At 39.8% G+C, this 57,671-nt stretch carries 48 protein-coding genes (2 of these 48 running past the window's edge); 19 read left to right on the top strand and 29 right to left on the bottom strand.

All coding sequences use genetic code 11. The features are described from left to right. Positions 1 to 954, top strand: partial view of a carbon starvation protein A gene (locus QMA08_RS09160; protein ID WP_182711730.1) — the 3' portion only. 516 nt of this gene lie to the left of the window's left edge; 954 of the gene's 1,470 nt are visible here — the last part of the coding sequence; its start codon lies off the left edge, out of view; its stop codon occupies positions 952 to 954. Between the two features lie 82 nt (positions 955 to 1,036). Here the strand turns inward: QMA08_RS09160 and QMA08_RS09155 are convergent, their stop codons facing one another. Next, the gene (locus QMA08_RS09155) at positions 1,037 to 1,555 is read right to left on the bottom strand and encodes a TetR/AcrR family transcriptional regulator (RefSeq protein ID WP_272450973.1); all 519 of its coding nucleotides are present in this window, start codon (positions 1,553 to 1,555) and stop codon (positions 1,037 to 1,039) included. A 389-nt stretch (positions 1,556 to 1,944) separates the two neighbouring features. On the opposite strand from QMA08_RS09155, the gene QMA08_RS09150 reads away from it, so the two are divergent. The 3 genes from QMA08_RS09150 to QMA08_RS09140 all read left to right on the top strand — a co-directional run bounded on the left by QMA08_RS09150 (position 1,945) and on the right by QMA08_RS09140 (position 3,809). Continuing rightward, positions 1,945 to 2,565, top strand: a complete 621-nt coding sequence (locus QMA08_RS09150; protein ID WP_290174263.1) for a glutathione S-transferase — start codon at positions 1,945 to 1,947, stop codon at positions 2,563 to 2,565. 49 nt (positions 2,566 to 2,614) lie between these two features. Further along, a complete protein-coding gene (locus QMA08_RS09145; RefSeq protein ID WP_290174262.1) occupies positions 2,615 to 3,307 on the top strand; it encodes a cupin domain-containing protein in 693 nt (230 codons plus the stop codon). A gap of 121 nt (positions 3,308 to 3,428) precedes the next feature. Continuing rightward, complete coding sequence (locus QMA08_RS09140) at positions 3,429 to 3,809, top strand: STAS/SEC14 domain-containing protein (protein WP_002960091.1); 381 nt, start codon at positions 3,429 to 3,431, stop codon at positions 3,807 to 3,809. A 95-nt stretch (positions 3,810 to 3,904) separates the two neighbouring features. On the opposite strand, the gene QMA08_RS09135 is transcribed toward QMA08_RS09140, so the two are convergent. Beyond that, positions 3,905 to 4,792 carry a LysR family transcriptional regulator gene (locus tag QMA08_RS09135; RefSeq protein WP_290174261.1) on the bottom strand — a complete coding sequence of 296 codons (888 nt, stop codon included), beginning with the start codon at positions 4,790 to 4,792 and terminating at the stop codon, positions 3,905 to 3,907. Between the two features lie 119 nt (positions 4,793 to 4,911). On the opposite strand from QMA08_RS09135, the gene QMA08_RS09130 reads away from it, so the two are divergent. The 3 genes from QMA08_RS09130 to QMA08_RS09120 all read left to right on the top strand — a co-directional run bounded on the left by QMA08_RS09130 (position 4,912) and on the right by QMA08_RS09120 (position 6,953). Continuing rightward, a complete protein-coding gene (locus QMA08_RS09130) occupies positions 4,912 to 5,790 on the top strand; it encodes an MBL fold metallo-hydrolase (RefSeq protein ID WP_290174260.1) in 879 nt (292 codons plus the stop codon). A 40-nt stretch (positions 5,791 to 5,830) separates the two neighbouring features. Further along, entirely contained in the window at positions 5,831 to 6,481 is a 651-nt protein-coding gene (locus tag QMA08_RS09125; RefSeq protein WP_138490300.1) for a DsbA family protein, read from the top strand. An 82-nt stretch (positions 6,482 to 6,563) separates the two neighbouring features. Next, the gene (locus tag QMA08_RS09120; protein WP_138490301.1) at positions 6,564 to 6,953 is read left to right on the top strand and encodes a nuclear transport factor 2 family protein; all 390 of its coding nucleotides are present in this window, start codon (positions 6,564 to 6,566) and stop codon (positions 6,951 to 6,953) included. Between the two features lie 45 nt (positions 6,954 to 6,998). Here QMA08_RS09120 and QMA08_RS09115 read toward each other — a convergent pair whose 3' ends face one another. From QMA08_RS09115 to QMA08_RS09105, 3 genes are all read right to left on the bottom strand, one after another. Further along, positions 6,999 to 7,946, bottom strand: coding sequence for a carbohydrate kinase (locus QMA08_RS09115; protein ID WP_290174259.1), 948 nt, complete (start codon positions 7,944 to 7,946; stop codon positions 6,999 to 7,001). Positions 7,947 to 8,059: 113 nt separating this feature from the next. Further along, positions 8,060 to 10,456 (bottom strand): TonB-dependent receptor, encoded by a 2,397-nt coding sequence (locus QMA08_RS09110; protein ID WP_290174257.1) that lies wholly within the window; start codon positions 10,454 to 10,456, stop codon positions 8,060 to 8,062. Positions 10,457 to 10,626: 170 nt separating this feature from the next. Continuing rightward, on the bottom strand, positions 10,627 to 11,853 hold the full coding sequence (locus QMA08_RS09105; protein ID WP_039488390.1) for an MFS transporter: 1,227 nt from the start codon (positions 11,851 to 11,853) through the stop codon (positions 10,627 to 10,629). 176 nt (positions 11,854 to 12,029) lie between these two features. On the opposite strand from QMA08_RS09105, the gene gtfA reads away from it, so the two are divergent. Further along, complete coding sequence (gene gtfA, locus QMA08_RS09100) at positions 12,030 to 13,502, top strand: sucrose phosphorylase (RefSeq protein WP_002960098.1); 1,473 nt, start codon at positions 12,030 to 12,032, stop codon at positions 13,500 to 13,502. A 95-nt stretch (positions 13,503 to 13,597) separates the two neighbouring features. On the opposite strand, the gene QMA08_RS09095 is transcribed toward gtfA, so the two are convergent. The 8 genes from QMA08_RS09095 to QMA08_RS09060 all read right to left on the bottom strand — a co-directional run bounded on the left by QMA08_RS09095 (position 13,598) and on the right by QMA08_RS09060 (position 21,799). After that, complete coding sequence (locus QMA08_RS09095) at positions 13,598 to 14,629, bottom strand: LacI family DNA-binding transcriptional regulator (protein WP_024591929.1); 1,032 nt, start codon at positions 14,627 to 14,629, stop codon at positions 13,598 to 13,600. 322 nt (positions 14,630 to 14,951) lie between these two features. Next, entirely contained in the window at positions 14,952 to 17,291 is a 2,340-nt protein-coding gene (locus QMA08_RS09090; RefSeq protein WP_290174255.1) for a hypothetical protein, read from the bottom strand. Beyond that, positions 17,278 to 17,955 carry an ABC transporter ATP-binding protein gene (locus QMA08_RS09085; RefSeq protein ID WP_024591920.1) on the bottom strand — a complete coding sequence of 226 codons (678 nt, stop codon included), beginning with the start codon at positions 17,953 to 17,955 and terminating at the stop codon, positions 17,278 to 17,280. Before QMA08_RS09085 ends, QMA08_RS09090 begins: the two co-directional genes overlap by 14 nt. Before the next feature lie 64 nt (positions 17,956 to 18,019). Then, complete coding sequence (locus QMA08_RS09080) at positions 18,020 to 19,249, bottom strand: HlyD family efflux transporter periplasmic adaptor subunit (RefSeq protein ID WP_290174254.1); 1,230 nt, start codon at positions 19,247 to 19,249, stop codon at positions 18,020 to 18,022. Between the two features lie 48 nt (positions 19,250 to 19,297). After that, positions 19,298 to 19,861 carry a hypothetical protein gene (locus QMA08_RS09075; protein ID WP_278382202.1) on the bottom strand — a complete coding sequence of 188 codons (564 nt, stop codon included), beginning with the start codon at positions 19,859 to 19,861 and terminating at the stop codon, positions 19,298 to 19,300. A 135-nt stretch (positions 19,862 to 19,996) separates the two neighbouring features. Then, the gene (locus QMA08_RS09070; RefSeq protein WP_290174253.1) at positions 19,997 to 20,461 is read right to left on the bottom strand and encodes a hypothetical protein; all 465 of its coding nucleotides are present in this window, start codon (positions 20,459 to 20,461) and stop codon (positions 19,997 to 19,999) included. Positions 20,462 to 20,520: 59 nt separating this feature from the next. Then, the gene (locus QMA08_RS09065; RefSeq protein WP_278382205.1) at positions 20,521 to 20,709 is read right to left on the bottom strand and encodes a hypothetical protein; all 189 of its coding nucleotides are present in this window, start codon (positions 20,707 to 20,709) and stop codon (positions 20,521 to 20,523) included. Between the two features lie 187 nt (positions 20,710 to 20,896). After that, positions 20,897 to 21,799 carry a LysR family transcriptional regulator gene (locus tag QMA08_RS09060; protein WP_290174252.1) on the bottom strand — a complete coding sequence of 301 codons (903 nt, stop codon included), beginning with the start codon at positions 21,797 to 21,799 and terminating at the stop codon, positions 20,897 to 20,899. A 130-nt stretch (positions 21,800 to 21,929) separates the two neighbouring features. Here QMA08_RS09060 and QMA08_RS09055 point away from each other — a divergent pair, with 130 nt between their 5' ends. Then, positions 21,930 to 22,688, top strand: coding sequence for an SDR family oxidoreductase (locus tag QMA08_RS09055; RefSeq protein WP_278382207.1), 759 nt, complete (start codon positions 21,930 to 21,932; stop codon positions 22,686 to 22,688). 246 nt (positions 22,689 to 22,934) lie between these two features. On the opposite strand, the gene QMA08_RS09050 is transcribed toward QMA08_RS09055, so the two are convergent. From QMA08_RS09050 to QMA08_RS09005, 10 genes are all read right to left on the bottom strand, one after another. Continuing rightward, the gene (locus tag QMA08_RS09050) at positions 22,935 to 25,868 is read right to left on the bottom strand and encodes a TonB-dependent receptor (protein ID WP_290174251.1); all 2,934 of its coding nucleotides are present in this window, start codon (positions 25,866 to 25,868) and stop codon (positions 22,935 to 22,937) included. Between the two features lie 65 nt (positions 25,869 to 25,933). Next, a complete protein-coding gene (locus tag QMA08_RS09045; RefSeq protein ID WP_002960103.1) occupies positions 25,934 to 28,594 on the bottom strand; it encodes a glycoside hydrolase family 16 protein in 2,661 nt (886 codons plus the stop codon). Positions 28,595 to 28,855: 261 nt separating this feature from the next. After that, complete coding sequence (locus QMA08_RS09040) at positions 28,856 to 29,647, bottom strand: sterol desaturase family protein (RefSeq protein WP_290174250.1); 792 nt, start codon at positions 29,645 to 29,647, stop codon at positions 28,856 to 28,858. Further along, positions 29,640 to 30,320 (bottom strand): CDP-alcohol phosphatidyltransferase family protein, encoded by a 681-nt coding sequence (locus QMA08_RS09035; protein WP_197120571.1) that lies wholly within the window; start codon positions 30,318 to 30,320, stop codon positions 29,640 to 29,642. The genes QMA08_RS09040 and QMA08_RS09035 overlap by 8 nt, the downstream gene beginning before the upstream one ends. Positions 30,321 to 30,352: 32 nt before the next feature. Continuing rightward, the gene (locus QMA08_RS09030; RefSeq protein ID WP_008165767.1) at positions 30,353 to 30,991 is read right to left on the bottom strand and encodes an ATP-binding cassette domain-containing protein; all 639 of its coding nucleotides are present in this window, start codon (positions 30,989 to 30,991) and stop codon (positions 30,353 to 30,355) included. A 70-nt stretch (positions 30,992 to 31,061) separates the two neighbouring features. Beyond that, entirely contained in the window at positions 31,062 to 32,816 is a 1,755-nt protein-coding gene (locus tag QMA08_RS09025; protein WP_290174249.1) for an ABC transporter permease subunit, read from the bottom strand. Beyond that, positions 32,813 to 34,147 carry an ABC transporter substrate-binding protein gene (locus QMA08_RS09020; protein WP_290174248.1) on the bottom strand — a complete coding sequence of 445 codons (1,335 nt, stop codon included), beginning with the start codon at positions 34,145 to 34,147 and terminating at the stop codon, positions 32,813 to 32,815. Before QMA08_RS09020 ends, QMA08_RS09025 begins: the two co-directional genes overlap by 4 nt. Then, a complete protein-coding gene (locus tag QMA08_RS09015; protein WP_002960116.1) occupies positions 34,134 to 34,952 on the bottom strand; it encodes a DUF547 domain-containing protein in 819 nt (272 codons plus the stop codon). Before QMA08_RS09015 ends, QMA08_RS09020 begins: the two co-directional genes overlap by 14 nt. 2 nt (positions 34,953 to 34,954) lie before the next feature. Continuing rightward, positions 34,955 to 37,108, bottom strand: a complete 2,154-nt coding sequence (locus QMA08_RS09010) for a bifunctional TVP38/TMEM64 family protein/FAD-dependent oxidoreductase (protein ID WP_039488400.1) — start codon at positions 37,106 to 37,108, stop codon at positions 34,955 to 34,957. A 24-nt stretch (positions 37,109 to 37,132) separates the two neighbouring features. Next, complete coding sequence (locus QMA08_RS09005; RefSeq protein ID WP_290174247.1) at positions 37,133 to 39,493, bottom strand: TonB-dependent receptor; 2,361 nt, start codon at positions 39,491 to 39,493, stop codon at positions 37,133 to 37,135. A gap of 430 nt (positions 39,494 to 39,923) precedes the next feature. Between QMA08_RS09005 and QMA08_RS09000 the strand changes: the two genes are divergently transcribed. After that, complete coding sequence (locus QMA08_RS09000) at positions 39,924 to 40,337, top strand: hypothetical protein (RefSeq protein WP_002960120.1); 414 nt, start codon at positions 39,924 to 39,926, stop codon at positions 40,335 to 40,337. Between the two features lie 287 nt (positions 40,338 to 40,624). Then, on the top strand, positions 40,625 to 43,141 hold the full coding sequence (locus QMA08_RS08995; protein ID WP_290174246.1) for a plasma-membrane proton-efflux P-type ATPase: 2,517 nt from the start codon (positions 40,625 to 40,627) through the stop codon (positions 43,139 to 43,141). Between the two features lie 99 nt (positions 43,142 to 43,240). Here QMA08_RS08995 and QMA08_RS08990 read toward each other — a convergent pair whose 3' ends face one another. Further along, positions 43,241 to 43,666 carry a hemerythrin domain-containing protein gene (locus QMA08_RS08990; protein ID WP_290174245.1) on the bottom strand — a complete coding sequence of 142 codons (426 nt, stop codon included), beginning with the start codon at positions 43,664 to 43,666 and terminating at the stop codon, positions 43,241 to 43,243. Positions 43,667 to 43,997: 331 nt separating this feature from the next. On the opposite strand from QMA08_RS08990, the gene QMA08_RS08985 reads away from it, so the two are divergent. Genes QMA08_RS08985 through QMA08_RS08975 form a run of 3 tightly spaced genes read left to right on the top strand, consistent with a single transcriptional unit; the run spans position 43,998 to position 44,814 of the window. Then, positions 43,998 to 44,252, top strand: coding sequence for a hypothetical protein (locus tag QMA08_RS08985; protein WP_290174244.1), 255 nt, complete (start codon positions 43,998 to 44,000; stop codon positions 44,250 to 44,252). A 59-nt stretch (positions 44,253 to 44,311) separates the two neighbouring features. Next, positions 44,312 to 44,566, top strand: coding sequence for a hypothetical protein (locus QMA08_RS08980; protein ID WP_290174243.1), 255 nt, complete (start codon positions 44,312 to 44,314; stop codon positions 44,564 to 44,566). A 29-nt stretch (positions 44,567 to 44,595) separates the two neighbouring features. After that, positions 44,596 to 44,814 (top strand): DUF6500 family protein, encoded by a 219-nt coding sequence (locus QMA08_RS08975; protein WP_007377212.1) that lies wholly within the window; start codon positions 44,596 to 44,598, stop codon positions 44,812 to 44,814. A gap of 36 nt (positions 44,815 to 44,850) precedes the next feature. Here QMA08_RS08975 and QMA08_RS08970 read toward each other — a convergent pair whose 3' ends face one another. Together QMA08_RS08970 and QMA08_RS08965 are read right to left on the bottom strand one after the other, a co-directional pair. Continuing rightward, positions 44,851 to 46,770 (bottom strand): GGDEF domain-containing protein, encoded by a 1,920-nt coding sequence (locus QMA08_RS08970; RefSeq protein ID WP_290174242.1) that lies wholly within the window; start codon positions 46,768 to 46,770, stop codon positions 44,851 to 44,853. 178 nt (positions 46,771 to 46,948) lie between these two features. Continuing rightward, positions 46,949 to 48,604 (bottom strand): RluA family pseudouridine synthase, encoded by a 1,656-nt coding sequence (locus QMA08_RS08965; protein WP_290174241.1) that lies wholly within the window; start codon positions 48,602 to 48,604, stop codon positions 46,949 to 46,951. 316 nt (positions 48,605 to 48,920) lie between these two features. On the opposite strand from QMA08_RS08965, the gene poxB reads away from it, so the two are divergent. The 4 genes from poxB to QMA08_RS08945 all read left to right on the top strand — a co-directional run bounded on the left by poxB (position 48,921) and on the right by QMA08_RS08945 (position 51,682). Continuing rightward, positions 48,921 to 50,645, top strand: a complete 1,725-nt coding sequence (gene poxB, locus QMA08_RS08960; protein ID WP_290174240.1) for a ubiquinone-dependent pyruvate dehydrogenase — start codon at positions 48,921 to 48,923, stop codon at positions 50,643 to 50,645. A 199-nt stretch (positions 50,646 to 50,844) separates the two neighbouring features. Beyond that, a complete protein-coding gene (locus tag QMA08_RS08955) occupies positions 50,845 to 51,018 on the top strand; it encodes a hypothetical protein (protein ID WP_290174239.1) in 174 nt (57 codons plus the stop codon). 147 nt (positions 51,019 to 51,165) lie between these two features. After that, positions 51,166 to 51,318 (top strand): hypothetical protein, encoded by a 153-nt coding sequence (locus tag QMA08_RS08950; protein WP_290174238.1) that lies wholly within the window; start codon positions 51,166 to 51,168, stop codon positions 51,316 to 51,318. A 16-nt stretch (positions 51,319 to 51,334) separates the two neighbouring features. Next, positions 51,335 to 51,682: a hypothetical protein gene (locus tag QMA08_RS08945; RefSeq protein WP_290174237.1), complete on the top strand. Its 348-nt coding sequence runs from the start codon at positions 51,335 to 51,337 to the stop codon at positions 51,680 to 51,682. 369 nt (positions 51,683 to 52,051) lie between these two features. Here QMA08_RS08945 and QMA08_RS08940 read toward each other — a convergent pair whose 3' ends face one another. The 3 genes from QMA08_RS08940 to QMA08_RS08930 form a co-directional block, all read right to left on the bottom strand. Then, complete coding sequence (locus tag QMA08_RS08940; protein WP_002960134.1) at positions 52,052 to 53,278, bottom strand: threonine/serine exporter family protein; 1,227 nt, start codon at positions 53,276 to 53,278, stop codon at positions 52,052 to 52,054. 121 nt (positions 53,279 to 53,399) lie between these two features. After that, the gene (locus QMA08_RS08935; RefSeq protein WP_290174236.1) at positions 53,400 to 54,623 is read right to left on the bottom strand and encodes a glycosyltransferase; all 1,224 of its coding nucleotides are present in this window, start codon (positions 54,621 to 54,623) and stop codon (positions 53,400 to 53,402) included. Beyond that, a complete protein-coding gene (locus QMA08_RS08930) occupies positions 54,620 to 55,615 on the bottom strand; it encodes a LacI family DNA-binding transcriptional regulator (protein ID WP_290174235.1) in 996 nt (331 codons plus the stop codon). Before QMA08_RS08930 ends, QMA08_RS08935 begins: the two co-directional genes overlap by 4 nt. A 166-nt stretch (positions 55,616 to 55,781) precedes the next feature. Here QMA08_RS08930 and QMA08_RS08925 point away from each other — a divergent pair, with 166 nt between their 5' ends. Further along, positions 55,782 to 57,671 carry the 5' portion of a prolyl oligopeptidase family serine peptidase gene (locus tag QMA08_RS08925; RefSeq protein WP_290174234.1) on the top strand. The gene runs 573 nt beyond the window's last position, so the window shows 1,890 of its 2,463 coding nt (coding positions 1-1,890); the start codon lies at positions 55,782 to 55,784; its stop codon lies beyond the right edge, outside the window.

Raw genomic sequence — 57,671 nt, 5'->3', positions numbered from 1 at the left:
GCGTATTACTTTTTAGCGACCTTGCTACCAATTGATAAAATTATCACTAAGTTTTACCCAATTTTTGGTGCGCTAATGATTGTAATGACAGTGGCAATTGCTATTTCATTACTTATTAATGCGCCGCACTTACCTGTACCAAGTGACTTTTTAGCTTACTTTGAAGCTGACCACGCACATGACTTTTTAGAGCCAAACCCAGATGGACTACCAACATGGCCACTGTTATTTATAACAATCACCTGTGGTGCTATTAGTGGTTTTCACTCTACTCAAGCGCCTATTATTGCGCGTTGTTTAACTAACGAAAAATACGTACGTCCTGTTTATTACGGCGCTATGATGTGTGAAGGTATTGTAGGTTGTGTATGGGCACTTGCTGGTATTGCAGCATTCCCAGATGGTTACGCGGGCTTAAAAGCGTTGCTTGACCAAGGTGGTCCAGGCTTAGTTGTTAACCATGTAGCTAACAGTTACTTAGGCGTATTTGGCGGTATAATGGCAATTATTGCAGTAGCCGTATTCCCAATTACTTCTGGTGATACAGCGTTCCGCTCACTACGTTTAACAGTTGTTGATGCGTTTAATATTCCACAAAGCTTACGTAATCGCTTATTAGTGGCGGTGCCTATACTTGCTATAGCGTACTTTATGACGAAGCTCGATTTCTCATTAATTTGGCGCTACTTTGCATTTTCAAACATGCTGCTTTCTACAAGCGTATTATGGCTTGCCACTAAGTACTTGTTTGACCGTGGTACATTCCATTGGATTGCCAGTGTTCCTGCTGTTATAGCAACAGCGGTAACGGTTTCTTATATTGGCACTGCAGCAATTGGTCTTAACTTATCAAGCGATTTAGGTAAACCTATTGGCGCTGTAGTAACAGTGATTGGCTTAATTGTTTTAGCAATTGTGCACTCTAAGCATAAAGTTAAACCAACAGCGGCTTAATAATCACATAAGTTATTTCAAGCATTAAAAAGCGAGCTATTGTAATCAATAGCTCGCTTTTTTTGTGTACTAAATTTAGGTATTACTGAGTTGCAAGTTCAAAGTAACTATTATCGTCGAGCGTTTTGCTTATCATCATAGCGCCCTCAAGCAAGCTCACTGTTTGAATAGCTGCTTGAGCGGGGTTAGGCTCACCATTAGCTAAGTGTGCAGCGCTAAGCCATGTTAGGTTTTGATTAAAAAAGCGCTTTACTTCAAGGCGTACTTTATCTGGAAGGCTATCGCTTTCGGCTCCTAGCAAACCACATAAACACATTTTTTTATCGGTTACTAATGCACGTCTAAAAAGCTGTGTGTACACATCAATAGGATTTTTACCGTTTGCTTTAAGCTCGCTTGGCTCGCCTAACGCAGCTAAAAAAGAATCAGTATATTGATGAGCAAGCTCTGCACCTAAATCGGCCTTAGTCGGAAAGTGATAGTGCACACTGGCGCTTTTAATGCCGACTTCGCTGGCCAGCTCTCTAAAACTAAAATTACTGTACCCGCCAAGTCGCACCTTGTTTTCAGCGGCTTTTAATAAAGCTTCTTTTTTACTCATTTTTAATATTTCCTATCCGTAGCAATACCAATTTTATTAAAAACATGATCATTCTATCGCATTAAACAACTTACTAACTGCGTTAAAAACTATTCATATAGAACAACTGCATGTCATAATTTTCGCCTTGTTATTGCGCTATTTTCTTAGTGCAATAATAGATCACTTATTTAATGCAATTGGTACAGCAAAATTATCGACCAGTAGGTAGTTATTTACAAGCGTTTTTACTTTTAAGCAACCCCCTAATTTTATTATGAATTATGTTAAATCCCATAAATCAGAATAATTTAAACGTTGACTTAAATTTGGTTTAATATTATAAATTACCTATCGATAGGTAGGCTGGGCCGTTAATTCACTTCTAAACAATAAAGATAGAGATTGCTATGAAAATTTATGATGTAGAAAACTTTCCAAATCCACTTCGTGTTCGTATCGCACTAGCTGAAAAAAATGCCACTTCAAATGTTGAGTTTGTACCTGTTGATTTATTAAATGGTGAACACAGAACAAAAGCCTTTTTAGCTAAAAACCCATTAGCAGGTGTGCCGGTATTAGAGCTAGATGACGGCACGTTTATATCAGAAAGTACCGCTATTACTGAGTATATTGATACCGCATTCGAAGGCCCATCTTTAATGGGTGAAACCGCAAAAGAGCGTGCAGTAATTAACATGATGCAAAAGCGTGCAGAATCTATGGTGCTTGACGCTGTGGCAACTTACTTTCATCATGCAACTGATGGCTTAGGTCCAGAGCTTGAAACATATCAAAATGTGGCTTGGGGTGAAAAACAAGGCGAAAAAGCGCGCCAAGGGTTTAGCTATTTTAATGATGTACTAGCGCAATCGGCGTTTGTTGCTGGTAAACAATTTAGTATTGCTGATATTACATTGTATGCTGGGTTGGTATTTGCTGGATTTGCACAAATAGCAATCCCGAATGAGCTTACCCATTTAGTTGCATGGCAAGAAAAAGTAGCAAAACGCCCAAGTGTTGCGGCTTAATTAGGTTATTAGTTTAAAATTTAAGTGAAGTTACGCTTAGGAGCCAAATATGAAAATTGCTGCCGATTTTAGTAAACGAGTTGTGGTACATAGCGAAACGCTCCCGTGGGTTGCATCGCCAATGGCGGGCGTTGATAGGCGAGCGCTCGATAGAGTGGGCGACGAAGTTGCTCGCGCAACGACCATTGTTCGTTATGCACCTGGCAGTGAGTTTTCGCCGCATGTACATACAGGCGGTGAAGAGTTTGTTGTGCTTGAAGGGGTATTTCAAGATGAGCATGGTGACTTTGCGGCAGGTTCTTATATCCGTAATCCACCGCAATCAAAGCATAAGCCGGGGTCTGAAAATGGCTGCGTTATATTTGTAAAGTTATGGCAGTTTCAACCAGATGATCGAACGCACGTGCGTTTGCAAACAAACTTGATGCAAAGTACGGTGCATCCTAGTTTCAAAAATGTTGCCGTAACCCCTTTATACAAAGACGACTTTGAAGAGGTAAGCTTGTTGCACTTTAAGCCCAACGTCTGCATGGTTATAAACGCAAAAGGTGGAGCAGAGCTGCTAGTACTTGAAGGCTCATTTGATGAGCAAGCCGATACCCTTATAAAAAACAGTTGGTTAAGAGTGCCTATTAATAGCTCCGTTAACGTTAAAGCGGGAAGTAATGGTGCAAAAGTATGGCTTAAAACGGGCCATTTAACTGATGTAGAAAATCAGATATCTCGCGTACAAAATGTGTGATTGAGTCGTTTATTTGAGATTATTTATTAATTTAGTTCAGGACTATTTATTGATTTAGTTCAGGACTAATTAATTTTAGAAGGTGTACTTTTACCACTCAGCCTATTTAAGGAGAGCAGTAATGGTACACACAACACATGGTTTATCTATTGGTCTTGAACGTGCAGGAAGAGAGTTTTTTTTGAAACTTAAAGCCGTTGGTACGCTTACTCACGACGACTACAAAATAATTACCCCAATGATAAACTCAGCTCTTGGCGAAGTTAAGCATCCAGTGGTGAATGCATTAATAGACGGTAGTGAACTTGAAGGTTGGGAATTACGTGCAGCTTGGGATGACTTAAAGTTAGGTGTTAAACACTCTAAAGAATTTAAAAAAGTAGCTATTTACGGTAATAAAGAGTGGCAAGCTCGAATGGCAAAAATAGGTAACTGGTTTATATCGGGTGAGGTTCAATACTTTGAAAATGCTACCGCAGCCATAGATTGGTTAGACGAATAATAAATCCCTTCTTTCAAAAAATAGCGCTTACAAAGCGCTATTTCAACTCTTAAATAAAGGACTTATAGCGAACGTTTAATAGTTTTCGCTTATTGTTAAGTATCAATTTTATCAAAATACGTTACTAAGCTATCAATAAATGAACGAAGTGCAAGTGACTGATGTTTCCTAGAGCGGTAAATACCGTATATGCTCAAAGTTTGTGGTTTAAGGTGTGGTAGTAAATGTATTAACTTTCCATTATTTATATATTTCTGCGCAGCAAACTTAGGTTGTAGAGTTATTCCTTGATTATTAAGAGCAGCTTTTAACAGTAAGCTCGAATCATTAGCACTGAAGTTACCAGCAATCGCTACAGATACGGGTTTTTCAGGGTGTGAAAAATGCCACATACTTTTTTCAAACCGTGAATAGTTTAAACAGTTATGGCGACTCAAGTCATCCGTAGTTATAGGCTTAGAGTTTTTTTCTAAATATTCTGGGCTTGCACATAATACTGAATGGCATTTCCCAAGTGGGCGAGCAATTATATTAGGATCTAAGTCATTGGTAATTCTAATTGCTAAATCTATTCGCTCTTCTACCAAATTTGTAACGTGATTACTAATTTGTACATCAATACTGACTTCGGGATGAGCGTGTAAGAATTGTTGCAACATATCTGGTAGTACATCATGTGCTAAAAAAGGCGAGCACGACAACCTAATTTGCCCGTTTAATCTGTTATTATTTTCTATCGGCGCACTAATGTTTTGGGCGATGGCAATGAGCTCTCGGCTGTGATTAAGTACTTTTTCACCCTCTGACGTGAGTGTTATTTTTCTTGTTGACCGATGGAGTAGTTGGGTATTTGCCCACTTTTCCATTTGATTCAAATACCGTGTAACCATAGATCTAGACATATCTAAAGCACGGGCAGCACCGGCTAGACTTTTCTGCTCTACAATTTTTATAAATACATCAGCTGCAATAATTCTATCCATTCACTTTGCCTATATGTTCGATTTATGCAACAGACAGTTGCATTCTGCCTAGTTTTTCATTCTTAAATTGCAACATACAATAGCCTCATCTTAACGAAATAACAAACAGGCTACTGAGAATGAAAAAAGTTAAACACGTACTAGCAGCAACAGCTTTATTAGCAAGCACATTAATGCAACCGGTATTAGCGCAAAGTGAATTAGTTGTGGATGTATATAACCCACAAGACAAAAGTATTTTTGCTGTTTCATCAAGCATTATAAGTGGTGATAACGAAGTGTTATTAGTGGATGCCCAATTTCAGCGTAATGATGCACAAGCATTGGTTAAAAAAATAAAAGCGAGCGGTAAAACATTAACAGCTGTTTATATTAGTCACAGCGACCCTGATTTTTACTTTGGTTTAGATGTAATTAAAGCTGCTTTTCCAAAAGCAAAGTTATTAGCGACTAAATCAACAGTAGAGAATATTAAACGCTCAATGCAAGGAAAGTTAAATTATTGGGGGCCTATTTTAAAGAGCAATGCACCTAAAGAAATTATTTTGCCAGAAGTAATACTATCAAATACCCTAACTATAGATGGGAAAGAAATTATTATTAAAAATTTACAGCATGATCCAAAGCATACTTACCTTTGGATCCCTTCTATAAAAACAGTGCTGGGTGGGGTTGTAGTATTTGATCAAATGCATGTGTGGTTGGCCGATTCGAGCACTGCCGCAGAGCGTCAAACTTGGCAGTCAACATTAGATAACATCGAGAATTTAAAACCTCAGACTGTTATTCCAGGTCATTTTTTACAGGGCAGTAAACAAGACCTTTCTGGTGTGTCATTCATGAAAGGGTACTTAAATAAAGCGGATAGCGCTGCAAAAAGTTCAAAAAACTCAGCTGAATTTGTAGAGATCATGACTCAAGCTTACCCTGATTTAGGTGCAAGAAGCATTTTAGAGTTGGGCTCAAAAGTGGTTATGGGTGAGATGCAATGGCACTGAGCGCCCTTGCGTTAAACAATTATTTAGATAGGAAATATTAATGAAAAGCGTAACGTTACATATAATTGTTGACCCTTTATGTGGTTGGACTTACGGCAGCGTGCCCTTGATCACCGCTGCTGAAAATATTGATGGTTTAATTGTAAAAGTACACAGTGGAGGCATGCTAACAGGTGATAATGTCAAACCTGTGACTCCTGCATGGCGTGAATTTGCACTTAAAAACGACAGTGTCATAGCGAAGAAAACCGGACAGGTATTTGGTAGTAACTATACTGATGGGCTTTTAAAAACCAACGATATTATACTCAACTCGGCTCCGGCTATTACCGCTATATTGGCAGCGCAAGAGCTTGGTATATCAGGTGGGGAAATGCTTAATAGTATTCAACATGCTTATTATGCTCAGGGTAAAAACATTATGCAGCTGCATGTACTGACTGATATTGCATTGGAGCTGGGTTTAAACAAGGCCTTATTTGAAACCCACTTTAATGCGCTAGAAGGCGATGCAACAGATCAACATATAGCACAAAGCCGTGGCTTATTGCACAATATTCATGGGCAAGGTTTTCCTAGTGCAGCATTTGAATTTGACACAGGTAAGTGGCAAAAAGCCGATATAGCCCATTATTATGGAAAAACTGAGCAGTGGGTTACCTACTTACAGCAATCAGTTGGGCTAGTATAGTGCGATGAAATTTCTAAATAATAAAGCTGTTTATATTACAGCTTTATTGAGCTTCCTTTTTATAGTGCAAGGGTGTGCAAAAATGAGCAACATAGACATAATTAAAAGTACGTATGTAGGCAAAACATCGCAAGAGAATGGGCAAAATTTAGTTGCTCATGCAAGTGATACTATTACTTGGAAAGAGGCTGACGGTTTTGCTTATGCTGGTACATACCATGGTATGAATGACATTACTGAACATGTTTTTCAAAAGCTTGCAAGCGAGTGGTATAACTACATGTTTACGCCACAAAACTACTTATCCCAAGATAATACTGTTGTAGTGTATGGCACGTACTCTGGTACTTATATTAAAACGGGTAAAAAAATGCAAGCTAGGGTCGCGCATATTTGGCAGCTTAAAAATCAAAAAATAACGCACTTTGAACAAATAGTGGATAGTAAAATGGTGTTTGATGCTATGCAGTAACAACGCGTTACTGCATAGATTTGAACTTAAAAAACATTAGGTCTATTAAAGTACATCAGCCAGCACAGGTAATGCCGGAAATGCCCCTTTAGCTAAACACGCTTTAGAGCCACATTTAAGAGCAAAGTGCAGAGCGCCTTTTACGCTCGCTTTATCATTTAGTTTATCTGCTAGTTGTAAATCACTTCCTAAGTTATTTAAGTAGTATAAAACCCCCGCTATAAATGCATCACCTGCGCTTGTTGTATCTACGGCGTTTATTTTTGGTGCCGATTCGTTAAGTGTAAATGCGCTGTGGTAAACCGTGGCAGGCTCTGGCCCATCGGTTAAAAACACCAGTTTTACTCCGGTATTTAATAGCATTTGAATGTATTTTTCACCGCTTGTATCGCTATGCTGGGCTAAAAAATTAAGTTCATCACGCGAGAGTTTTACTATGTCACAATAGGTGTAACAGGCTTTTACATTGCTTGCTATATCGCTTGTGTTTTCCCACAAGCTGTAGCGTAAATTCACATCAAAACTGACGAGCTTATTATTCGCTTTTGCAAGTTCTAGCGCTTTAACCGTTGTGTTGGCAATTGCTGATTCGGTTAATGTGTTTGAACAAAAGTGTAGTGTGCTTATTTCTTGCCAATTTATATGCGCTAAATGCGCCTGCGTTAATAGTACATCGGCTGTGTTATGGCGATAAAAGCCAAAACTACGCTCGCCGGTTTCATCAAGGCTTACTATAACCATGGCGGTTTGTGAGCCTGCAATGGTAAATAAATAGTCTGTATTTACATTGTATTGCGCTAATGCATTACTTAATTGATTGGCAAAATGATCGTCCCCTTTGCCTCCACAAAATGCAGCCTCTGCGCCGAGTTTTGCGTAGCCAACAGCTACATTGGCAGGCGCGCCACCTGGTATAGGTAAATAGGCTGAGTTATTAGCATCTTGTGGCAGCATATCAATTAATAGCTCGCCTAAGCACAGGAGTTTAGTCATTTGGAATATCCTAAAAAGCCTAGCAAGGCTAGGCTAAAAAACGTGAAGGGTGTTATTTATTCATACTTTAAAAGGCGCTACAGTGACTACTCACCGCAGCGCAATACACACATTTAGTTAAAAGCGTATTTTAAAGTTACCGACGTTGTGCGGCCGTTAATAGTACGGGCACGAATAATGTTATTTTCAGGTACTGAACCTTCTTCTGCTTCTGTAATACCTACTGTATCAAATAGGTTATTCACATTAAGCGCAATATTAAGGTTTTCAGATAAGTCATAGCTTACAAAGCCATTTACCTGTGTGTAGCCGTCAAATTGTAGATCGTTATTATCTTGAGCGTAGGCATCGGTAGTACCAATGAAACTTACCCCTGCAGCGCCTTTTTCATAGTTGTAACGTGCCATTAATGAGTAAATTAAATCGGCTTGACGACGTGGCGTATTACCTACAACATCTGGGTTAAGCGCATCTTTTGCTATTTCTGCATCGGTCCAGGTTAAATTACCGCGAAAATCCCATGCATCAATAAAGTAAGTAGATTCTATTTCAATCCCTTTTGCTTCGTATTCACGGTCAAAAAACGTTTGTGATGTTGCTTCAAAATTTTGCTCTTCAGTTTCGGCAAAAAACGCAGTAGCAAACACTGATAATGAATCAAAGCGCTTTTTAACACCAAACTCAAACTGGTTTACTTCATCAACAGCGTCTTCTTTTGCAACAGAGCCGTCGGCGCGTACTTTACCAAATAAAAGACGGTCAGCATTTGCACGCCCACCTTTACTAATACGTGCAAACGTAGCAAGGCTTGGATCAATTTGATAATTAGCACCAATTGAATAAGAAGAATAGTTCCAGTCGTAATTTACTGGGCTGGCGTTTGCTGTATCAATTCCAGCAACGTTTTGCTCAGGGATTGATATTTCACCGTCGCGGTTCATATCTACAGTTGATGTTACGGCACCTGCGTAGTTACCGCGAGCTTCGCCACTGTCGTAACGGGCACTTGCATCAATGCTTACGTCGCCTAATTTAGTAGAGAATGCAACGTATGGTGCACGGGTGTCGTACTCTGTGTCGTAATCACGTTGGCAACAGTTTCCCCAGTAAGGTGTGCCATACGCATATAAACCATTTTCTGAAAATTCAGTACCGTCAGCTGCAGTAACATTTAATAATGCTGCATTGTCGCCTTTAAGCTCCATAAGGTATGAATTCCATAACCACGACATAGCAATGTTTTGTGTTGACGCGTAATAACCAAAGGTAATGCTGGTGTCATCATCAAACGATTTAGTTAGTTTAAAGTCGTTTACTAATGAATCGAAGTCGTTCATTGTTACGTCAAACGTATGAATTCGCATAGCGAGGTCGTCGTTAAATGCAGCGCCCGTGTTTGCGTTACTGAGTGTTGCGCCTACACCACCAATGCTCTGTGCAATAGATGATGCGCTGCCAACCTCAGCAGGAATAAGCGAGTTAAAGTTGCCGCTTATTGATGATTTACGAAAACGGTTTTCGATACGCCAATCGTTATCTAAATCAAATACAGCTTCAAAACCAACAGAGTCAACCTTTGGATTCATACCATCGCGAATATCGCCGCTACTGATTTGGTTTTCACCATTTAAACGTACTGTTTTAGTAAATAACGCTGAGTGAGGTGTGTCTGATTGCGCATCAAATCCAGCAATAGAGTCACCATTTGAGTACATTGGCATTGGAAGGTAGCCAACACTCTTATCGTCTAAGTGTTTGTAGTAAAGGCGAACGTAACCGTTGTCGAAATCTTTTGTAAGGTTAGCTTTTATTTGGCCACCTTTATTAGACGTGTAACCTGTTTCGCGCGGGCCTTCGCCTTGTCGAACAAAGCCACCAACATGAAAACGCACGCTATCGGTTAAGTAAGTGCCGTATTCAAAGTCTGTACGAACGCTGTCGTAATCTAAGCCAAGTGTTGTAGATACACTGCCAGATTCGTTTTCGCCATTTTTAGAGATAAAGTTAATAATGCCACCAGGTGCATTACTTGCTGCAGTAGATGCTGAGCCACCACGAACCGATTCGATAGTTTGCACAGTGTTATCTAATCGCATAAAAATATCTGAATTACCAAAAGCGATATCACCGTATTGCAGTACAGGTAAACCATCTTCTTGTAATTGTAAAAATTTTGCACCGCCTGAAGCAACTGGCAGGCCACGAACAGCAATATTTGCATTACCTTCGCCACCTGTCGATTCTGCACGAATACCAGGGATGATTCTAAAAGCCTCGGCTGTTGAGCGAGGAGTAGACACCTGAACTTGTTCAAGTGATACGCTACTAACTGAAACGCTTGAAGCCATGATTGTTGTTCGACGTGGTACGCCGGTTACAACTATTGTTTCAAGACCTTTGTTTTGTGATGCTTCAGGTGTTGCTTGGTCTGTTTCTTGTGCGTTAACGCCTTGACTTACGGCAAGTGCTAAAGCGCTGATTAAATATAAAGGTGTATTGTGTGTTGTCATGTGAACGCCTCGTTGTGTTGAACCCAGTAGGATTTGTTATTTTTACTTAATCGATTAAGTAAAAATAACAAATATTTTACAATAAGCAAATCATTTTGTGTTTAATTTGCTCTTTTATTATTCATATGTTGATTTTCAAAGTGTTTTTTATTGTATTGAGATACAAGTTTTTAAGCTGTTGGGTTATTTTCTTGTAAAGCACTCATTGATGGGTCGCGTAAATAATTGAACAACATAGCTACAAATAAAATCACGGCAAACCCTGTTGCTAAGTAAAAGCCATAGCGCACATGGCCAAAGTAATCGCTGATCATACCCATAAATAAAGGAGCTAAAGCAGCCGATAATGCGGTAAAAAATAATATAACGCCGGCTACGGCTCCATGGCGCTCAGCAGGAAAACACGATATACCTTTAGAGTTTAAAGTTGGATAAACCATAGACATAAATAAACCTGAAAGAGGTAATAACCCTACAGCCCAGTCAACGCCACCAATAAGTGTACCCACATAACAAAGCGCAATACCTAAGCTTAAATAAGCCATAACACCTTGCCAGCTATAACGATTTAGTAACCATACGGCAATAAAACGACCTGCAGCACGTAGTATAAAAAATATAGTAAGTGCATAAGTGGCAAGGAGCGGCCAAGAGCCTGTGTAGTCCTTTAATAGCGTCGGCATCCATACATAAATAGCCACTTCAGTCGCTACATAAAGTGCAATAGCTAAAGAAAAGCCAAGTGCATAAGGGTTTTTTACCATTTTCATGGTGGTTGCCAAAGAGGCTGGCTTTTCAGTTGTTTTAACTACGTCAGGGTAGTCTGCGCGCCATGCTAATAAAGCAAGGATTAAACACATTACGCCCGCAGTAATATACAGGTATGTCCAACTAACGTTTTGCACTAATAAAACACCAACTAGGGCAGGGCCTACAATAGCGCCAATGCCAAAAAAGCCCTCAACCTTGTTCATGGTTTTAGTATGGTCGTCGTTACTATGTGAAATATCGCCAAGCAATGCCAGTGCGCCGGTTTTAAATAAACCAATGGCCAGGCCTATGCAGCAAAGCAATACTAAAAAGAAGGTAAAGCTGGTGCTAAATGCAAATAAAAAACAACTCGCAGAAAATATTAATAGACCTAGCATAATGGTTTTTTTACGGCCAAGGCTGTCAGCTAAAAAACCTAAAAATAATCCACTAAAGGCTATTAATGCCATGGGGGCGTAATGAAATGCACTAGCTTGAGTCATGCTCAAACCGAAATCTTTTATAAGTTCGGGGATTATCATGCCGACTGCGTCAGAGGTCATGGCAAACATAAAAAACATCATGTATGTAAGCCAGCGTATTTGTTGCAGTGGGTCGCTGCTTACGTGTGTGTGTGATTTTGTCATGTGTTTATTCCTCGTTAAATTCTCTATTAATACTTCGTAAGTCAGTCAGTTGCTTACTGTAGTATTACGTGAGACACGAAATTTGTATGTAAAATTATTAAAAATTACTTGTAAATTCTTACTCGCTAGTTAAAGATATATCTTAATCGATTAAGTTTCAACATGGTAATCACACAATGATGAAGAATAAAGTTCAATTGATCACATATGCTGATCGAATCACTGGCCAAAATATAGGCGCGCTAACCACACTTTTAAACGGCCCTTTAAAAGGCGTATTTGGTGGTGTGCACTTATTGCCATTTTACAATCCTATTGATGGCAGCGATGCTGGCTTTGACCCTATTGATCATAGTGAAGTTGATTCTAGAATAGGCACTTGGGAAGACATACAAGTATTAGGTAAAGATCTCGACTTAATGGCTGACCTAATTGTTAACCATGTATCGGCGCAGTCTTTTCAGTTTCAAGATGTATTAGCTAAAGGTAAGCAATCAGAATTTTGGGATTTGTTTTTAACCAAAGATGATGTATTTCCAAATGGTATGAGCGAAGCTGAGCAAAAAGCAATTTACCGCCCACGTCCTGGTAGTTGCTTTACCCCAATGAAATGTGGTGATGGTAAAACGTATGACTTTTGGACCACTTTTACCGATAACCAAATTGATATAAACGTAAAAGTAGAAGCCGGTGTTGCGTATTTAAATAACGTACTTACTAAATTTTCGGCTAACAATGTAAATATTATTCGTTTAGATGCGGCGGGTTACGCCATTAAGCAAGCTGGCACTAACTGCTTTATGCTTGATGAAACGTTTGGCTACCTAGATAACTTATCTAAGCAAGCAAACGATTTAGGCATGGAAACCATTGCAGAAATTCATAGCCATTATCAAACTCAGGTAGAAGTGGCAAAACGCGTAAATATGGTTTACGACTTTGCGTTACCACCGCTTATTTTACACAGCTTATTTAACAACGATGTAGATGCACTACTCAAATGGTTACAAATTTCGCCACGTAATTGCTTAACCGTACTTGATACACACGACGGTATTGGCATTATTGACGCAGGTCCAATGGGCGACAAACCAGGGCTATTAAATGCACAGCAGATTGATAACCTAGTAGAAACTATGCACGCTAACAGCAACAACCAAAGCCGCCAAGCTACGGGCGCTGCGGCGAGTAATGTCGACTTATATCAAGTTAACTGTACGTACTACAACGCATTAGGCGCTAAAGACTTTGATTACTTACTGTCGCGTGCAATTCAATTTTTTGCACCAGGTGTACCACAAGTATATTACGGCGGCCTATTTGCTTGCGAAAACGACATGGAATTACTGACAAATACAAATGTAGGCCGTGATATTAACCGCCCATATTTAGATGCAAATATAATCGACAAAGCCTTAAATAAGCCTGTAGTAAAAGGTTTAATTGAATTAATTAAAATTCGCAATTCACACCCTGCATTTGCGGGTGAATTTAGCGCCCAAGGTGAGGGCAGTATGTGTTGTTTATCGTGGCAACTAGATGAGCAAACTATTTCACTTACTGTTGATTTTAAATTACGCCATGCACTTATTACGCAAGTAAACGGTGATGAAGAAACAACGATTAACTTAAATTCATTTTTAGCTTAATACTATAAAAGTAATTTACAAACGCCATGTAAAGCAAAAGCCAAGCTTAAGTAGCTTGGCTTTTTAACACATAAAACTATTACAAGGTTTGTAAGCTAACTACTCGCACCAATCTCTAATTCGTAACTGACTTCCTGAGTTTTTTCTTCTTTAGAAATAAATAATTCGGCGGCTATAACGCCTTTTTCTTGGCTGTTTTGATGAATAGTGGTGAGGCGAGGTACAAATCGGGCTGCTTCATCAATACCATCAAAGCCCACAATACGCAGTTCTTCACCTATTTTTATGCCTTGTTTTATTGCTTCTCGCATTGTGGCAAGGGCAATTAAATCACTCATACAAATAATAACGTTAGGACGAGGGGAGGCACTTAAAACCTCTTTAGCAGCAATATTTGCAAAACGCTCGCTGCTTTCAGGAATGTTCCAAATACGATCGTCAGCCACCGTAATATTTGCCTCGCTTAAAGCGCGTTGATAACCACGTAAACGTTGATGCGAAATAGATTGTCCGGTTTCAAATTCGTGATGTTCATACACGCGGCATAATACGTTTTCATCAAGTAGCCTAAGCCCTAATATAGCCACTTTATCGTTTTGATTATGTAGTACGTGTTTAGCAATTTCGTAACTTGCTTGCTCGTTATTAATATTTACAGAGGCATTGCGAGCAATATCAAAATCAATTGTCACTACATGTTTAGACACTGTTTTTAACTGCTCAACTAACGCGTTATTACGAGGGCGGCCATAACAAATAAAGCCATCTACAAAGTCGACCACGTTGTTAAGGTTATCGCTATTACCTGAAAACAATAAAACATTAATGCCATTTTTTTCAAGCACCGAGGTAACACCGCGCATAAAGCTACTAGCCACAGGGTCCGACACCATGTATTCCACACTATCGGGCAGCACTAAAGCAACAATATTAAATGTGCCATTACGCAACGATTGCGCGGCCTTATTAGGCCCGTAATAGCCCAAAGTTTTACACGCTGCAAGAATATCGTCTCGGCGTTTAGCCGATAGCTGATCAGGGCGATTAAACGCATTAGATACTGTCGCGTTAGACACACCTAACTCTTTAGCAATACTTTTAAGGGTCCAGCGGGTTTGCTTACTCATACCAATTCTTTACTCAATACTCATGTTAATAAACTAACATATTCAGGGCGTTAGCAAAGGGCAAATTTGCAAAATAGTCTTAATTGTTGGTGATTACACTTAAACTAAAAAGCCGAACTGCTTTAAAGCTATGCTAATACAGTGCTATATGATTTAAATAACATTATTAATTTTTGTGACACTTGGCTGATTGACGATTTTTAATTGGGGCGCTAACTTCATCTATAATTTGTGTTTACGCTTCTTTTATTAGGGCCTTATATAGGCTAAATAAGTGATTGCTAAATTAGGCTATGTATATCCACACACAGCCTAATATCACCTACAAGTCTCTTAAAGCTTGCTGAATAGGGGTTTTAAGTAATTTAACTAAAGGCGACAACGTTGCAGTTACACATAATATTAGTGTGGTTAAAAGTGCGATGAATAATGCAAGTAAGTCAAAGCCAAGTAAAGTTGATCCAATCAATTCATAAAAAATAAAACACGTAATGAGCGCCAATATAAAAGCAAAGAGTATTTGTTTGCAGCGATTAAAAACGATAAAACCGTCAGTAGCCCCTATAGCTAACAATACACAAATAGATTGTTTATCTAGCCTAAGTTGCGCGAGTACTTGATACCATAAGCCACTAAAGATCCCTGCAAGAATGATCAGTGTAATTATTAATCCAAACCAAAGTAAATCAGTTGATTGTTGATCAAATTTGGCCAAAATATCTGCTAATGTTGCTGCTTTATGGATATTAATATTTGAGGCTTGTTCGCTTAACCAACGATTAAAGTCACTGTTGTTACTAAGTGCGTCAATGTTGCTTGATAGAATTGAAAAATTTTTTAACACTTCCTCATCATATATATTCAAGGGTAAGTATAAAGTGGGCATAATGCTTTGCCTGCGACCCCAATGAGGAATATCCTCACTGATCCCAATAATTGTGAGTTGCTGGTTTTCTAAACCGTAACTAATCGTCGTGCCAATGAGTGAACTCAGCTCTTGCGTACTACTTAAATGCTTAGCAAGGGCGTGGTTGATGATCACACCATTTTGCCAATTAGCTAATTGTTTCCCTTGAACATCCATATCAAGTAAATCAAAAAAATGGCTACTCACATAGCTTGTTTTGATATCCATAGCTTCCTTTGCACCTTGCCCAGCAAGCGTATACTGTTGTAATTTTTCAAAAGGGGATGACAAAATTACTGCTTGCGGGTCTACTTGCTGTATCTTATTTAAGGCTTGGCGCCAAGAAATCGCAAAGTGTCCAGAGTCTACACTTACCTGAGCAACAGATAAGTTAATATTGCTGTGTTTATATTTTTGCCACTGAGAGAGAGCAACATTACTCAGCGCATAGGTGGCTGTTAGAGCAACGCTTAATTGAATGACTAAAATTCCTCCGGCTAACGCCTTTTGAAACAACGACACCCGAGTATTTGCCATACGAGTAAACAATGATCCCTTGAGCAAATTTACAAGGGGTATGAGTGAACATAAAATTACGCTCACAGTTATCATTGCGATTGCACTGATAAAACTTACACTATCTACAGACAAGTATTTATCAGTAAATAATAATTGGTAGCTGGTACTGCTAGTTATTAACTGACTAAGTAAGTATAGACTTAATACACTAAGCAAACTTATTACCACGATTTTCAGACATGAAAAAAGGAGCGCAGGTCGAATAAAGTCGTTCGATTGTGCGCCTAACAACTGTAAGGTTTTATACTCATCGGCAAACACAATTGCTTTACTGCTGGAAATTGAAAATAAACTAAATGTTAAAATAAAAAATAGCGTAACAATTAAACCTAATAATAATTGCCATAGTAGTACCATATGCTGATACGACTTAGGGTCAAAATTTATGCCCGAGAAAATAACTAGCGGCAATGGTGATTTACCAAAAGACATACCTTTAACACTTAAATCTATACTCTCCAATTGTTTTTTTGTTTGCTCAGGATCAAAAGACATTTTTGCAGAGAACACGCCATAATATAAAGGTGCAGCTTGTAAAAATCGGTCTACCATTGAGTCATTGGTAAAAGGAGTGGAATAGCGCAAAATATCTTCTGGTAGCCATACATCGACATGATTAACTCCCACTTGGTTATATTTTTTATTTAAAACACCAAGAATTTGTATACCTCGCTCAAGGCGTTTATAGGAAAGTATTTTTCCTTTAATATTGGCATCACTTTTGAGTGTTTCTCGCCAAAACTTTTCAGTGATCCACGCACCAGACACTTTGTTATTTTTTAGCACGTCAATCGCTAAATTGTCGGCCATATTGGGTGAAAAAATAGCACTTCTGACGTTGCTTAACTTTGCGTTATCAATCGAAAAGTTGAATTCTTTAAACACGAGCCATGATACATCTTCAACCATTGGTAGTGTTTTTAGCTGATCAAGCGCTTGTTTACTAACTGCACTTAAACGGTTATCTTCGCTCAACCTGCCTAGGGTATACAAAGGCTTATTTGTATTGGTCCAGCTTGGGTTTTCATAAAAAAGCATGCTGCCTAAGCGCAACGCGATACTTAAGAGGGCGGCGGTTAAAGCAAATCCAAGTAATAATATAGCCAGTTTTAAATATTGCCCACGCCAACGTCGCCATTGTGTCAACAGCTCAAAGCCTAGATTACTTACCATCATAATCTATCCGTCCATCTAAAATTCTGATTCGGCGCTTGCAGCGTTGTGCAACGCTTTCATCGTGTGTAACGACTATGAGTGTGCTGCCTTTATCACATAGCGTCTGTAATAACGCAATTACTTCATCACCCGTAGCTTGATCAAGGTTTCCCGTCGGTTCATCCGCTAATATCAGCGCAGGTTTATTTACCAGAGCCCTTGCAATGGCAACACGTTGCTGTTGGCCACCCGAAAGCTTATCTGGCGTGGTGGCGTGTTTGTCTAGTAACCCCACATCATTAAGCGCCTCTTTTGCACGGTCAATGTACTCACTAGATTTTATGGCTTTATTAAAGCGCATAGGCTGCACTACATTCTCCAGCACTGTCATACTGGCTATTAAATTAAAGTTTTGAAATATCCAGCCTATGTGGGCATTGCGCACCAAACTCTTTTGTTTACGGGTCAACGCTGTAATGTTTTCACTACGCAGTAAATAGTCACCAGCCGTTGGTTCATCGAGTAAACCAATAATAGATAATAGAGTTGACTTACCACTACCAGAAGGGCCCAAAATAGCGATTGATTCACCATCATTAATTGTTAAATTAATGTCTTCCAATACAGGCTTGGCATTGGCTGAAAATGACTTTGATACTTGCTCTAACGTAATTAACTGCTCCACTGTGCGCTCCTTAGCTGGGGTTGTTGTTTTTATTGTTATACCTATTTTTATTTTTACATCGCTTTTATAATTCAGTTAAATCATTTGGAAGTGTGCTTAATACTAAATCCCCTTCATTTAACCCAGCTAAAATTTCAATATATTGCTCACCCTGTAAGCCTATTGTTACTTCTTTAGCAAAAATTTCTCCCTCTTCGTATATATATACATTTTGTGTTAGTTGGCGAGGGTTTAAATAAATGGGTTTGGCGATACGTAATGCGTTTGCTTTGTCTGCTACTAATACGTTGGCAGCAATAGATAAGTTACTGATTGCAGATGTAGGTACTTGCTGTATAAATGCAGCTTCTAGTTTTATTTGATTCGCCTCAATACTTGGAAACACCCGCACAACTTTTGCGTTATATAAAGTGCCTTTAATTTCAACCTTCACAGGCATGCCTATTTTTATAGTATCAGCTGCGCTTGCGGGGGCGAGTAATTCGGCATAAAGGCTATTTTTATCTGATAGTTTAGCCAGTACCGTTCCTTTACTCACGGCTTGCCCAACATCAATTTCATCAAGCAACTCTGTTAAAATACCACCTTGTGAGGTTTTTATTTCAAGATTTTGTACATCGCTGTATGTGAGGGCGAGCTGTTGTTTTTCAGATTCAAGGGTTAGGTCTAATGCTTTTTCCTCATACTCACGCGCCGTTAAAAAAGCTTTTTCACTGCGTTTTGTTAAATCTAATTTTAAGCGAATTTGTTCAAGCCGCGTTTTAGCTTTTAAAAAATCAAGCTCACTTAGTAGCTGCTGTTTATGTAATACATCTAAAGTGGCAATTTCTTGCTCTGCAAATTTTAGTTCGCTTTGCGCCATAGCAACGTCGTTAGCCAGTTGCGTTGCTTCGCGCTGTAATTTAGCTAGTGCTGATACATGCATTGCTTGTGCTTTTTGCCAGTTTAATTTTGCTATATCGTATTGGCGTAATAACTGCGGGTTAGATAACGTAAGTACAACGGTATTGCTGGCTAAATGACTACCCGGCAGCACATTTAATTGGCTTACATGGCCATCAATTTGTGCCACTAAACTACTTGACACGCGGGGTTTTAACCGACCAAACACGGCAACTTGCTGCTGTACTGCACCTTTTTCTACCGCTGAATATTTGATTTCGTAAGCTTTATCACTAAATAATACCGTTAGCACAAGCCAAATTGTTACCACTAATACCAATACACCCAAAGCAAACAGTAAAACAGTTCGCGATTTTATTAAGTTAGAATCTTGCTTTGGAATAGTTAACATTTATTGCCCTTTTAGCTACTAAGCACGCATGGCGCTACAAATTAAACACTATTGCGGGTTGAACCCTATTAATGGGATCTCAATTAAATACCACGGGATAGTTGCATGCTTTTTCAGAGTAAGTGCAGCACTTTTTCGTCGTTTGATGGCTTTTATTAATGAGTCTGTAAAAGCCCCTCCTTCGGAATATAAGTAACTGCCATCTTTTGCAGTGGGTGTATCAAAGTATAAATACACATAATGTGTGTTTGTAGGTACTTGTATATTTGTAAAAGCGAGAAACTCTTCACGGGTGATATTAACGTTGAGTTGCTCACTGTTTAAGATACTTTTTAAATCAGGGGCGATTTTAATTGCCTCTTCATAGCTGAGCCAATGCTCGCTTTCAATATCAAAAATATAGCCTGTTTCATAGCTTGCGTAACCGCCTGCATTTAAAAAAAACTGTTCAAAGGTATCAAAGCGCTTAGTTGTACCACGTAGCCATTGTTCTATTTTATTGGCTTTATCTGTAAAGTGGGTCATTTTCTCAGCGTCGTTAACCTCGGCAACACTGGTTGTATGGGTAAAAAGCAATGCAGTAAAGGCAAGTTTTAGAAGGTGTTTTATCATTTTAATCTCCATTTAAAATATCAAAACTCTATTGCGGCTTAAACCCGATTAATGGGATCTCAATTAAATACCACGGAATAGTCGCGTGTTTTTGCATGGTCAGTGCAAAGCGTTTACGTCGCTCATAGTTTTTTATTAATAGTTTTTCAACTGCAGGGTCGACAGAATATTGTTCAGCAAACATATACGTCTTTTTTTGGCGTCAACAGGTCTATCAAAATATAAATAGAGGGTGTTTGTAGGTACTTGTATATTTGTAAAAGCGAGTAATTCTTCGGTGGTGATATTAATTGTATACTCTTGGTTAACTATTAGGTATTTTAAATCAGGGGCAACTTTAATGGCTTCTTCATAGCTGAGCCAATGATTGTTTTTGATATCAAATAAGTATCCAGCTCCTGTGTAAGCACGGCCTCCGGCATTTAAAAAAAACTGTTCAAAGGTATCAAAGCGCTTAGTTGTACCACGTCGCCATTGCTCTATTTTATTGGCTTTATCTGTAAAGCGGATCATTTCTTCAGCGTCGTTAACCTCGGCAACACTGGTTGTATGGGAAAAAAGCAGTGCAGTAAAGGCAAGTTTTAGAAGGTGTTTTATCATTTTAATTTCCATTTAAAAACAGTAACGACTGCATACTGTTACTGTGTGACTACCTAATATTAAGGGCAGTTAATAGTACAAGGGTCGGCCTCTGTAGAGGTTAAGGTGCTACCTCCTGGCCCTTGCGCCTCACAAGCGAATTCTCCATTTTCCCAGCTACAAGTGCTATCACCGCACGCAGCATATACACCAATACTAACACTGCTTACAAATAAACCAATAATTACTCTTTTGATGGTTTTAGTCATTATTAAATCTACATATAAAATGTAAACCCTGAATTGGGTACTTTTTATATTATCGAACTGTTTTTATTTTGTAAATATAATGTTTTCAGGTTGTGGGGGATTATTTTTGGTTTTAAATAAACGCGTTTTATTCGATGAGGTTAAAATTTTTGCGACTTAAATCCGATTAATGGGATCTCAATTAATATTACTTTGTAAAGACACTCAATTGTTTTTCAAGCCAAAGCATAAATGCACTTACTCGTTTAGGTAAGTGGTGCCTATTCGGGTACAAAATATTGATTGGTAGGTCGGGCATCGCGTATTGAGGCAAAACTTGGACAAGTTCGGCAGATTCCAAATGTTTACTAATACCATGAATAGGGGTTTGAATAAGTCCAAAGCCATTTAGTGCGGCGCTTAAATATGCCTCTGAGGAGTTAACAGTAAGCTGGCTTTTCATCGTTATTGATTGCAATTGATTATTGCTATCTAAATATTCGAAACCCGGATCAGGGATACCAAGTGTTTGACTGTAGCGAACAATGTAATGACTTTTTAAATCGTTAAGAGTTTTAGGTAAACCATGATTTTTTACATAATAACGGCTTACGCAATTTAAAACTTTAAAGCTACCCAAACGTCGTGCAATTAACGATGAGTCGGTAAGTTCGCCCACTCTCACTACGCAATCAAACCCTTCTTTAATGACATCTACTCGTCTATCGGAGCTGCCAAGTTCTATTTCAAGATTTGGGTGCATTTTTAAAAACGAACTTAAGTTTGGAATTATGGTATCTCGACTAACAGCTTGTGGCATATCTACACGTATTCGGCCTGTTAAACCTTTATCTTCACTTACAAATAAATTTTTTAAATCGTCAGCGTCGCTAATAATTCCCAGTGCACGTTGATAAAATAGCTCACCGTCTGAAGTCATATTTACAGTGCGTGTAGTACGGTGTAATAAACGCGTATTTAATGTACTTTCGAGCATGGTTACTGCTTGCGATACACTTGACTTAGGAAGATTTAAGCTTGTTGCTGCTTTAGAAAAACTACTGAGTTGCGCTACTTTAATAAAAATACGTATTGCGTTTAGGTCTTTCATAATACCGTTTATTGTTCGTTTATTTTGAACAGTGTAACTCTTTTCAGCCTGTTTATCTTTGTTGCTTGAAAAAATATACTGGCTTGGAGGTTATTTAACTCCCCGCTTTTATTTTCAACAGGATATAACAATGAACAAACGAATTGCAGTGATCACAGGTGGTAATCGTGGGCTTGGTAAAAGCACGGTGCTTTGCCTTGCAAAGCAAAGTATCGATTGCATTTTTACTTACCGTAGTCATGAAAAAGAAGCAAAAGAGGTTGTAAAGCAAGTACAGGATCTAGGCTCTAAAGCGGTTGCATTGCAATTAGATGTAAGTGATATGCTCGGCTTTGAGGGTTTTGCACAGCAACTACAAAATGTCCTGCAGACTCATTGGCAACAAAGTGAGTTTGATTACTTAATTAATAATGCAGGGGTGGGGCTTACTAGCAGTTTTGCAGACACAAGTGAATCAACTTTTGATACGTTAATAAATATTAACTTAAGGGGAGTATTTTTTGTTACCCAAACATTGTTACCCTTTATAAAAAACGGTGGTCGTATTATTAATTTATCAAGTGGTTTAACGCGTTTTTCATTACCAGGTCATATTACTTATGCAATGACCAAAGGTGCAATAGAAGTAATGACAAGGTATTTAGCTCAAGAACTTGCACCTAAAAATATTACGGTAAATGTTGTAGCCCCTGGTGCAATTGAAACCGACTTTGGTAATGGCGTCGTTCGTGATAACGATGAAGTAAATGCGTTTATTACATCACAAACGGCAATGGGCAGAGTTGGTGTAACAGACGATATAGGGCCTATGATTGCTAACTTATTAGCGGACGAAAACCGTTGGATGACAGGTCAACGGCTTGAGGTATCGGGCGGTATGTATATATAATCATACCAACCGGCATGAATCTTTGAGCAATTTAGTGAATTAAATTGCACTATAATGTCGCTGAAACTTTTATTTAGAACAACTAGGTACAAAAATTTTTGTCTAGTTCTAGCGTAATTTTCTTAACGTTAAGTAGTCCCTATATATAAACAGATTGGTACCATTTATTAAAAAATTATAACTTGAGACAATAAAAAAACCGCTCAGTGAGCGGTTTTTTGCATTTTTTACTAAAGGAAATTTAGTTTAGAACGTGTAACGAGCACCAATTGAGTAACGCGGACCGTATTGATTAGCAAATAAGAATTGCTCTTCGTAACGTCCGTAACCTTCTTCGGTTGCATTATTTAAGTTTATGCCATCAAAAAATACCGTTACGTTTTCGTTTACATCGTAGTTAACGCTCATGTCCCACTGGCCATACGCTTTAGCATATTGCGGAGGCGCATCAGCTGAACCTTGCGCTTGGCCTACACCAATTAGGTATGAGTCGCGCCATGCATAAGTAATTTTAACTGATAGGCCGTCTTTTTCGTAAAAACCTTGGAAGTTAGCTGAGTCACTTAAGCCTGTAAGCGGTGCTTGTTGATCAAGGCTTTCGCTATCAAATTCAACGTCGCCATCTACAAACGTTGCGTTAACACCAACACCAAAACCGGTTTCACCAATTAAGTGCTGAACAGCTACTTCAAAACCATCTACCGATTTACTGTCGGTGTTTTGTGGTTGGCTAATATTCCATGTAATTAGCGGATCGTCGCTGTTTGGTTCAATAACGCCATTTGCATTGCCGTAACCGCTGGCAATCATTTGTGCAAAAATAGCGTCGGTTGTTGCTTGCTCACCACGTGATTCAATATCGCTTACGGCTTGTAAGTAACGAGGGCCGTTTAAAATATCGTGCAAGCCATCAATAGTAGTTTGCGTAATGGTGGTTTGAATAAAGTTATCAACGTCTTTTTTAAAGTAACCAACAGATGCGTAGCTGCCTTCTGCGTAGTAATACTCAAGTGATAAATCAAGGTTTGTTGATTCAAACGGCAATAAGTTTGTATTACCTTGGCTACCTGTGCGAGAACCTGGTTTTGGGCTGCCTGTTAAGCTGCGGCCACCGGCTAAATTACCTAATGGTGCACGTGACATTGTTTTACCCCAAGATACGCGGGCTACTACGTCTTCAGTTAAATCAACACTTACGTCGATTGAAGGCAGTAAAACATCGTAATCACCTTGTTGCTCTAAGAAGTTATCATCGCCGCCAGCAGCGTATTGCATGATCCACTCAGAAGCGCTGATCCAATTAACTTGATCTTCAACGCGTTGACGTACAGTACTGGTTACGTCTGTTTGCTCATAGCGTAGGCCTGCATTTACTTTTACGTAGTAGTTACTTACGTCAAATTCCCAGCTTGATTGTACATAAAAGCTATCAGTGATTTCTTCTACGTAGCTTTCGCTATCTATTCCGTCTGCGTATGCATTAGCAGCATATGCATCGCCACCTGTTACATCTGCCGTTAAGTAAGCAATTTGGCGTGCAACAGCTTCGTCAAAATCGTAGGTATAGTAGTAACCAGGTTGTAAGTTGCTACCGCCGCCTTCAAATTGATCTAAAAGGCCCGATGTATCGTGACGGGTAAACATGCTATCTGGGAATATTTCTGTATACGATGGGTTAAAGCCTGGACCACCTACTAAACCACTCCACGCGGTGTAACCACCGGTGTTTTGTTCTGTACGTGATGCGCCAAATTTTACTTTAACTAAACCAATGTCATAACTTTCGTTATACCATGTTGTATGTAGCTGTAATTGTTCAATGTTTGACTCACCCGGTGAGTGAGTAAACTGACTAAAGTTTGAATCAATTTCGCCAGGCGTTAATTCACTTGTGCCATTTAACCAATTAACTTGTGCACTGGGTACTTCGCCCGTGCGGTAATCATAAATTTTATTAGCTAGCTGATCAGAACCTAAAATTACTTGGCCTGCACTTCCCAGCCCATTGTCGGCGCCGTTATCAGTTTCGTTTTTAGAGTCGTGGTAATCAAGCTCTACGTGCCACGTGTCACTAATTTCCCAATCTAGGTTTAAACCAAGTGAGCGTGCTTTTACTTCTGAAGTTCCTTTATTAGCTGTGAATGACGCATCGTTACCGCTAATATCAGCATAAACAGCTGTACCATTTTCATCTAGCTCGTAGCCATTAATATTGCTACCAAAGTCGTTCCAAATACCCCAACCAATGCTTTGAGAGCCAGTTACAGCTTTACTTGCAGTGTAATCAAGTGTTGCTACAAAGCCATCTACCGGTGCGTATTGAAAAGTAACTTGTCCGTTTGTACGTTCACGTTCTACATCTTCAATAGAGTAATTCATGTCTTTAGGGAAGTAGTAGTTACCTGCAGGGTCTGTGCGGTTATCAACGACGTTGCTGCTATCTAATTCAGGTAAGTCTACGTTTGCCTGCCAGCCTTGAATATTGGCACTTTGTTTTTGAAAGTCACGCTCTTGGTGCGAAAATGAAAAACCAAAACCAAAAGTGTCATCTACAAAAGTATTGCTGTAAACAGTAGAAAACTCTGGTGTTACGTCATCGCCAGCTTCGTTTGACGAGTCGTGATTTGCTTTAACGGTAGCTGAAAAGTTTTGACCCGGCTTTTGAAAAGGGCGCGCAGTAGAAATATTAACTGTTGCACCTAAGCCACCGCTTGGCACGTCTGCACGTGCTGTTTTAAATACTTCAAGGGCACTTACGCCTTCAGAGGCGATGTTTTCAAGATTATACGAACGAGTATAACCTGTGCCCGGCATTTGGCGGCCATTTAAGGTAATCAAGTTAAACTCAGGACCAAAACCACGTACTGTAATTTGGCTACCTTCACCGTTTGCACGGCTCACCGATACGCCGGTAATACGTTGTAATGATTCTGCTAAGTTGGTATCTGGGAATTTACCCATTTCTTCAGATGAAATGGCATCTACAATACCTGAAGAGTCGCGTTTCATATCCATAGAACGAATAAGTGAACCACGAATACCTTTTACTTCAATAACTTCTACATCAGATGAAACGCTTGTTTGTGCTTCTGCCGCAATAGCTGTGTTTAATGTGCTCGCAGCAATGATGAGAGACACAGAAGCCGCAAGTTGGCTCTTTTTAAAATTGAATGTGTTCATAATAGCTCTGCTTTATAAAATGTTGTTGTGTAGCAATAGGCGCTAAGCGCCTATTGGTGTGTGTTTTATGGATTTGCAATAATCACGTTGTCTATACGGTAAAGCGCGCCATCGCCCATGTCCCAGCTAGGAAAAACCATAATTACGTTTAATGCGCTAATGTCTAAGCCTGCATCAAATAATTGCTGAAGAGGGAAGGTGTATGTTTGCCATTCGCCCGTTACAGGTACTTGGCCTTCAACACTGCTAGATAAAGCAAGCTCTACGGCACTCGATGTACCAATTGATTCAATTTTAAATAGCCATTGTGCGTCAATATCTGAAGGCGCTGATACAACTTTCATATCAAATTGAACTACACCATTTTCAAGTATTGCAGAGGCATCGAACGATACGTCTTCATCAGCAATAAAGCCCATTACTGTAGCAGTAGAACCAATGCTAAATTGCGCTACTGCGCCATGCGCGTCATCATCGGTTTCTGTTGTTGGTGTAGAGCCACCACAACAATCCCAAATACTCCACTGCTCGGCCGCTGCATCTTTAAATAAAGTAAGCTCACCCGTTGCAGCTGGCGCTGCATTTGGATTATAAATTTTAACGTTATCTACACGGTAAACAGAGCCTTCACCTGCACCCCACGCTGGGAAAATCATTAATACATCTATAGTACTTACATCTAAGCCAGCAGCTGCAAGATCAGACAATTTAAATGTATATGTTTGCCACTCGCCTGTAACTGGCGCTACGCCTTCAACACTTGCCGTTAATTCAAGCTCTACTGCAGAGTCTCCGCCATTTGACTCAACTTTAAACAACCACGGTGTAGCTGGATCGCTAGGAGTAGAGGTTACTTTTAAATCAAATTGAATAACGCCTTCATCTAAAATGCTGCTAGCGTCAAACGATTCGCCTGCGCCACCTGACGATGTGCGGCTATTAAAGCCCATCACAGTAGGCTCTGCACCAATGCTAAACTCTGCGGTTAGACCATGTTCTTCATCATCCATAGCTTCAACAGGGGTTGAGCCACCACAACAATCCCACATTGGCCATGCTAGATTTTGCTCATCAGTAAAAATAGTAAGTTCAGGTGATACGCCTAAGTTATCTTGAGTAATCTCAACATCGTCAATTAAATAAACAGCGCCTTCACCTGCGCCCCATGTTGGAAACACCATGATCACATCAATTGCACTGATATCTAAATCTGCAGCATCTAAATCTTTTAGTAAAAATGTATAAGTTTGCCATTGGCCAACAACAGGGCTTACGCCTTCAACACTGTCTGTAATCGGCATTTCTACTGCGCTAGAACCTTCATTACTTTCAAGTTTTACAAGCCAAGCTGCATCAGCTGTGCCTGGTGCATTTGTTACTTTCATTTTAAAGCGAACGTAACCTTCATCCAACATTGGAGATGCATCAAACGGGCTGGCTTTTCCTGCTTCGTCAGTAATAAAAATTTCACGGCTAATAAAGCCCATTACAGTGGGTTCTGCACCTACTACAAATTCAACTACATCACCTTGGGTTTCATCTGCAACAATAGCGGGAGTAGAACCACCACAACAATCCCATGCAGGCCAATTTGGATTAAATGATTCACCAAAAATAGTTAGTGGTGTTGCAATGCCTGTCGAAGGTGGGCTAGGGATTGGTGCATCGCCTTCAAGCAAAGCATCGTCTAAGCTATTGTAACCTGGGCGAATAGTTTCACAGCCTTTACCTGTTTCAGGGTTTGATGCACATTGATAAACACGTACGTAATCAATAGCAAAGGTTTGGCCGTTTTCAAATGCGCTAGCGTCTACACCTAAATCATTTACGTTTTCAGGCCAGTCACCGCCTACTGCTAGGTTTAGCAATAAGTGAAAGTCTTTATCAAATGGTGCGCTATCCCAATGCGTTGTAAGTTCGCCAGAACCTTGTTCAAAGTATTCTGCAAACCAACCACGATGTTTTAGGCCTACAGCCTCACCACTTGCATTAGTACGAACTTCTGATTGACGCTGAGTTGCATAAAGGTAACCGTCTACGTACCAGCGAATTTCACCTTCTTGCCATTCAACAGCATACGTGTGGAAATCATCTGCCGGGTTAGTATCTTCAGGGAATTTGTATTCTTGCCCTGTGTAGCTGTTATCTGGCCACGCACGTCCGTAATGAAGTGTGCCGTGGATACTAGACTCTATACCGCCATCTTCATCTGGTGTTTTAAGGTTTACTGATTCTAAAACATCTATTTCGCCAGAACGAGGCCAAGTGCCGTAAACTTCATCAGTTGGCAGCATCCAAAATGCTGGCCAACTACCTTGTCCTGATGGAAGTTTGGCGCGCACTTCAAAGCGACCATATGTAAAGTCGGCGTTGTAACGCGTATTTAAGCGCGCTGAAGTGTAAGGTTTTTCTGCACCTTCTTCAGCGGGTAGGGCAACAATGTTTAACACACCGTCTGCAATAAATGCATTTTGCTCGCTGTCGGTGTAACACTGTTTCTCGTTGTTACCACCGCCATCGCAGTTTAATTCATAGTTCCATTTGTTTGTATCAATGGCTGAGCCTTCAAACTCGTCGCTCCAAACCATTTGCCAATCTGATACTGGCTCAGAGGCATCTACATTTTCAAAATTTGATTTAGTGGCAGAGTCACCACCACAGCCAGCTAACGTAACTAAAGAGATAGCGGCAAGTAAACGTGTAATGTGCGTTGTTTCAATGTTCATAACTGAACCCCGGTTTCAACAGATTATTGTCAGATTAATTGTTTTTTGAGCTTTGTGTTTCATGCTGTAAGCGCTTACATTTTAGATTGTGTTTTGTAAGCGCTTACAAATGATATTGTGGAGTACGCAAATGGTCAACATATTTGTTTATTTTATTTACAATTAGTTTACGGTAAGAGGCGTTTTAGTGTTACTTAATTCATAATAGGCTCTTTAATAAGAGCCTATTAAATATAGGACTAATCCGAGAATGTACGCGGTTTACTTATTTTTAAATGGCATGATCAATAAACCCCAAAGCGAGGCATTTTGCTTTTGGCTTGGGTATTCTTTTAAGCCAATATTTATATCTGCGTCGGCTTTTTTTGCTTTATCTTTGTAGCTACCAAATAATTTATCCCACCAAATTACACTAAAACCATAGTTTGAGTTGGTTTCACTAACCACTTGGCTATGGTGAATTCGATGCAATATTTGCGTCATTAATATTAAACGCAATGGTTTTTCAATAGCATTAGGTAGGCGTATATTTGCATGATTAAATAGTGCTAAACCATTAAGTGCTATTTCAAAAATAAGTACCGCAATGGCAGGTACGCCAAGAGCTGTTACTGCAATGAGTTTTATAAGTATGCTCAGTACAATTTCGATAGGGTGAAAGCGCAAGCCCGTACTTGTATCAACATGTGCATCGGCGTGGTGAACGCGGTGCAAGCGCCATAAAATAGGCACTTGATGAAATAATCTATGCTGCCAATAAATTAATATATCGAGTAAAAGTATGCTCAATATAATAATTAAACTGCTTGGTAGGGCTATTTGATTAAATAAGCCAATACCGTGCTCTTGATTGTAAAGTGCAACAGCAGTTAACCCAATAGGGACCACTAAGCGCGCAATAACTGATGAAGCAAACACTAATCCAAAATTAGCAAACCAACGTGTACTGCTTTTAATAGGTGCTTGGCGAGCAGGCTTTTGCCATTCAAGCAGCATCATTATAACTAAAATGCTAAAAAAGAAACCTAAACGCCACCATACTTCATTAGTCATCTATTACCTCAGAATTTGCACTGCTAGGCACGTTTTCAGCTGCTTTGTTAGCATCGGCTTCTTGTTGCTTAAGCGTGTGATAACCGCCATGTATACGGGTAAAAATAGTTATGCCACACGCAATAGCAAAAATACTCGCCATAACCGCAAAGTGCTGCGGCCAAATACAAAATGCAATAAATAGCGCTATTGTTTCAGTGCCTTCGGTTAAGCCGTTTAAGTAGTAAAAACTTTTGTATTTAAATTGCGGTTTTTCGAGTTTAAATTTTTCTGCGGCAATCGCAAAAGCTAAAAAGCTTGAGCCCGTACCAATAAAAGTGGCAAGTAATAACGATCCCGCTATCGCGTTTTGCTCAGGGTTTGCCAAAATAAAGCCAAGCGGAATAGCCGCGTAAAATAAAAAATCGAGTGTGATATCTAAAAAGCCGCCCGCGCTTGAACTTTGGTTTGCATAGCGTGCTAATGCGCCATCAAGTCCATCTAAAATTCGATTTAAAGCAATGGCCACTAATGCGCCGTACCACATTTCAAACGCCAGTAATGGCACGGCTAATAAGCCAACTAAAAAGCCTACCACGGTTAGCTGATCGGCGGTTATGCCGCGTTTATGCATAAGCATAACCACAGGTGTTAAAAGTGGCTTAATGACAGGGGTGATAAATTTGTCTAGCATGTTTATTGCCTTATGCGTTTAAAGCTATGTATTTAAAGTGCGCTACTTAAAGTTATGAGTTTGCCATTTGCAGCGTCGGCGTCGCTATGGTCATGAGTTACCATAATTGCAGGTAGCTTATGATCGCGTATTTGGCTAAACACGAGTTCGCGTGTATCAACACGCAGTTGGGTGTCGAGTTTGCTAAAGGGTTCGTCGAGTAAAATGGCTTTAGGTTCGCTCAGCAGCATACGTAATAATGCAACACGGGCTTGCTGCCCGCCCGACAAGTTATCGGGGTGGCGATTGCCCATATCTTTAAGACCTACTTGCTCAAGTGCGTGTTCTATTTTTTCAAGGCGTTGTTTTTTATTACCTTTGGGCATTGCAAAGGCAATGTTACCAGCAACAGTTAAGTGCGAAAACAATAAAGCGTCTTGATAGAGCACTCCAATATGGCGCAAGTGTGGAGGGGTGTTATCGATATTTTGACCATTAAGCCACACCTCTCCATTGGCCTTAAAGCTACTTGGTAAAGTACCCGTAAGCCAATTTAATAAGCTTGATTTACCACTGCCTGATGGGCCCATAATAGTCAGAATTTCACCGCCATTAACTTGCTCGTTTAAGCTAAGTAGCAGCTCATTTTGGCGATAAAGCTGACAATTTTTAATCTGTAACGATGACTGCATTAAAAAACCTTAACCCTGATAGTGTTAAACATGGGTGCTTTAAATATGTGCACTTTTAAACTTGCGTACTTTAAACACGTGCACTTTTGAAAAAATATTTAGGTAAACCCCATGCCAGTATAAATCCAATAAGCGGCAACGCCATTTGCATAATAGCGTACACGGCACTGGTGCGTCTGCTTGCGCCATTGGCAAGCGTAACGGCTTCGGTTGTTATTGTGGCTATGCGCCCGCCGCCAGCTAAAAGCGTGGGGAGGTATTGTCCAAAACTAATAGCTAAGCCCAGTGCGGCTGCAATTAAAATAGGGGCAAACAACTGAGGTAGTTTTACTTTAAAAAACACCTTGCATGGCGCTGCGCCTAGGCTTGCTGCAACATGAGCAAAACGAGGGTCTAAGCGCCTATAACTGCTGGCAAGTGACAAAAACACGTAAGGCAACACAAACAGTAAATGCGTAAGTACCACATTAAAAAATGCGGCTTGGTTATTTACCAATTGTTGTATCCATACTAGCCCAAACAAAAAGGCAATACTGGGTACTAATAACGGTAAGTAAATAATTAAACTGGTAAAACGAGAAATAGGTTTGTCACTCAATTGCTCTGATTCTAAACACAATAAAGTAAGAATAATGGCAAATAGTGTGGTTACTAAACCGATTGCTAGCGTATTAATAAGCGGGCTGCCCATTTGCATCAGCGCACTTTTAAAATGCAGTAGTGTAAATTGCTCAGGCATTACATCTGGAAAGCGCCAAAAACCTGCAACCGACCACATAACTAAACCAATAAGCGACAACAATATAAAGCTAATTACTAATGTGGTGAGTACGACCGTTATTTTTTGCCAATAAAATCCGCCATATTCGCGCACTCCATTAGTGAGAGAGTCGCTAAATAGCACTTTTACGGCCTTTTCTGCGCCAAGCCAAAGCGCTAACAAACTGCCTGTAACAGCCAGCTGTAATAAAGCACCTGCAGAGGCTTTAATGCGCAGGTTTAAATCAACATCGTTAAACCAATGCATTATTGCAACGGCCAACGTGGGTGGTGTATTTGGGCCTAAAATGAGTGGCATTTCTACACTGGCACTTGCATAGGCAAGCACCGCTAAAAGGGGCAAACGCAGCAGCGGATAAAGGCTTGGCAGTATTACTTTAAAAAAGGCGGTCATTGGGCAATAACCCAAGTTAAGCGCAACCTTATGTTGTTGGCGTAATTTTTTGCCAAGCTCAGGTTGAGCAAGTACGCCCAGTGCCATTAGTAATAAAAAGGGAAGCTCTTTTAGTGTTAAGCCTAAAATAATACTAATACCAAACGAATCATGCGGAAACATGCCGTTTGGCGCAAGTTCCCAGCCGCTTAACCAAGGCGACGCTAAGCGTGAAATCATACCTGAAGGGGCAATTAAAAACCCTACTGCAATAGCCGCGGCGGCATGAGGTATCACTAATATAGGGCTCAATAAACGCTGAATTCGGTTAAGCCACGGGCTATTAAAAAACGCAGCTAAAATCATTAAAGTAATGATAAATGCAAGCAGAGTACTTATTAAGCCCGTTGCAACGCTTAAGGTAACCATTTGAGTAAGGCCAGGTGTTTGCCAAAGGGCATTAAAACCTTGCAAGCTAAATGTAGTTTGCTCAAGTACGGGCGCATAACCAAAGGCAGGCAGCAATACGCTAATTAAGCCACCAAGTACGGGTAGTATAAGTAAAGCGAGTAAAAATCGCGGGCTAAATTTTACAATGCGCGTAAACATATCGGTGCTGCACTGCGTTGTTGCTTTGGTATTAATCGGTACACTTTTTGAAATAACACTCATTGGCTTACTCCATAACGAGTTTGCCAACCTTGCATAATGGCGTTTACCCAGCTTGGATGAGGTTCGCTCAATGTGCGTTTAATACTGTTTAAAGGCAGCGCACTTGGATGTGGTTTAGCTGTTTTAAATAAGGCTTGCTGATCAGGCGTTAACGTTGATTGAATAAGTACGCTTTTATCGCCCCATATATGCGCTTTTTGTTTTTGAGCTTGCGCCTCAGGGCTGAGTAAAAAATTAGCCACTAATTGCGCACTTTGCTGGTGGCTTGCATTGTAAGGGATTGCCACAAAATGGGTATTACTTAAACTGCCATCACTCATTGCGTAACTGCGAATGCTGTTTGGTAAATCATAGCGTTTTACAGCTGCGGGTACTTCAGGTGCAGAAAAAGTAAAGGCTAAACTCAACTCTGTATCGTCCACAAGGCGGCGCATTTGAGCACCACTTTGCATAAAATGAGTGCCAGCACGCCAAAGAGTTGGGTGTAGTTTATCTAAAAAGTCCCACAGTGGATTTAACACTTGCGCCGTATTTTTAGTTGTAGCTGGTTGGTTTAGCTGTGCTTTAATGTTTTCGCTGCTGTGCTTATGCAGCACAACTAAGGCGTATTTTAAAAAGCTCATACCTAAAAAGTCAGGCGGCTTTGGGTAACTAAAGCGACCAGGGTTTTGTGCGCTCCAGTTTAATAATTCGTTTAATGTCATCGGCAATTTATTGTTTGCCTTACCATTTATTGCAATGCTGTCGTAATAAAACGTAAGTGACGCTTGCCCCCATGGCGCCTCCATCCCATTGGTAGGTAAACCAAAATCAAATGTTACAGCAGGGTTATTAGCCGGATCGGTTAATGCAAAGTAGGGGAGTTTATTTGCCCATTGCTTTAAAAGCAGAGAGTGCTCACTCATGGTGGCAAAGTTAGCCCCGTTGATCCACATTAAATCTACGCTGCCTTGGTTGTTATTGTTTGCTGATTTTTCGGCAAGTACACGGCTTACTGCTTCGCTGGTGTCACTTAATTTTACATGTACCAGGTTAATGTTGTACTTAGTTTTAACTTGCTGCGCTGCCCATTGAATATAAGCATTTATTTGCGCGTCGCCGCCCCATGCATAAAAGTATACATCTTGATTGCGACCAAGTGTTTGAACTTGTTGCCAGCGAGATTGCTGTTGTGTGTTTATTACTAAATTACTTTTACTATTTGAGTTAATAACGGTATTAGCAAACGCAGTGCTCGAAAAAGCAGCTAAATTTGCGATTGCACAAACGCAAAACGCGACACAGCAAAAGCTGTATCGCGCCAGTGTTTGCCAAAACTTAATGGCGAACATTTAAATCCCAGTTATAGTCTAAAAATTTAACTTTCATGTCATCATTTTTAAGTGCTTTTTGCTGAGCGGGTATCAGTTTAAGTGCATCGCTATATTGCAGGAAAAATTGCTGTAGCGTGTTTGCACCTCTAAAACCTTTTTCAAAGTCATCGCCGTACCATTTAAATATTGAAGACACGCTTAGCGTATTTTCTTGAGCCATATTGCGTGTCATATCTGATAAAAAGCGCACTGTTTGCTCTTGCAGTTGGCTCTCTAAATCAGTGGCTGTATAGGCTTCTTCTCGAAGCGCTGGGCAACCAATACTCGCGCAATTTACTGCAAAGTGAATGCGTGGGTCGTTGTATTTACCGCTGCCACGTATTAAACCATGCTCTATATCATCAAGGCTGCGAGTTTTGCCAAGTAATGGCACAAACTCTTTACTCCATGGTGAGCTAAAAAAGCTCCCTAAGTCTTTAATTGATTTAAGATCTGGATACTTAGTCAATATAAGTTCAACAGTCCACGCATTATAAGCATTGATTAAAAAAGCGAGTTGCTTAGGCTTTTCCCACGCGTCAAATTCGCTTTGCGTTACAGCCGTTAACGAATCTAAATACGTTTTTAGCTGTGCATGTTCACGTTTTATAGCAGCGTAATCAACCTCAGTACTGTGATTATGATTAATAGCGACAACATGCTTATTTAATAATGCATTCCAGCTATCGTGCATGTTTTGGGCTTGAGCCGAAAATGACGTTGCAAACGATGTTACAACTAAAGCCGAACCAAGTAGCAATGCTTTTAGAGGTGTTTTAAACATAATTAACCTCGACGCCAAGTGTGGTATTTTTCAAGCAAGTTAAGCACTTTTTCAGGTGCATGAGCGCGTTTCCACTCACCTGCTGCGTATTTGTTACCTTCAGCCCAAGTAGGGTAGCTGTGTATAGTACCGAGTATTTTGTTAAGACCTAAGCCGTGTTTCATTGCCAGTACAAACTCAGCAATTAAATCGCCAGCGTGTTCAGATACTACAGTAACACCCAATATTTTGTCTTTGCCTTTGGGTGTAATCACTTTAATAAAGCCTTTTGTAGCGCTGTCGGTAATTGCACGGTCTAGCTCTTCAAATTCAAAGCGAGTAATTTCGTAATCTATGCCTTTGTCTTTTGCGTCTTGCTCGTTTAAGCCAACACGTGCTACTTCTGGGTCAATAAACGTAGTCCACGGAATAACACGGTAATCTACTTTAAACTTTTTAAGGTGACCAAATAAGCCATTTACCGCTGCGTACCAACCCTGATGGGCTGCCACATGTGTAAACTGGTATGGACCTACAATATCGCCTGCTGCAAAAATATTAGGGTAGAGTGTTTCTAGGTATTCGTTAGTTACTACCGTGCGGTTTGTTTCAATGCCTAGCTCTTCAAGACCGTAACCTTTAAGGCGTGCACTTCTACCAACGGCACATAATAGCTCGTCGTATTCAATATCTATTTCTTTGTCGTTATGTTTAACAACAATATATTTTTTACCATCGCGAGCTTCACAGCGAAGTGCTTGGTGCGATGTTAAAATATTAACGCCACTTTCGGTTAACGCTTCGTGAGCAAAAGTAGACACTTCAAGATCTTCTTTGATCATGATGCGCTCCGCCATTTCAATTTGCGTAACGCTTGAACCTAAACGTGCAAAGCTTTGTGCTAATTCGCTACCAATTGGACCACCACCAAGTACTACAAGTTTTTTAGGTGCCTCATCTAGCTCTGCAAATTTATTCCACAACGTATCGCTGGTTACATAGCCTGTTTCTTCAATACCAGGTAGTGGCGGTACAAATGGGCGTGCGCCAGTGGCAATAACAATAGTGCGTGCCGTGAGTGTTTGCGTGCCACCGTCGTTAAGTTTAATTTCTACAGTCCACGGGTCGATTAATTTACCGTAGCCTTTTACAACATCTACGCCTAAGTCTGTGTAGCGCTCAACACTGTCGTGTGGTGCTACATCTGCAATTACTTTGTGTACACGTGCCATTACTTTTTTGAACGAAAACTGCGGTGTCGCATTTTCTAGGCCGTAGTTTTCACCATGGCGAATTTGTTCTGCAATTTTAGCGCTTTTAATGACTGCTTTACTTGGAACACAACCATAGTTTAAACAGTCTCCGCCCATTTCGCCCGCTTCAATAAGGGTTACTTTTGCTTTAACAGCAGCGGCTATATAACTTGTTACCAAACCACCTGCGCCTGCGCCAATAACAATCATGTTACGGTCGAATTTTTTAGGCTTAGTGTAGTTTTTGTATACGCGACGTTTTTTAAACACGTTTAAGATTCCTTTTGCAATGAATGGGAATATACCCAATAAAGCGAATGATAAGATTAAGTTGAATGATAAAATTCCAGATAAGCTCTCTATTTGCGCCAGTTGTGTACCTGCGTTAACAAATACAAATGTACCGGCGAGCATACCTGCTTGGCTTACCCAGTAGTAAGTCCATGACTTTATTGAAGTAACACCCATTAGTAAGTTAATTAAAAAGAACGGAAACACCGGCACTAAACGAAGGGTAAATAAGTAAAATCCACCTTCTTTTTCAACGCCTGCATCAATGGCGGCTAAGCGCTCAGGAAAACGTTGCTTAATAGTGTCACGTAGTAAGTAACGCGATACTAAAAAGGCAAGTGTTGCGCCAATAGTTGAGGCAAAAGATGCAACCAATAAGCCTTCAACTAAGCCAAACAATGCACCTGCGGCAAGTGTTAAAATAGCGGCGCCTGGTAAAGAGAGAGCAGTTACTACTACGTATAGTAAAAAGAACCCACCAATAACTAGTAATGGTGACTGCTCTTTGTATTGGTTAAACTGATCCATCGATCCTTTTAAGCCATCAAGCGTAAGTAGTTGGTGTAAGTCAAAATGAAAGAACAGACCGACGGCGGCCGCTGCAATCAATAATAGAAATATTTTTTTAATCATGTTCTCTCTCTTTCAAACTTGTCTTTAAAAATTATGGGTAAGCGTAAGCTTGGCGTTAATTGGCAACTCAGGAAAAGCTAAAGTTGCACCAAAGTAACCGCCTTCAAATACTGGGCGCCAGTTTTTTTGATTCGTCACGTTGTTTACATCTAATCGTAACTTGGTACTAGGCGTAAAAGCATAGCTAGTATTTACGTTTAGTGTGTATTGATCACGAATTTTTACTGTCGCCAAAAAGTCTAATGGGTAACTCTTTGTATATAGACCTGAAAAACCCGTTTGCCATTTCGAATTAATTGAATAATTTCCGTTAAAGCTGAAAGATTGCTCAGGGATGCCCTGTACACGGGTGTTTGAAGGTGCAAAAGCGGTAAAGCTAGGTGCGCCAACACTGGTACCTGCAATAATATCTGGACGTGAGTTGTCAAATGCATCAGCGACTTGAGCTGAATCTTGGCTACTTGCAGAATTATCGTAGCGAGCGTCAATATAGCTGTAGCCGGCACTTAACCAATAAGGGTAAGCATCATAAAATATTTGGCTTTCAAAGCCGGTAGTACGAATGCCGGTATTACTACCATCGCGATTACGTAAACTACGACGTTGGCTGAATACTGCTCCATCGGCGTACCAATCACTGTCGGTTGGTGCGTATTTCAAACCAAATTCAACTAAGGTATTTTCGGTTGAAAAGTTTTGTGCGCTAATCGTGTTGTCGCCACCAAGAGACGTGCCGCCAGCCATACTATTTGATGTGGCTTCGTTGTAACTTGCTGCACCATAAGTGGTGTAATCACCATTTAATCGGTAGTTAAAGCTTACTTGCCCCGAATGTAGCTTATCGTTAATGCTATCGCGAGCTGCAATTTCACCCTCTGGTGCTATTGGGTCGTGCGCGTCTACGTCATAAAAATCAATGCGGTAACCAACACTTGTATGAAACTTATCTGTCCAATCTGAATCTTGCTGAATAGCAAAACCCGTTTGCCATGAGCGCGAATCGGTAGTGTCTGATAAGTTAAAGTCGCCGCTGCCATCGTTATTAATATCGTATTGACCACCAGGGGATACAAATACACCTGGACTAATTTCAATTAAACGCGCTTGTTGTGCATCAGTTAAAGGAATGCGGCGATTTGATACTGGGCCAGTTAAATCAATAGGTAAGTCGGCTTCTGTTGTAAATTGGCTGTAGCCTAGCACGCGGTTGTAACGCACATCAAAAGCAAAAATTGTTTGCTGTTCGTTGCTCCATTGGTAAGTCAGTTCGGTACGGTTTTGCGCGGTATCGGCACCATCTATAATTTCAACAAAGCTATTTTGTGCAATTTCTTCGCGTTGTAAGTGCTGAAAATACGTAATGTTTTTTATTGATGCGTTGTTTGAAAGTTCACGCTTATAAATACTGTGTAGTAAATAAGTAGTGGCTTCGTTTTGATTGTCAGGGTCGGTAAGTACTGTACTACGGTCTATTTTTACTTGCCCAGTTGGTGAGATTATTGAACCTGCCGCTGGAACTGTACTGCCATTTGCTTGTACGCCTTGGCCGGTAATATAAAGGCCATCATCTATTAGCGCTTGAGTAGGGCGGTTAATACCTGCGTTATCGGTAAATTCAACTTGGTATAACTCAAAGTTAATATCCCAGCTGCTCTTGTCATCAGGTAACACCCTAAGTGCTGCATATAGGCTGTCGCTTTTCGTGCCCGAAAAGTCGTAGTAGCTGCCGTTATCAATGTGTTCAGCGCTTACTCTAAAGCCTACTTTGTCTTTTACTATAGGTGCACTGTAATCAACTAAAACACTGTACTGATCCCATCGTCCTGCAGATACCGTTGCTTTGCCTTTACTGTCGTCAGTTGATGCTTTTTTAGAATGTAAGTTTACAAAACCACCGTTGCGTTGGCTTGAACCAAATAATACCGGTGGCGCGCCTTTTACTACATCTATTTGTTCTATAGAGTTGAACGATAACGGCACACCAAAGCCATTATTACCTGCTTGGCGGCGTGTACCATCTTGGAAAAGCTCACCTAGTTGCCCACGAATAGTAGGTAAACTAGGTGCGCCAAAACCACTGGCTGAATAGGTATTAGGACTTACTGCAAGTACATCTTGTAAAGTCGTAATATTGAGTTGTTCTATTAACTCGCTTGAAATTGGTGTTACTGATCGGGCTATATCTTGTAGAGCTAAGTTGTCGCCAAAAGGGCCGTCTACAGTGGCATTTTTAACCGAAAGACCTTGAGATTTAATAACTTGGCCTGCCACTTCAATACGCTCAATTGCGTCTTCTTTTGCTGTTTTTGATTCTTCGGCTGCAAAAGCATTAAGTGGTGTATTTAATATAGTGGCTAGGGAAAGTGCTAAATATGCGTGTTTCAAACGTTTTCTCTCTACGGTTAAAATGTTGTTGGCGATAAAGACCGAAAGGATTAAAAATAACTTTCAGTAAAATTTTGATTCTTTTTGTTTTTTTAGAACATAACAAAACAGATGCATTATAAAGTTGGTAATTAAGTACTATTGTTTTATTAGTCGATAAAATGTTAATAGAGTAACTGTATTTAATTAAGCATAAATAATTGCTTTTAATAAGATTTATTAATTATAGACTACTTTCAACCTACTAACATTTTAAACTTGTTAACTTTTATGCAGCATTTTTTAAATTACTTAAATAAGCTTCTCTTTTAGTACTGCATGGCTTAACTAATGAATTTAATCAAAAATTTTTGAAATTTTTTGAAATAAAAAACAACTTATACGGTCTAGGTTACTTCTACGTTTATTAATATTCATTTAAGGAAATTTTATGACAGGTTCAATGAATTCTGATGTGCAAAACCGTTTGCAGTGGTCACTTTTATCTTTGCGTTTAGGCGTGTTTATTGTAATGGTTATGTGGACATTCGATAAGTTTGTTAATCCTGGGCATAGCGCACGTATTTTTGAACATTTTTACGGTATTAGTGGCTCTACAGACATAGTGGCTTACATTATTGGTGCGGTGCAGTTAGTGCTTGTTTTAGCGTTTTTAGCCGGTATTAAAAAGCGTATAACGTACGGTATCATTTTTGTAATGCATGGCTTATCTACGCTTTCTTCGTACAACCAGTACATAGATGGCTTTAATAACTTATTATTCTTTACTGCATGGCCAATGTGGGCTGCGTGTTTTGCACTTTACTTATTACGCGATCAAGACGTGAAATTTACTGTAAAGTAATAAAACAATAGCCATACCCTTAAGGTTATAGCTAAAAATACATTGGGCTGAGTTATTTACTATTTCAGTCCAATGTATAGCCTTTGAGCACTTATTTTAATAATCCAACCTCTTTGTCATCTTCTAAAAATAATCCTTTTTATATTATTTCATCCTAAATATTGCGTTAGATCAAAGTTAATATATTTGTAAGAACAATATCGACAGCTTTAGTTTATGTTAGCTATACGGTTAGTAGGTTTTAATTACCTCAAGTTATTCAACTCAATGTTGTATAGAAGGCTCGTATGGAAAAGGTTAAAATTTCGTCAGTGCATCAGTCATCAAATCGTTCAGCAAACAAGTTTTCACATGGTCAAAGTTGCGATGAATTGAGCAAGCTCGATTTAGCACAATTACAAGCAAAGCTAAAAACATCATCCGACGGGTTAAGCCAAACTGATGCCACACAAAGATTGGCACAATATGGACCTAACGAACTAGTTGAAGAAAAAACAAACCTACTAATCAAATTTTTATCTTACTTTTGGGGACCAATACCTTGGATGATCGAGGCTGCTATTATTCTATCGGCGCTTGCTAAGCACTGGGCTGATTTTTTTATTATTCTTGTATTATTGCTGTCTAACGTATTGGTTGGCTTTTGGGAAGAGCACCAAGCGGGTAATGCAATTGCTGCATTAAAAGCAAAATTAGCTAACAAAGCACGCGTTCGCCGCGATACTCAGTGGCAAAATTTAAATGCCAGCGAACTTGTCCCAGGTGATGTTATTAGAATGCGGATGGGGGATATAGTGCCTGCAGATGCGCGTTTGCTAAATGGTGATCCCGTAGAAGTCGATCAATCATCTCTTACGGGGGAGTCGTTACCAGTTGTAAAGTCGGCGGGTGAAACTGTTTATTCGGGCTCTATTATTCGCCAAGGGGAAATAGAAGCAATAGTTTACGCAACCGGCGCTAATACCTTTTTTGGTAAAACAGCACAGTTAGTTCAAGGGGAGCGAACTGCAAGTCATTTTCAGCGAGCAGTGCTTAAAATTGGTAATTATTTAATAATGCTTGCTGCGGCTTTAGTACTGCTTATAGTTATTGTTGCTTTGTTTCGCGATGATCCAATGATCACCACATTGCAGTTTGCACTCGTATTAACCGTTGCGGCAATACCAGTCGCCATGCCAACAGTGCTATCAGTTACTATGGCTGTGGGCGCTCGTTTATTGGCTAAAAAGCAAGTGGTTGTAACACGTTTAGCTGCAATTGAAGAGCTAGCGGGTGTTGATATTCTTTGTTCCGATAAAACCGGCACATTGACACAAAACCTATTAACATTAGGTGACCCGTTTTATATCGAAAACTCAATAAATAAAGGCTCTGCTGAGCAAGTTATATTGTACGCGGCATTAGCATCTCGCTCAGAAAATAACGATCCGATTGACTTAGCAGTATTACAAAGTGTAAAAGCTGAGCAGCATCTAGATTCTTATCATATAGAGCATTTTCAGCCATTTGATCCTGTGAGCAAACGTACTGAAGCAATTGTTAAAAATGCTGATGGTAAAACGTTTAAAGTGACCAAAGGTGCACCGCAGGTTATTTTAGCTTTGTCGGTTAATATTGAAGCAGTTAAAACTGCAGTTGAGGCATCGATAGATGAATTTGCAGCGCGTGGGTTTCGCTCTTTAGCGGTTGCTAAAACAGACGAGCAAGGTAAATGGCAATTTATAGGCGTATTGCCGCTTTTTGATCCACCGCGTGAAGAAGCAATACAAACCATTGCCGATGCAAAAGAAATGGGTATGAGCGTTAAAATGGTCACGGGCGATCAAGTGGCCATTGCGCGCGAAACTGCAAGTAAACTGGGTTTAGGGACAAACATTCTTGATGCTAGTGGATTTGGTGCAACTGAGCATCACCAAACAACGCAGTTAGATGACTCTATTGAGAGTGCTGACGGATTCGCACAAGTATTTCCTGAGCATAAATACCATATTATTGATGTGCTTCAGCATAGAGGGCACATTGTTGGTATGACAGGAGATGGCGTAAATGATGCGCCAGCACTTAAAAAAGCTGACTGTGGTATTGCTGTATCGGGCGCTACAGATGCAGCGCGTTCAGCAGCATCAATCGTATTAATGACCGATGGCTTGTCGGTTATAATTGATGCAGTTAAAGAAAGCCGAAAAATATTTCAACGCATGAACAGTTACGCTATTTACAGGGTTGCTGAAACTCTGCGCGTATTACTTTTTATGACAATGGCGATATTAATTTTTAACTTTTATCCGTTAACAGCAGTCATGATTGTAATGCTTGCTTTACTTAACGATGCCGCCATTTTGTCAATTGCATACGACAATGTACATTATCAAAATAAGCCCGAAACATGGAATATGCGGCTCGTTTTAAGTATTGCATCTGTGCTGGGAATTCTAGGGCCAATTGCAGCCTTTGGTTTATTTTACTTAGGAGATAAAGTATTTGAACTCGACCGTCCTCATCTTCAAACATTAATGTACTTATTACTTTCTGTAGCAGGGCATTTGACTATATTTTTAGCGCGTACCCGAGGTCCATTTTGGTCTATTAAACCGTCTGCTATATTAATGGTCGCCGTATTTGGCACGCAAGTTATAGCAACACTTATTGCTGTTTATGGTGTGTTTATGACCCCACTAGGATGGGGCTGGGCACTTGCTGTGTGGGCATATGCTTTGGTGTGGTTTTTTATTAACGATGGTTTAAAGCTAGTGGCGTATCGAATTTTTGATCCGACAGAAGCACCATTGCTAGAGAAGAGTTAGCATATAGGTTTAAAAATAAAAAAATTGGTTATAAGCCATAAGGCTTATAACCAATAAGTACACAGGGAGTGTGTGGAAGTCGGTTTGCATGTTATGCAACTAATGCATAGCGTCGTTGTATTGCTCAGCAAGGCTCTCTTTTTGCCCTTCGGTAAGTGCTTTACCCGCTAATTGAAACACTTCGTGTTCTTCTTCACTTAAATGATGGTGTACCAAATGGTGTAGCTTTTTAGCTGCAACTAACCATGCAGACGAGCTCATTTCGGTATCTTCAAGTTGTTCAATTAATTCATCAATTTCGTGATGTTCAGCTACGCTGTGGCGCGCTTTTTCATGAGTTAAGTCATCAAACATAAGTGGGTTATAAAAGTAACGTTCTTCAAATTTTGCGTGTTGTTCTAATTCTGTTTTTAGCTCATCCATTAGCGTGTGGCGCTGCTCTGTGTCGCCGTGTGTTTGAATAAGTTCATCTACCAATTCTCGTTGTTTATCATGGTCGTGACGTAGTGCTTCAAAAATATTCATAACTAGTCCTTTTACAATTTATTTGCTTATATCATTAACTAGCAAACTAAATGCCAAATATTAAGTTATTGTATTTTAATGAATTTATATTGGTTTTTTATTTTTAGGCTGCTATCACTGTAAATTTTACAGTGATATGAATGCAATAATTTCAGGCTTTCGCGCAGACCAATTATAAAAGTGAGTATAAATTCCTACAGAACCTTACAAATATTTACTGGTTGTTTATTTTATAGCAGTGATAAAGTGTCAGTGTTATTTGGGTACAACCCATATATTACCCTCACACATAAATGCAGGTAGCACGTTAACTTAATAGGATAGTTTAAGGATGAACATAAAAAGCCCCGTCGCCGCATTACTACTGCGCGCTTTACTGAGTGCATGTAGTACAGCCCCGCGTTCTGACCCTAACTTATGCATTGAAGAGGCTGAAATGGTTGATCGAAATGGCGCTCAAACAAGCTCACAGGTTTACAATCAATGCATTAGCGCACAAATTAAAAAGGATGAAAAAAATGACACTTTTTTTGATGCCATCGGTACGTTCTTTTTTGAATTTTTTGCAATGGTGGTAGAAAAGTAAATAGGCTAACTTGCAGCTGTAATTTAAAGTAAATAATTTGCGTAAAAATAGGATTAGTTATGAAGCAATTGTTGATAGCAATTTCACTTTTTTTATTACTAAGCGCTTGTGCGGCGCAGCCTTATGCAGGCTCGGCAAAATGTATGGACCAAGCAGATATTGCATACGAAACCGATACACGTAAAAATGAGACATTAGATAATGAATGCAAAGCTGCAAAAGTAAATACGCCTAATAAAGAGCTTGAGAATCATGGCTTGGTTGATAGAAGCCTTTTACAGCTAATCGTTAGCTTTTTAAATGGCGTATTTTAATAGTAAAAATATAATTAAATAAGGTATGTATGAGGGAAGAACTAAGAGCAAAAATAATTACCGTGTGCGATAAAAAAATAGCAGCTAAAGGCGAAAATGTAGGGCTTTCTTTTTATGCATTTTTTGCTAATAAAAACGACGACCCAGAGCTACTTATGGAAGCTGCTACTTGGTGGATACACACCCATAAATTAGATCATTTTGTAAAAGCACATAAAATTAAACAGATGGTTTTAGATGGACTTTAGTCAATTAACTGAGCAAGTACTTTTAGCTGTGTTTATTTAATCAACAACGACTTGGTTTCTTCCGTTTTCTTTTGCTTTATAAAGTAATTTATCTGCATGCTTAATAAGAACATCTAGTGTGCTTTTTAAAGGGTTACTTACAGAGGCTCCCACACTAAAAGTGATTTGTGTATTACTAGGAAGGTCTTTTATATTACTACAATGCTCGGTAAACCTAGTGGCGAGCTGGTCAAATATATCTCGAATAGCTAGTTCGTCAACCGAATTTAGTGCAAACAACCATTCTTCGCCGCCGTAGCGGCCAAACTGATGGTCACCACTTAGTGTTTCTTTTGCAGCCTTTGCAAAGGCAATAAGAACTAAATCTCCAACATCGTGACCAAATTGGTCGTTAACTTTTTTAAAGTAGTCTAAGTCAACAATTGCTATCGTCATTTTACCTTCATCAAGCTTTGCTTCTGCGGCGAGCATTATTCCTCTGCGATTAGGGCTATTTGTTAGATAATCTGTTAATGAAATATCGTGATATTTTTGACGTTGTCGAGCTTGCCTATAAAATAAAAATAATGAAGCAATCACTAAAATAAACGCTATAGCAGCGCTGAGTCGCCAAATTATTTTTTGTTGGTACTCTTCTTTAGCTTGTAGTTCACTAATGTCTTTTGCGTACTCTAGTTGCTGTATTTTTTCTTCTTTTTCTTTTACTTCAAACTGTACCTGTAGTGTTTTTATATTACTTTCACTGGTAGCTTCGTAGTGTTTTTTTGTATAAAGGAGCTTTTGTTCAATTGCTTCAAAAGCCTCGTCAGTGTAGTTAAGGCGTCGCTTTAGCTCATAGCGTTTACTTAAAAAATCGGCTTTATAAATACTGCGGCTGAACTTATCTAAGTTTAAAAATACCTCATCGTTTACTTCATTTGCTTGATCTAGTAAATCTAGTTTTATATATATGTCAGCTAACAAAATGAGCGATGCGAGTTGCATGTCGTGTACACCTGCAGAACGAGCAAGTTCAATGTTTTCTTTAGTTAAAGTTAAAGCTTTATCGTAGTTTGCTTGTAAGTACTCAATGCTAGCAATTGAGTATTGGGCAAAGGTTAAGCCTTTTTGCATATTAGCTTTTTTAAAGTAGAACAATGCTTTGTCTAGGTATATTAAGGCATCTTTAGGTTTTTTTATCTCGAGCAATATATTGCCTAAACTCCAATATGCTTTTGCAGTAAAAAGCCCATCTTGTGTTTGCTCATATGCCGCAACCGCTTTTTTTGCATAATATATGGCTTTGTCTTTTTCGTTTAGATAATTATATGCATCGGCTATTTTTCTAAAAAAGTATCCCTGAGATGCTGAATCGTCATCTTTTAATGCTAATTCTAGCCCCTCTAGTGCAACATTTAGGGTCTTTTTCAATGCGTCTGTATCGGTGTAATAGTAAGCAAGTGCTCGTAAAATAATAATTTTTCCTTTAGATGAATGCTGTTGCAAGCTCTCTTCTAATTTTGTGGCTAGCGTGTGTGCTGGAGCTGGGTTTGCATCCCTCGCTAGAGACTTGAGTTGTGATTCGAGAAATAATAAATATACACTTTTTTGGTTTGGTAACTCTTTGTTCTTCAAGTAATAGGATAAGTGAGTGTTTAACGCTGCGTATTTTTCTTGTCTAAAAAGTAACTCCGCATACAAAGCGGCCGCTTCTAAATGAAGTTTTTTCCAATTTTGATCTTTGCTTATTTTAAACGCTTGAGTGAGTTTGTCTCCATTTTGAAGATAGTCTAATTCATTCAGTTTTATGTTGTTGATCAGGACTTGAGTCGTGTCAAAGTCTAGCGCATGTAAAGTTGCACTTAATGAGTCGCCCTTAGCTGAGGCAAGTTTACTAAAAAGTAAAAATAAAATGAGAACAATATACTTTGCCCATAAAGCATTACCTAAAATCTTTATTTGTGTATTGTTAGCCATGTTAATCCTTTGCTGACTTATTTTTATTATTGAAATACTTATTCACAGTGCTTAATAAACTTGGGTTTGAACAGCTTTTTTATACTCATCATTGAAGAAAAAGACCACAAACAATATCAATTAAATTTAATAAAAACCAACACATTGAATAATATAGCTGTTATAGCAAAGTGTTTTATTAAAAATCAGCGGCTACTTCAAACTCTAATCGCTCGAGCGTAATAGGGTGAGTAAATGCTAAGTATTCTGCATGTAAATGTAATCGTTCGGCTTTTTGCCCGTAATGTGTGTCGCCTATAATTGGCATGTTTAAACCTAAGCTGTGCGCACAATGCACTCTCAATTGATGAGTTCGCCCTGTTTTAGGGTATAACTGTAATCGGGTAATATTGTTGTTACGCTCTAAAACCTGCCAGGTAGTAAGTGATGGCTTACCGTGTGTGTAACACACCATTTGGCGCGGTTTATCATCAAAGTCGAGCACTAGGGGCAAATCAATTACTCCGCTATCCTCAGCTACGTTACCATTAACTAATGCGACATAACGTTTATCTATGGTGCGTTCAATAAACTGCTTTTGCAGTGCTTTGTGCACGCGTTTATTAAGCGCAATCATCAATAACCCAGAAGTCGACATATCTAATCTGTGAACAATTAGTGGGCCTGATGCCTCTGGAAACTGCGTTTTGATTCGCATATAAACTGAGTCATCAATATTAACGCCAGGTACCGATAAAAACTCAGCGGGCTTATTTACCACAAGTAAGTCGTCATCTTTATAAACAATACTTAAATCTTTACCCTGAGCTGGGTTAATAAGTAGCGGGTTATCTTCAACATCTAAACCCTTTAGCATGTGCCCAAGTATTGGTTGGCATTTACTGTAACAAGAAGGGTAGTAGTTTTTATGCTGCCTAATTGCTGATTTTGGCGCTGCTCCCCACCAAAACTCAGCCATAGCAAGTGGCTTTAAGTCATGTTTATAGGCGTATTGTAATAATTTAGGCGCTGCACAATCGCCAGCACCCGAAGGAGGAGTGTGCTCAGGTAATGCTGCAAATATGGCATTTAAATCTGTAGTTTCACCATTTGCATTTAAAAATTGGTACTGTGCAAATAGCTTTTTTTGTAAGCTTTTAGAAAGCGTTTTACGGCGTTTTTTTAAATGAGTAATTTCATCAGAAATATTGATGTGTGTTTGCTGCAGTGACTCGATTATATTTTGCCAATAGGCTTTAAGTGCCAGCAGTTGCTTTTTTTCTACGATGCTTTGCCCTGCAAGCTTATTTTTTAACTGCTCAAAATCACTTTCGCTAAGCTCTAATTTGCCTTCAGTACGTTGTATTTTTCTTTGCTGACGACCGGCTTGCATTACTGCCTGTTGAGCTAATAACGCTTGCTGGTAGCTCTGTGTTGCATCATCAAGTTTGCTATTAACTTCAAGCAGTTGTTCACTATTTTCTAATTGCTCAATTTGAGCATTAATATCGTTAATTATTTTACTTTGAGCCAAATAGGTATCGTCTTGAAGTTGCATGCTAGAAACAGGCGGCACAAAGCTAATATTGCCTTTATCACCTTCAATTTGTCCCGAATAAGCGCTTAAAAAGCCTAATTGTTGCTTAGCATTTTGCACCACTAAAACCCCAAACATTTTACCTGCATTTTCTGCTTTTAAATGCGTTAACGTTTCAAGTTGTTGCTGTAATTGTTTTGTGGCTGCTACAGCTAATGGTTGCGGCTCGTAATAGAAAGGGAAAGTAAACTTTTCAGGAAGCGCGAGAGCATCAATATTTTGAGAAAATAATGTAAAGCAAGAAGCAGAATTTGACATAGAAGTAAGAGAAAAGCATTCAGTAAAATAATTGAGCGCATAATAACATATTCATAGTTAAGCCACTAAAAATCTCGCATCCGCATATTCATAAACACTTTAAAGCGGACATTCATGTTTTATGTATCAGTATGGGGGCGCAGCAAACCTAAGCGTTTGCTAGTAAAGTCTCAGTAGTAATATATATATCATTATCAAAATATTTAAGCTTATCGATTCTCAATAATTGAGCGCATTTCGAAACGATGACTTACCTGATAGAGCAGAGGCGAAAAATCAATTTACAGAATAACTGAATATTTAGGAGTTCTATATTATGAGTCAAAATATCGCAAGTTTTATCACTAAAACCCTCGAACAAGCGGGCGTAAAACGTATTTGGGGAGTAACTGGCGATTCACTTAACGGCATTAGTGAAAGTCTGCGAAAAATGGGAACAATTGAATGGCTAGGAACGCGACATGAAGAAGTTGCCGCATTTGCAGCTGGTGGCGAAGCCCATTTATCAGGCGAGCTTGCCGTGTGTGCGGGTTCTTGCGGGCCAGGTAACCTTCATTTAATTAATGGCTTATTTGATTGTCAGCGCAATAATGTACCAGTATTAGCAATTGCCGCACATATTCCTTCATCTGAAATTGGCAGTAGTTATTTTCAAGAAACCCATCCGCAAGAATTATTTAAAGAATGCAGTGTGTATTGTGAAATGGTGTCGAGCCCTGAGCAAATGCCGTACCTGCTTGAAACCGCAATGCGACAAGCAATATTAAACAAAGGCGTGAGTGTACTTGTGCTACCTGGCGACATTGCATTAAAAGATATGCCTAAAGCTATCAAACCAAATTGGAACGTGCCAAAGCCAGCAACACATACTCCCGCTTTATCTGATATTGAAGCGATGGCGACTCATCTTAATAAAAGTAAAAAAGTAACCTTATTGTGTGGTGCTGGCTGTAAGGATGCCCACGACGAAATTGTTGCGTTAGCCGAAAAATTACAAGCACCGATAGTGCATGCCATGCGCGGTAAAGAATTTATTGAATACGACAATCCTTACGATGTTGGTATGACTGGGTTTATTGGCTTTGCGTCGGGCTATCATGCAATGCAAGAAGCCGATACGTTATTAATGATTGGTACTAGTTTTCCTTATCGTGCTTTTTATCCTGAAAATACCACCATATTACAAATTGATAATCAGGCTGCGTCACTCGGGCGACACGTGCAAATTGACTGTGGCGTGTTAGGGGATACTAAAAATTCAGTGACCACATTACTTGAGTATATTGAAGGTGAGCGCACAGACTCGCATTTACAAAAGAGTGTTAAGCACTATAAAGAATCGCGAAAAGATCTCGATGAACTAGCCAGCGGCAAAACCTCGCAAAATTTAATTCACCCGCAATACCTAACACGTTTACTCAACGAGCAAGCGGCTGACGATGCTGTTTTTACTTGTGACGTAGGTACGCCAACAGTGTGGGCTGCGCGTTATTTATCAATGAATGGAAAACGCCGCTTAATTGGCTCGTTTAATCATGGCTCTATGGCAAATGCGATGTCGCAGGCAATGGGAGTTCAATCTGTTGACAGAGATCGCCAAGTCATTGCAATGTGTGGTGATGGTGGCTTTTCGATGTTAATGGGGGACTTAATCTCGCTTAAGCACCTTAATTTACCAATAAAGATTGTTGTTTATAATAATCGCTCACTCAGTTTTGTGGCTATGGAAATGAAAGCCAGTGGATTTTTATCAAGCGATACTGATTTAGAAAACCCAAGTTTTGCTAACATTGCACAGGCCTGTGGCTTAAAAGGGATTCATGTGGACGACCCTGAAAAATTACCATCGGCAATGAACGAGATGATGAACCACTCAGGACCTGTTGTTTTAGAAGTCGATACTGCAAAACAAGAGCTTTCAATGCCACCGCAAATCAAATTAGAGCAAGCAAAAGGCTTTAGTGTTTACATGATGAAGGCGCTGATAAACGGCAAAGGAAACGAAATTATAGAGCTTGCCAAAACTAACTGGTCACGCTAGTTAGTTACTTCCCTATTGAGTATTTTGGCTCAATAGGGAAGTGCCAAGTAATAATCCTCACTATCATCTTTTATTATTAATAAGCTAAGGCTGCTGTTTGTAAGTGATTGAACCGAAATAGAAAACCATATATGGTTTATCATTAAATTAATAAAAACACGCATAAAATACCTCTACTCATAGAGGGAACAGAGCAATAATGAAATGGAAATCGGTTTTACTGTCGCTGGCTGTTTTATGGCTTATTCAAGCTCAGCAAAGCAGTTTACGCACCAGTGAATACGCAAATATAATTTCTGATTTAGATAAGGTTAGTGTGCTTGGCGAATGTGAAATATCTACCGAAATCACAAGAGAGTGGCCATTGTCTTGAGCTATAAGCGGCGCTGAAATTACTGTTAAGAACAAAAATACTTTGCTGACAGCAACAACCAGTAAGTTTAATAAACCAGATCGTAGATTTCTTAGTACACACAATACTTACTACCACTTTACGTGGTCCAAAACCAAAAACAACTCTATGTTTGCATCATACATGGACGTAGAAATAGAACCCGCAGGTAAAGTAGCAGGCCTTATAATAGGCAATTGCTCTGACTACCCCGAAGGCCCAGAATTAATAGGGCATTTAGAGCGTTGTAATAGTATTGAAAAGTCAATTACGTGTTTATAAAAGTAGGTATAGAGCGTTGATTAAAATTGAAGACTTTTCTTTAGCATGGCGCTGGATTAGCGCATCCCATAGTGATTTTTCTAAAGATACACTAAATAAACTTATTCCGTTGAGCGAAGATCAAGCAAGAGCATTAATTGCTACTACACCTATTAACTTTCCGGTTGGAGCAAAAAGATTCGACTCCACACAAGGGAGTGAGTTAACACGCCAATGGTTAAAGGGCTTAGTAAATGATTCGCAAACAGTAACAATTTGCTGGGATCAAGAAACAGCATTAACCCTACCTTGGATAGTTTTTTGTGATCACTGGGATGATTTTTGCTATCCATCAAGTGATGACATAAATCTGTGTTTAACCTGAACTCTGGTTAAGAGATTTACTAAAATATTGAATTATAGTGATATTTAAATTTATTTTCTCTAGCCAGAGATTTTTAGTGAAAACAAGGCGAATTTACGCGTCAATAGCTGGCCTATTGCAAGTAAATTCAACGCAGTTAGCGCTGAAAATAGCTGCTTGAGATAGATTTATTATCCAGCGTTTAGGTTATTTAGAAAGCGCTGAACTGTTTTTACGTTGGAATCACTATGAGGTTTTTGAGTTTGACTCAAGTGCAATGTAATGAGCTAAAACACTTAACATTGGCCTCAATTGCTACTTGGTAGTTGTTTTTAGTTTAACGTTTTACTCGCTTTACTCAATTAAAGTAAAGCGAGCGCTCAGTATCACTTACAAACTCTTTTTAGGCGGAAGAGCCACGTTTGCAAATATTAGCCCTGCAACAAGCGACATAAATATTAAAAACGTTTGCTGGCCTATATGCTCTGCGTATATAAAGTCTTGGCCTTCAATGAGTGAGTTTAAGCCAATATAGGTTTTGCTACCTGGTACTAATACAATTAAGCCTTGCATGGCCACAATAGAGGCCGGCGCATTAGCAACACGGTTGAACAAGTTACTAAATATACCCACTGATAAAGCACCTACAAACGTACCTAACGTGTAATCAAGGTACATAGCCGAGCCAATACTGGTGCCATAGGCTATAAACCCTGATGCAATAGACCAAACAGCGTGCTTAAGTTTGGTTCTAAAAATAACGATTAAGCTGCTACAAAGTAAAAATATAGCCAGCCATGCGGTCCACTTTGGTAATGGCTCAGGTTGTACAAAGTCAGCTTGCCCAAAGAGTGCAAAGCCAATACCTATGCCAATAAAACCGCCAAAATAGAGTTTAAATAACAGCATAAACGAGTCCATGACTCTTGCTGTACCCGACACTAAATGCCGCGCTGCAAGCTCTGCTAAGCCAAGCGCAAGTGCTAAACCGGGTATAAATACAATAATGGCTGAAAGTACCACCAAGCGTATGTTTATTTCAGGTGTTATATACACGCTTACTGCACATGCAAGTATTGCCGATATTATGGCTACCAATGGCTCAAGCATATGGGCTACGCGTTTTGAGCGCCCAGACCAAAGCACAAACAAATAAACAACTAAAGTAAGAAGCGATGACCAAATAACATCAGTCCAGCTAGTACCCATTAACATGGCAAACGCACCACCAGAAGTTGCAAAGGCAACGCCCGTAACAAGTTTATTGTATGGGTTTGGCATGTCGTAGATAGCATCTAGCTGGGCGTCAACTTCTTGTAAAGTTAGCTTGTCGTCAAGCATTTGGTTTACAAGATCGTCGGTGTCGGCAAGTGAGCCTAAATCGTGATCGCCAGGGTCTACACGCGCAACGTGGGTGTACTCGTCTTCGTGGCCATCAGTCCAAATAACAAACGTTACCGAAGTTGGCGACATAACAAACGACGATTTAAGCCCTAAATATGTAGCCACTTCCATTAGGTGTGCTTCTAGGCGGTAAGCAGGCGTACCATACTTGTGAAGCATTTTACCCAATTTAACGATAAATTTGCGTTTTTCTGTAAAGGTTGCAGTTTTCAAATCTTTTTGGACCAAATATTGCGATAACTAAGCTAAAAATATAGACAATACAGCTAAAACTGCCCACGTTTGATGGGCGCGATTTTAAACACTAATTGGTGTGTGTCTAGTCATTTTTAATCTAATTTTTATTTTTTTCAGCTATCCATTGCGACATGTATTGAGTGCTGCGCATTGTATGATGTTTGAGCATTTGGCCTGTAAAGTTTTTTTCGCGATGAGCGTTTAAATCGCTACTTATTGAATCAATTTTTTTAATTAACACCGTGCTCAATTGTGCTTTATCGTAAAGCGTATTAAGGAGCGTGTTGCCATCTTGCTGCGCTTGTTCAAAGTCACTTTGATTGGTGTACATTTCAACAGCAGCATTGGCAAAATCGTCGGCGGTGTTGGCTATTTTACCAGGCCATGGTAAATCGTTATGCATGCCCTCTGCGCCAATATTAGTGGTAACGCTGGGTGTTTGCATAATCATGGCTTCAAGTAATTTACCTTTAATCCCTGCACCAAAACGCAGTGGTGCTAAACATACGCGTGCGCTTTGCATTACATCAAACGCATTATCGGCCCAGCCTTTTATTAAAAACCCTGTTTTAGGGTTATTTAGTGCCGTGGCTTTTGGTGGTGGGTAAGAGCCATAAATATGTAGTTCTGCTTTTGGGAGTTGCTTGCGTATAAGTGGCCATATTTTTTGTAAGTAAAGTACTGCATCCCAGTTTGGCGCGTGTCTAAAGTTACCTATGGTCATAAAGTGCTGGCGCTGCTCAAACGTTTTTGTACTTGTAGGTAATGAGCTTAAATCGACCATAAATGGTAAATGGTGTAATAAGCTTGGCTCTATTTTAAATACGCTGTTTAGTAGGCTCATTTCATAACTTGAAATAATTAAGCTTAGGTCGCAGCGTAAAATAGCGGCAATTTCTCGTTTTGCTATTTCTGAGTGTAAATCGCTGGTTGTAAACTCGCGCTCACCTTTGTGCGCTTCGTGGCGAGCGTTACGTAGGCATTGTAAATCTTCGGTATCGAGAATTTTAATGGCATTTGGGCAATGTTTATCGACGCGCCAGCCAAATTGTTCTTCCATCATAAAACGGTCAAACATGACTATATCTGGGTTATAGGCTTTAACGTATTCGTCAAAGCTATCGCAGTTTAGTGCAATGCTTTGGCTGGTTATACCAAAGTCGTCAAGGTTTACCATGTGGTCGGTTCGCTGCGCGGGCGTTGCAAATTCAACGTCCCAGTTTTGCGCTCTAAATGCATTTAATAACGACATCATGTGCGTTCCCGCAGCAGACGAATTTGGCTCTGGCCATACGTAGCCAATTACCAGCACTTTTTTCATTGGCTAGAATCTCTAATTTGTAAGTTTACATTTACCAGTGTTTTTACTGGCGGGGCTGTATTTTGTAGTAGCTCTTGCAGTATTAAAAGGCACCGCTTAGCTATATCAGTTGTATTAATAGCCACGGTGGTTAAGTGATTATTTATAACCGCGCTATTAGGAATGTGGTGGCAACTCACTACTTTAATAGAGTGATGAGTTAATGAGTTAATAGCGGCAATAACACCTTGAGCAATAATATCGTTTGCACACACCACTGCGTTTAATGTGGGGTTGTGTTTATATGCTTCTATAAATGCATTTTTAGCGCTAAGGGCTGTGTTTACTGCGCAGTCAATGGGTGCTAATGGTGTAATGCTGTGCTGCGCGCATGCGGTATTAAAGCCACTTTGCAGTGCTTGTGAATCACTTAAAGTAAGTTCATTGCCTATGAATGCTATGTTTGTCACGCCTTGTGCGAGTAAATGCATACTGGCTACGTGGCTGGCTTTTTTATAGTCGGGTAATACACACGGAGCTGCGCTAAAGGGCACTTCGCTCATTAAGGTAATTACTTTGTGTTGCGCGCTGAGCGCATCCAGCCATTTGGGGCAAGTATTAGCAACGGGGCAAATAATAAATGCAGCCGCGTTGTATTCTTTTAAGTTTTTAACTGCGTTTGCTTGTAGCTCAAGACTATTATTACTACTGACAATCATGGCTTGTAAGCCATTGTGGTTTAACAAAAGTTGTAAGCTGGTAGCAAGGTGTGCCATAGCTGGGTTAGTTAAATCATTTATTACTATGGCCACTAAGTTAGAGCGTTTTGAGCGCATAGCAGCGGCATCACGATTATAAACGTACCCTAGCTCATCTATCGCTTTGAGTATTTTTTGTTTACTTTTATTGCCCACTTTATCGCTTTGGGTAAGTACCAACGATACGGTTGATTTTGATACACCAGCACGCTCTGCAACATCAAAAATGGTGACTGATTTGGCTTTGTTATGCATTGTATTTTAAGTACCGCAGTGGTGAATAAATAGCGTTGTAGTTTAGCTTAATCAGCACTATTAAGTCATCTTTTAGAGGTGTTTAACTTACCTTAATACTTTATGAACAAAGCAAAACGTGTTTATATACGCCTATAAGAGTAAAAAATAACAAAAGGATAAAAACATGAGCGCTTTTAGGCTGTTAGTTGTCTTTATTTGTTGTGCGGCATTAGTCCCAACAAGTTACGCCGAGCAGGGCTATCAAACCCCATCACCCGAACTTGCAGCATTGGTTGACGCTAAGTTAGCACCCACTAGTTACTTATCGAGCGATGGCCAGTGGCTAGCGCTTTTTGAACGCAAACGTGTAGTAACCCTTGATGAACTTGCAAAAGAAGAGCTTAAGCTTGCTGGTATTAAGCTAAACCCCGCTAATTTTTCGCGCTCTCGTGTGAGTGCCAAATTTAGTGCCGTGGAGCTAAAGCATGTTCAAAGCGGGTCGGTTATTAGCATTAACAACTTACCTAATGGCATTATCCGCTCACCTAAATGGTCATCTAATAGTAAATATTTAGCCTTTGTTGTTGAGCAACCAACCCAAGCCAACTTATGGCTTTACAGCGTTGAAACCAAACAAGCAAAAGAGTTAACTAGTGCTGCGTTAAATTCGGTACTAACTGCATCGCCATATAAATGGCTGCCAGATAGCAGCGCCATTGTTGCAAATCTTGCTGTTAATTTTGGTAAACCTAGGCTTGAAAATAACAGCCAAAATGTAGTGCCTGTTATTCAACAAAGTACTGGTGAAAAAGCGCCAGCACGTACTTACCAAAATTTATTAACCAGCCCGTTTGCTGAATCACAATTTAAGTTTTACGGCCAAGGGCAATTGGCTTACATAACGCTTGATGGCAATACTCAAGCAATAGGTAGCCCTTCTTTATTTAAATCGTTTTCGGTATCACCTGATTCTACCAATATTTTAGTTGCCGGTATTAATGAGCCGTTTTCGTATCAAGTGCCTTACAGCCGCTTTGCAAGCACGTGGCAAATATGGGGCATGCGCGGGTATGCATTAGCAGAGCTGGCAAAACAGCCACTTGCCGATAATATTCCGCAAGGTTATGACAGTGTACGCACTGGCCGCCGTGATTTTGAATGGCGAGCCGATCAAGGTGCTGAAGTTATTTGGGCCGAGGCGCAAGATGGCGGCGACATGAAAACCGACGTTGAGCATCATGATTATGTTTACAGCTTACGTGCACCATTTAAACGCGAGCCTAAATTATTTGCCAAAGTAGAGCGCCGTTATGCGGGAATGGAGTGGGGCAACGAAAACGTAGCCATGCTGACAGATTGGCGCTTTAGCGATCGCCAAGTACGCACCTTTGTTGTACAACCTCGAAATGCCGACAGAAACCGCGTGCTATTTTCAGAACGTAGTTACAACGACGCGTATAAAGACCCAGGGAATGCTATTTACGAGCGCAACGATTTAGGCGCAAACGTAATTAAAATTGTAGGCGGGCGTTATATTTACCTGCGCGGTAATGGTGCTTCAGAGCAAGGTAATGTGCCGTTTTTAGATAGGTACGATGTTAAAACAAATAGCAGCAAGCGTTTATGGCAATCAGAAGCGCCATACTATGAGCGTGTTCGTGCACTACTTGATGACGAAGGTGAGCGCTTTATTACTATTCGCGAATCTAAAACTGAGCAACCTAACTTTTTTATACGTGATTTAGATAACGACACGTTAACGCAACTAACGACATTTGAGCATCCGTACCCTGCATTTAAAGGCGTAACTAAAGAGCAATTACGTTATAAACGCGACGACGGTGTTGAGCTTTCGGGCACGCTTTATTTACCACCAGGGTACGATAAAACACAAGGCCCGTTACCGGTACTTATGTGGGCTTACCCACTTGAATACAAAGATAAAGCCGTTGCATCGCAAGTACGCGAATCGCCTTATGCATTTACCTACATTGGTTATTGGGGGCCAATGCCTTACCTTGCTAAAGGGATTGCCGTGTTTGACGACCCTAAAATGCCAATAGTGGGTATTGAT

This window comes from Pseudoalteromonas sp. APC 3355 (assembly GCF_030407615.1).
GTDB lineage: Bacteria > Pseudomonadota > Gammaproteobacteria > Enterobacterales > Alteromonadaceae > Pseudoalteromonas > Pseudoalteromonas distincta.
This window is presented reverse-complemented; position numbering and strand designations above follow the sequence as displayed.

Bases quoted from the DNA above. Each gene is read 5' to 3' on its own strand.
- QMA08_RS09105 (WP_039488390.1), bottom strand. From the start codon at position 11,853: ATGACAAAATCACACACACACGTAAGCAGCGACCCACTGCAACAAATA.
- QMA08_RS09070 (WP_290174253.1), bottom strand. From the start codon at position 20,461: ATGATAAAACACCTTCTAAAACTTGCCTTTACTGCACTGCTTTTTTCC.
- QMA08_RS08995 (WP_290174246.1), top strand. From the start codon at position 40,625: ATGGAAAAGGTTAAAATTTCGTCAGTGCATCAGTCATCAAATCGTTCA.
- QMA08_RS09115 (WP_290174259.1), bottom strand. From the start codon at position 7,946: ATGACTAAACTCCTGTGCTTAGGCGAGCTATTAATTGATATGCTGCCA.
- poxB (WP_290174240.1), top strand. From the start codon at position 48,921: ATGAGTCAAAATATCGCAAGTTTTATCACTAAAACCCTCGAACAAGCG.
- QMA08_RS08930 (WP_290174235.1), bottom strand. From the start codon at position 55,615: ATGCATAACAAAGCCAAATCAGTCACCATTTTTGATGTTGCAGAGCGT.
- QMA08_RS09055 (WP_278382207.1), top strand. From the start codon at position 21,930: ATGAACAAACGAATTGCAGTGATCACAGGTGGTAATCGTGGGCTTGGT.
- QMA08_RS09050 (WP_290174251.1), bottom strand. From the start codon at position 25,868: ATGAACACATTCAATTTTAAAAAGAGCCAACTTGCGGCTTCTGTGTCT.
- QMA08_RS08935 (WP_290174236.1), bottom strand. From the start codon at position 54,623: ATGAAAAAAGTGCTGGTAATTGGCTACGTATGGCCAGAGCCAAATTCG.
- QMA08_RS09020 (WP_290174248.1), bottom strand. From the start codon at position 34,147: ATGTTCGCCATTAAGTTTTGGCAAACACTGGCGCGATACAGCTTTTGC.
- QMA08_RS09075 (WP_278382202.1), bottom strand. From the start codon at position 19,861: ATGATAAAACACCTTCTAAAACTTGCCTTTACTGCATTGCTTTTTACC.
- QMA08_RS09145 (WP_290174262.1), top strand. From the start codon at position 2,615: ATGAAAATTGCTGCCGATTTTAGTAAACGAGTTGTGGTACATAGCGAA.
- QMA08_RS09135 (WP_290174261.1), bottom strand. From the start codon at position 4,792: ATGGATAGAATTATTGCAGCTGATGTATTTATAAAAATTGTAGAGCAG.
- QMA08_RS08950 (WP_290174238.1), top strand. From the start codon at position 51,166: ATGTTTGCATCATACATGGACGTAGAAATAGAACCCGCAGGTAAAGTA.
- QMA08_RS08990 (WP_290174245.1), bottom strand. From the start codon at position 43,666: ATGAATATTTTTGAAGCACTACGTCACGACCATGATAAACAACGAGAA.
- QMA08_RS09155 (WP_272450973.1), bottom strand. From the start codon at position 1,555: ATGAGTAAAAAAGAAGCTTTATTAAAAGCCGCTGAAAACAAGGTGCGA.
- QMA08_RS08955 (WP_290174239.1), top strand. From the start codon at position 50,845: ATGAAATGGAAATCGGTTTTACTGTCGCTGGCTGTTTTATGGCTTATT.
- QMA08_RS09065 (WP_278382205.1), bottom strand. From the start codon at position 20,709: ATGACTAAAACCATCAAAAGAGTAATTATTGGTTTATTTGTAAGCAGT.
- QMA08_RS09045 (WP_002960103.1), bottom strand. From the start codon at position 28,594: ATGAACATTGAAACAACGCACATTACACGTTTACTTGCCGCTATCTCT.
- QMA08_RS09125 (WP_138490300.1), top strand. From the start codon at position 5,831: ATGAAAAGCGTAACGTTACATATAATTGTTGACCCTTTATGTGGTTGG.
- QMA08_RS08970 (WP_290174242.1), bottom strand. From the start codon at position 46,770: ATGGCTAACAATACACAAATAAAGATTTTAGGTAATGCTTTATGGGCA.
- gtfA (WP_002960098.1), top strand. From the start codon at position 12,030: ATGATGAAGAATAAAGTTCAATTGATCACATATGCTGATCGAATCACT.
- QMA08_RS09000 (WP_002960120.1), top strand. From the start codon at position 39,924: ATGACAGGTTCAATGAATTCTGATGTGCAAAACCGTTTGCAGTGGTCA.
- QMA08_RS09015 (WP_002960116.1), bottom strand. From the start codon at position 34,952: ATGTTTAAAACACCTCTAAAAGCATTGCTACTTGGTTCGGCTTTAGTT.
- QMA08_RS09150 (WP_290174263.1), top strand. From the start codon at position 1,945: ATGAAAATTTATGATGTAGAAAACTTTCCAAATCCACTTCGTGTTCGT.
- QMA08_RS09090 (WP_290174255.1), bottom strand. From the start codon at position 17,291: ATGATGGTAAGTAATCTAGGCTTTGAGCTGTTGACACAATGGCGACGT.
- QMA08_RS09130 (WP_290174260.1), top strand. From the start codon at position 4,912: ATGAAAAAAGTTAAACACGTACTAGCAGCAACAGCTTTATTAGCAAGC.
- QMA08_RS08975 (WP_007377212.1), top strand. From the start codon at position 44,596: ATGAGGGAAGAACTAAGAGCAAAAATAATTACCGTGTGCGATAAAAAA.
- QMA08_RS08985 (WP_290174244.1), top strand. From the start codon at position 43,998: ATGAACATAAAAAGCCCCGTCGCCGCATTACTACTGCGCGCTTTACTG.
- QMA08_RS09030 (WP_008165767.1), bottom strand. From the start codon at position 30,991: ATGCAGTCATCGTTACAGATTAAAAATTGTCAGCTTTATCGCCAAAAT.
- QMA08_RS09060 (WP_290174252.1), bottom strand. From the start codon at position 21,799: ATGAAAGACCTAAACGCAATACGTATTTTTATTAAAGTAGCGCAACTC.
- QMA08_RS09080 (WP_290174254.1), bottom strand. From the start codon at position 19,249: ATGTTAACTATTCCAAAGCAAGATTCTAACTTAATAAAATCGCGAACT.
- QMA08_RS08980 (WP_290174243.1), top strand. From the start codon at position 44,312: ATGAAGCAATTGTTGATAGCAATTTCACTTTTTTTATTACTAAGCGCT.
- QMA08_RS09120 (WP_138490301.1), top strand. From the start codon at position 6,564: ATGAGCAACATAGACATAATTAAAAGTACGTATGTAGGCAAAACATCG.
- QMA08_RS09140 (WP_002960091.1), top strand. From the start codon at position 3,429: ATGGTACACACAACACATGGTTTATCTATTGGTCTTGAACGTGCAGGA.
- QMA08_RS09010 (WP_039488400.1), bottom strand. From the start codon at position 37,108: ATGATTAAAAAAATATTTCTATTATTGATTGCAGCGGCCGCCGTCGGT.
- QMA08_RS09040 (WP_290174250.1), bottom strand. From the start codon at position 29,647: ATGACTAATGAAGTATGGTGGCGTTTAGGTTTCTTTTTTAGCATTTTA.
- QMA08_RS09095 (WP_024591929.1), bottom strand. From the start codon at position 14,629: ATGAGTAAGCAAACCCGCTGGACCCTTAAAAGTATTGCTAAAGAGTTA.
- QMA08_RS09110 (WP_290174257.1), bottom strand. From the start codon at position 10,456: ATGACAACACACAATACACCTTTATATTTAATCAGCGCTTTAGCACTT.
- QMA08_RS08965 (WP_290174241.1), bottom strand. From the start codon at position 48,604: ATGTCAAATTCTGCTTCTTGCTTTACATTATTTTCTCAAAATATTGAT.
- QMA08_RS09035 (WP_197120571.1), bottom strand. From the start codon at position 30,320: ATGCTAGACAAATTTATCACCCCTGTCATTAAGCCACTTTTAACACCT.
- QMA08_RS09025 (WP_290174249.1), bottom strand. From the start codon at position 32,816: ATGAGTGTTATTTCAAAAAGTGTACCGATTAATACCAAAGCAACAACG.